This window comes from Halomonas garicola (assembly GCF_031935715.1).
GTDB lineage: Bacteria > Pseudomonadota > Gammaproteobacteria > Pseudomonadales > Halomonadaceae > Vreelandella > Vreelandella garicola.
In genome coordinates, this window is the sequence record NZ_JASSZF010000022.1 from 1 (window position 1) to 49,869 (window position 49,869).

The window sequence follows — 49,869 nt, forward strand, 5'->3', positions numbered from 1 at the left end:
TCATCCGTGAGCATTTGTCGGGGCATGGCAGGCTTGCAGTTTGTTGGCGTAGGAACCTTTATTCTGCGAGCTTGCCCCTATCCTGCCAATACCCCTGCCATGAAACGTCAACAGACCCTAGTGGCGGAAGTGGCGCATGCCGGTAAACACCATGGCGATGCCGGCCTCGTTGGCAGCGTCGATGACTTCCTGGTCGCGCACGGAGCCGCCGGGCTGAATGACCGCGGTAATGCCGGCCTGGGCGGCGGCGTCGATGCCGTCGCGGAAGGGGAAGAAGGCGTCCGAGGCCATCACCGAGCCGGGCACCGGCAGGTTTTCGTCGGCGGCCTTGAGGCCGGCGATTTTGGCCGAATAGACGCGGCTCATCTGCCCCGCGCCCACGCCCACGGTCTGCCCTTCCCTGGCGTAGACGATGGCGTTGGACTTGACGAACTTGGCCACCCGCCAGGCGAAGATCAGGTCATTGAGCTCCTGCTCCGAGGGCGCGCGCTCGCTGACCACCCTGAGCGCGTCCCGGCCCACCGTGCCCCGGTCGCGCTCCTGCACCAAGAGCCCGCCGTTGACGCGCTTGTAGTCCAGTGCCGCTTCGGCCTGACTGCCCGGCCAGCCGGCGCTGGCGTCAAGCAGGCGCACGTTGGGCTTTTTCGCGACGATGGCCGCGGCGTCCTCGTTGATCCCCGGGGCGATGATCACCTCGACGAACTGGCGGTCGATGATGCGCTGCGCGGTCTCGGCGTCGAGCGCCACGTTGAAGGCGATAATGCCGCCGAAGGCGCTGGTGGGGTCGGTCTGAAAGGCCCGGTCGTAGGCATCAACGGCGCTTTGGCCCACGGCCGCGCCGCAGGGGTTGGCGTGCTTGACGATCACGCAGGCGGTGTCGTCAAAGGCCTTTACGCACTCGAAGGCGGCGTCGGTGTCGGCGATGTTATTAAACGAAAGCGGTTTGCCCTGGCGGGTTTGCGCAGTGGCGACGCCGGGCTCCGAGGCGTCGGGCTCGACGTAGAAGGCGGCGTTCTGGTGGGGGTTTTCACCGTAGCGCATGTCCTGCTTTTTGGCCAGCTGCAGGTTGAAGGTGCGCGGAAAGTCGGCGTCGTCGGCGCTCACCCGGCGGCCCAGATAGTCGGCAATGGCGCCGTCGTAGCCGGCGGTGTGCTCGAACGCCTTGACCGCCAGATTAAAGCGCGCGGTGGCGCCGATGCTGCCCGCCCGGGCGGCCAGCTCGTCCAGCACCCGAGCGTAGTCACAGGCGTTGACCACCACGGTGGTGTGGGCGTGGTTCTTGGCGCAGGCGCGCAGCATGGCCGGCCCGCCGATGTCGATGTTCTCGACGGCGTCTTCAAGCGTGCAGTCGGGGTTGGCTACGGTGTCGGCAAAGGGGTAAAGGTTGACCACCACCATGTCGATGGGCGCGATGTCGTTTTCCGCCATGACCGCGTCGTCCTGCCCCCGCCGGGCGAGAATGCCGCCGTGGATTTTGGGGTGCAGGGTCTTGACCCGCCCGTCCATGATTTCCGGGAAGCCGGTGTGCTCGGAGACTTCTCTGACCGGGAGGTCGTTTTTCGCGAGCAGTCGGAAGGTGCCGCCGGTGGACAAAAGCTCGACGCCGTGCTCGTGCAGCCCGCGAGCAAAGTCGACGATGCCGGTTTTATCGGAAACGCTCAGCAGAGCGCGGCGAACGGGGGACGCGGTAGTAGCCATCAAACTCTCTCATCAAACTTTCGTAGGCAGTGGGTCAGATAGAAAACAGCGGCGCCTAGGGGGCGCTGTCGATAAGTCCGTAATGCTTGAGCTTCTTGCGCAGGGTGCCGCGGTTCAACCCCAGCACCTGGGCGGCGCGGGTCTGGTTGCCGTGAGTATACTCCAGCACGGCGGCCAGCAGCGGCGTTTCCACCTCGGCCATGACCATGGCGTAAAGGTCGCTGGTTTCACCGCCGTCAAGGTGTTCAAAGTAGCGCCGCATGGAAGCCTCCACGGCGTCGCGCAGCGGCTTGGGCGGCGCCTCTGGCGGCGTGCTGCCGAGCGCAGCGGCGTCCGGGTGAGCGGGCATCGGGTTGCGATCCGTCATGCGGCGTGGCCTCCTTTGGCTGACAGGCGCGCGGCGGCATCCGGCACCGTGAAAGTGTCCATCCAGTCAAACTGCGTCGCCGGGGTCTCCAGGGCGTTGAACTGCTTTTTCAGGGCGCGCTGCTGCTCCGGCGTAAAGCGCGTATCGGCGGCGAGGTACCAGCCCAGGTGCTTGCGCGCGATGCGCACGCCCATATAGTCGCCGTAAAATTCGTGCAGCGCGGCCAGGTGTTCGCCCAGCACCCGGGCGCGTTCGCCGAGCGTGGGGGCGGCCATCGGCGTGCCGTGATCAAGATAGCGGTTGATCTGCTGGAATATCCACGGGTTGCCCTGGGCGCCGCGGCCGATCATCAGCGCGTCGGCCCGAGTATACGCCAGCACCCGGGCGGCTTTTTCGGGGGTGTCGATATCGCCGTTGGCAAATACCGGCAGCCCCACCCGGGACTTCACCGCGGCGATGGTGTCGTATTCGGCCTCTCCGGCGTAGCGCTGCTGGCGGTGGCGGCCGTGTACGGCAAGCGCCTGGATGCCGGCGTCTTCGGCGATGCCGGCCACGCGCACGGCGTTGTTGCTGTCGGCGCACCAGCCGGTGCGGATTTTCAGCGTCACCGGGATGTCGACCGCAGCGACCACGGCGTTGACGATCTCCGCCACCAGCCGCTCGTCGCGCATCAGAGCCGAGCCCGCGGCCTTGTTGCAGACTTTTTTCGCCGGGCAGCCCATGTTGATGTCGATGACTTCGGCGCCCAGCTCGGCGTTCAGGCGGGCGGCCTCGGCGAGCATGTCGGCGTCGCCGCCGGCAATCTGCACTACCCGAGGCGCGGGCTCGCCGCGGTGATCCATGCGCTGGCGGGATTTGCGCGTGTTCCAAAGCGATGGATCGGAGGTGACCATTTCCCCAACCACCCAGCCGGCGCCCAGCCGCCGGCACAGCTGGCGGAAGGGGCGGTCGGTAACGCCGGCCATGGGCGCCAGTATCGCGCGGTTGGGCAGCGTATAGGGGCCAATGGCAACGGCGGAAGTGGGTGATGTCATAGCGTCAGTCCGGGCGTTAATGCGGGCGCGTGCCGGTCAGGCGCACCCAGCCTTCGCGGTGCGCCGGCTCGTCCATGATAAGCCCACGGGCCCGGTAGGCGTCGAGCACTTCGTCGGCCTGGTGCTCAAGGATCCCGGAAAGCGCGAGCCGCCCGCCGGGGGCCACGCGCCCGGCAATGGCCGGGGCCAGCTCCACCAGCGGGCCGGCAAGGATATTGGCCACCACCAGGGGGTAGCCGGCCTCGGGGTGCTGACGGTCGAGCTCTTCGGGGTAGTAAAGCGCCAGGTCGTCGTGGCTGACGGCGTTGCGTTCGGCGTTGTCACGGCTGGCCTGGAGCGCCTGGGGATCGATATCGGTGCCCGTCGCGTGACGCGCGCCGAGCCTGAGCGCGGCGATGGCCAGAATCCCCGAGCCGCAGCCCACGTCCAGCACCTGGGTGCCGGCAAGCTCGCCGTTGACGGCCAGCTCATCCAGCCAGGCCAGGCACAGCGCCGTGGTGGGGTGAGTGCCGGTGCCGAAGGCAAGGCCGGGGTCGAGGACCAGGTTGATCGCATCCGGCGCCGGCGGTTCGTGCCAGCTGGGCACGATCCACAGCCGCTCGCCCATCTTGAGCGGCTCGAAGGCGTCCATCCATTCGCGCTCCCAGTCGCGGTCGGCCACCAGCTCGTAGTCGATCGCGGGGCAGGGCTCGCCGGGCAGCCGTTCGGCCCAGGCGGCGTGAATGCGCTCGAGCATCTCGCCGACGCCTTCCAGGTCGTCATAAAGGCCGATGAGCACGGTGTCCTGCCATAGCGGCGTGGTGCCGCGCTCGGGTTCGAAGACCGGGTCGTCGTCGGCGTCCTGCAGGCTGATGGCGGTAGCGCCCTCGTCGAGCAGCAGGTCTTCGAGCTGTTCGGCGTGTTCCGGGGGGACGTGGGCTTTGAGCTGTAGCCAGGGCATGGGGTCTGTCTCCGCACGGCGGGGAAAAACGCGGGGCAGCCGGCAGCTGCCCCGCGGCGTGTGCTACCCGGCCGGGCGTCAGGATTCCAGCTTTTTTTCCAGGTAGTGGATGGTCACTTCGCCCTGGCGGAAGTAGCTGTCGCGCACCAGATCCTTGTGCAGGTCGATATTGGTCTTGATGCCTTCCACCAGCAGCTCGTCCAGGCCGTTGCGCATCCGCGTCAGGGCAATGTCGCGATCTTCGCCCCAGGTGATCAGCTTGCCGATCAGCGAGTCGTAGTGGGGCGGAACGGTGTAGCCGGTGTACATGTGCGAATCCATGCGCACGCCAAGGCCGCCCGGCGGGTGATAAAGCGTGACCCGGCCCGGCGAGGGCATGAAGGTGCGGGCGTCTTCGGCGTTGATGCGGCACTCGAAGGCGTGGCCGCTGAGCTTGACGTCGTCCTGGGTGATGGAGAGCGGCCAGCCCGAGGCGATGCGCAGCTGCTCCTTGACGATATCCACCCCGGTGACCATTTCCGTGACCGGATGCTCGACCTGTACTCGGGTGTTCATCTCGATAAAGAAGAACTCGCCGTCTTCGTAGAGAAACTCGAAGGTGCCGGCGCCGCGGTAGTTGATGTCGATACAGGCGTCGCGGCAGGCGTTGAGCACTTTTTCCCGGGCCGCGGGGTCGATGCCCGGCGCCGGGGCCTCTTCGAGCACCTTCTGGTGGCGGCGCTGCAGCGAGCAGTCGCGGTCATAGAGGTGGATGGCGTTGCCCTGGCCGTCGGCCAGCACCTGCACTTCGACGTGGCGCGGCTTCTCGAGGAATTTCTCCATGTACACCGTGCCGTCGCCGAACGCCGAGTGCGCCTCGGTGCGGGTGATGCTGATGGCCGAGAGCAGGTAGCCTTCGGTGTGCACCACGCGCATGCCGCGCCCGCCGCCGCCGGAGGAGGCCTTGATGATGACCGGATAGCCGATGCGCCGGGCGGCGGCCAGGTTGGCATCGTCGTCGTCGTCAAGCGGCCCGTTGGAGCCGGGCACGGTGGGCACGCCGGCTGCCTTCATCGCCTTGATGGCGCTGACCTTGTCGCCCATCAGGCGGATGGTCTCCGCCCGCGGGCCGATGAACCGGAAGCCCGAGCGCTCGACCTGCTCGGCAAAGTCGGCGTTTTCCGAAAGAAAGCCGTAGCCGGGATGAATGGCGCTTGCGTCGGTGACTTCGGCGGCGCTGATAAGCGCGGGAATATGCAGATACGACTGGGCCGACGGCGCCGGGCCAATGCAGACGACCTCGTCGGCCAGGCGCACGTGCATGAGCTCGCGGTCGGCCTGGGAGTGCACCGCGACCGTCTTGATGCCCAGCTCCTTGCACGCGCGCAGGATGCGCAGGGCGATTTCGCCGCGGTTGGCGATCAGTACCTTGTCCAGCATGGGAGGATCCACCCGTGTCAAAAATGAAAGATCAGGCGATGACGACCATGGGCTGATCGAACTCTACCGGCTCGCCGTCTTCCACCAGAACGGCTTCGACCACGCCGTCACGGTCGGCTTCGATCTGGTTCATCATCTTCATGGCTTCGACGATGCACACGGTTTCACCTTTCTTCACGCTGGCGCCGACTTCGACAAAGGGCGTGGCACCCGGGGCCGGGCTGCGGTAGAAGGTGCCGACCATGGGCGAGCTTACTGCCTCACCGCGATAGGCCGGCGCCGCCGGGGCTTCTTCCGGTGCCGGCGTGGCGGTGCCGGGAGCGGCGGGGTCGGGTGCCTGGGTCGGGTACGGGTGGGGCGCAAACTGAGCCATGGGCTGGGGCGCGCAGGGGGTGCCGTTGGGGTGGCGGCTGATGCGTACCGACTCTTCGCCTTCCTGAATCTCGATCTCGCTGATGTTGGACTCTTCCAGCAGCTCGATCAGTTTTTTGACTTTACGAATATCCATGAGGGGGTCCCATACTCATTGAAAGTGAAAACGACAAAAGGCATAAGCGACACAGCGTCCGGACAGTGCCGGCGCGCGAAAGTGCAGCGCCCAGGCAAACGGACATGACGGACGGCGGCGTTTAAGTAGCGCCTTCAGGGCGCGCTCAAACGGCGCAGCACGCACGCCTGGCGGGCGTTTCATGCCGCAGTAAACCTGAAAGAAAAATCCCGAGAACGCGGCACGTTAGTGAACGTTGCGGCTCTATTGGCGCCCCGAACCGTGCACCGGGCTCGCGTGCAGGCGAAGTTTGCCGAAAAAAAGGCAGCCTGTCTAGCGCTGCCTGGGTGCCGCCAGGGCTATCGCCATTGGATATGTCCGAGGAGCCGGGGACAGGTCGAAGAGGGGGTTCTACGCCAGGGGTGGCGTAGGTAGCGTCCAGGGATGGATTCACAGCGCCCCCTCGCAGACCTGTTGACGGCTCAATCCGGCGATTGAGCTAACAGCGATAGCATAGGCCTGCAGGAGGGCAGGCTTAGCTGGCTCGGCTATCGAGCCACTGGCCGAGCTTTTCCAGGTGTCCGCTGAACTCGTCGGCGTTCACCTCGCCCTGGATGCGCGCCTGGGTAATTTCCTCGCCGTCGGCAAAGAACAGAAGGCTCGGCGGGCCGAAGAGGTCAAAGGCTTCCAGCAGCTCCCGGGTGCTGTCGTCGGTTTCAGTGACGTCGGCCTGGATCAGCGTGTAGTCGGCAAGCGCGCCTGCGACCCTGGGGTCGGGGTACACCTCGCGCTCCATAACCTTGCACGAGATGCACCACTCGGCGGTGAAGTCGACAAACGCTGGCTCTCCCTTGGCCGCGGCGTCGTCAAGCGCGTCGTCGAGCCCCGCGAGAGTATCCACCCGGGTGAACTGGGGCTCGGCTGCCGTCGCCGGCGCACCGCCGCCAGCACTCATCTGTTGGGTGCCCTGCAGCGGACGCAGCGGGTTTTTATTGCCCTGGGCGGCGCCCAGCAGCAGCGCGATGCCCCAGGCCAGCAGCAGAATGCCCAGGGCCTGGCGCGCCCGGCCCCAGCCTTGGGGCTGGTTGAACTGCAGCGCCCCCAGCGCCAGCGCCGAGCCCACGGCCAGCGCCGCCCACAGCATCAGCGCAATGGGCGCTGCCACCAGCCGTTCGATCATCCACACGGCGACCCCCAGCAGCAGCAGGCCGAAGGCAATCTTGACGCCGTTCATCCAGGCGCCGGAGCGCGGCAGCAGCGTGGCGCCAAAGGTGCCCGCGAGCAGCAGCGGCAGGCCCATGCCGAGCCCCAGGGCAAACAGCACCATCCCGCCGAGCACGCCGTCGCCGGTGGACGAAATGAATACCATGGCGCCGGCCAGCGGGGCGGTCACGCAGGGCGAGACCACCAGCACCGAGAGCGCCCCGGCCACGGCAATCCCCAGCGGGCCGCTCTGCTGGGCGCGGTTTTGCCAGGCGTCCACCTTGCCGGCAATGCGCGGTGACATGCGCAGCTCAAAGGCGCCGAACATGGCCAGCGCAAAGAGCGTGAACAGCACCGCAAAGGTGATCAGCACCGGCGCCGACTGCAGGTGCGCCTGGAGGTTGAGTCCGGCGCCGAATAGCCCCATCAGCACGCCGACCAGCGCATAGGTCAGCGCCATGCCCAGCACGTAGCTTGCCGAGAGCACGAAGGCCCGGGGGCGGGTGGGGTTCTGGCCGACGATGATCGACGACATGATCGGCAGCATGGGCAGCACGCAGGGCGTGAACGTAAGCCCCAGCCCGGCGAGGAAGAAAAGGCCCAGCGCCAGCGGCAGGCTAGCCTCGTCGAGCAGGGTGGCAAAGCGGCGGTCTTCGCTTTGCGGGCCGCTGAACCCGGCATCCGCGGCGTCGTCTTTGGCAATATCGGACGCCGGGGTCTCTTCACTATCCGCGGCTTCGTTAGCCGGCGCTTCGCTATCCGGGAAAGAAGCGGCGTCACTGGCTACCGGTGACGCTTCGCCGCCAGGGGAAGCCTCATCGATGGGCGAGGCCTGGTCGCTGGCAGCGGCTTCGCCGGCATCGACAAAGGCTGCCGGGGTCGCGGTCTCGGCGGCTTCGAGGGTCATGCGCTCGGGCGGGTAGCAAAGCCCGGCGTCGGCGCAGCCCTGAAACGTCAGCTCGACGTCAAAGGGGCCGTTATACGCCTCTTCCAGGGGCGCCTCGAATACCACGGTGTCGCGGAAGGTGTAGACATCGCCGAGGTATTCGTCGGTGATGAAGGTGCCCGGCGGAAGCTCGGGCTCGCCGAGGCTGACGTCCAGGGACTGGCTCTCGACGGCGAACTGGTGGCGGTAGAGGTAGTAGTCTTCGGCGGCTTCGACGCCGATATACAGGGTGTCGCCGTCGTGCCAGGCGCTGGGCTGAAAGGCCTCGCGCACGGGCAGGAAATCACTCTGGTCATCGCCGGAGAGCCACTGGGCCTGGGCGAGCCCCGGGGGTAGCAAGACGAGCAGCGCAGCAGCCAGAAGCCAGAGGGCTTGGCAGCGCCGCAGCGCGGCGGGCAGGCGGAAATGGAATAGCACGGAATTGTCCTTAGTGGCTGAAAATAGTGGCTGAGAATTCAAAAGCGTTAATGCGCGATCGGCCTTGCCGTCTTCATAACGCGTTAACCTTCGCCGTAAACGCAAACGGGCCGCCCGAAGGCGACCCGTTTGCTGATGAGGCACAAGCGACCGTCAGGCTGTCTGATACGCATCGGCGGCTTTTTCGATGGCCTTGCGTGCGGCGTCGGCGTTGTCCCAGGACTCGACCTTGACCCACTTGCCCTTTTCCAGGTCCTTGTAGTTTTCAAAGAAATGGGCGATTTGCTGGCGCAGAAGCTCGGGTAGATCGGTAACTTCGTTGACATCGTTGTAAAGCACGCACAGTTTGGCGTGGGGCACGCACACGAGCTTGGCGTCCTCACCGGCTTCGTCGGTCATGTTGAGCACGCCCACCGGCCGGGCGCGGATGATGCTGCCGGGAGCCACCGGGTGCGGCGTGACCACCAGGGCATCGAGGGCGTCGCCGTCGTCGGCCAGGGTACGCGGGACGTAACCGTAGTTGGCCGGGTAGAACATCGGCGTGGCCAGGAAGCGGTCAACCATCAGCGCGCCCATGTCTTCGTCGATCTCGTATTTGACCGGCGTGTGATTGGCCGGGACCTCAATGGCCACGTAGATGTCGTTGGGCAGCGCCTTGCCGGCGGGAATGTTGTCAAAGTTCATCGTGGGCTCCTTGGGGCATGTACGTGTTGCAAATCGTCAGGGCAGGGTAGGGCAGGACAGCACAGCTGATGCCGGACATGCTGGAGCCGGATTATACGAACAAGGCGAAAGGATTACCAATGCGATAAAAAACGCCCTGGGCCGACTTGGCAAGCGCCCGCCGTATGCAATAAGTCGCATGGTGGGGCGCGGCGTGCGGCGTGTATGATTTCCGCCTGTTTACGCTTACCGCACAGGGCTTTGCCGGCCACAGCGGAGTCGGGAAGACAAAGCCGGGAGGAAACGTGGCACACGCACAGTTGCTTATCAGTTACGGCCAGGCGCTGGTGGCGCCCGCCCCGCGTCACCCGCGCAGCTCGATGGCGGTATATCTGCCGGAAAGGCCGCTGATGCACGCCAAGGGCGGCTGTGCGGTGATCGGCGACTCGGTATCGTCCGGCGCTCATGCAAGCCAGGCGGCAGACCTTGGCGTGCGGGCCTTCGTCGCGGATTACTTTTCCACGCCCGACCACTGGACCGTCAAAACCTCGGCCACTCGGGTGCTCCACGCGCTGAACGGCTGGTGCCACGGCCAGAGCCGCCAGTCGGAGGCCGAAAGCTTCGTCGCCTCCCTGTCGGCGCTGGTGTTCCGACGGCAAAGTGCCCACCTGTTTCACATTGGCGATACCCTGGTGTTTCGCCTGCGCGGCGCGGAGTTCGAGCAGCTCAGCGCCGAGCATGTGACCGCCCTGGGCGGCTATCGCTATCCGTCCCGGGCGCTGGGCATGGATAACAGCGTAGACATCGACTACGCCCGGTTTCCGCTCAAGCAGGGCGATATTTTCCTCTTCACCACCCGGGCGGCGGTGGGGACGCTGCTGCCCTCTGACTACGTGCGGCTGATACGCAAGGATGCAAGCGACCTTAACGCCGCCTGCGACCGTCTGGTGGCCGAGGCCACTGCCCGGGCCCGGGAGCGCGGCTACGCCGTGGCCCCGTTCTGCTTTCAGCTGGCGCGCATCGACGAGCTGCCCGAAGGGCAAAGCGACGACCCCGGCCAGCTGTACGGCGACCTGCCGATCCCGCCGGAGCTTTCGCCGGGGGATCGGCTGGACGGGCTGGAAGTCACCGAGGTACTGGCGCGCACCGCCCAGTCCCGGGTGTATCGCGTGCAGGACGTGCACACCGGGGCCGAGATCGTGATGAAGGCGCCAAGCCCCGAGCTTTCCCTGCGCAACGCCTACCTGGAGCACTTTCTGCTGCAGCAGTGGGTGGTAGAGCGGGTGTCGTCGCCGTTTGTGGTGCGGGTGGTTGAGCCCTCGCGGCCGCGCCACTATCTGTACTATCTGCTGTCGAGCATACGCGGCGAGACCCTGCGCGAGTGGGCCGAGTGCCACCCCCAGGCAACGCTTGCCCAGCGGCTGGAAATGGCCGGCCAGCTGGGCCATGCGATACAGGCGCTCCACCACCGCGGAGTGCTGCACCAGCAGATCAACCCGGACAACGTGCTGGTCGACGAGCACGGCAAGGTGGTGCTCACCGACTTCAGCGCCTGCCACTTGCGCGATACCGATGGCCACCGCCAGTCCGGCGAAATCCTCCGGCCCATCGGCTTTACCCCGCACACCGCGCCGGAATATGCCCTGGGCGATACCGTCGGTCAGCGCAGCGACCAGTACGGCTACGCCTCTACGGTCTACTGGCTGCTGTGCGGCCAGCTGCCGTATCGGCTGACGCCGGACCGGCTGTGTAACCATACTGATCTGGAAGCGCTCAGCTACCGCAGCGCGCGCAGCGCCAATCCCGAGATCACCCCGGCGCTGGACGATACCCTGCGCCGGGCTCTGGATCCCCAGCGCGCGCTGCGTTTTCGCCGCCTCTCGGAGCTGGTGCACGCGCTACAAATACGCCGCCACCTGTCCCCCCCGGACGCCGCCCAGCGCGCCGACGCCCGGCGCTTCTGGCAGGGCGTAGCGGGTATTCTGCTGTTGCTGCTGGTGCTGTCCTGGATACTGCGGTAGGGGCTGCCGCGATGATGGGGGAAGACTTCTATTCCTCTACCGTCATCGCGAGGAGCGCAGCGACGTGGCGATCTCGTATGTGCGGTGGCGCTTTTCCCCTCTCCTGTCATCGCGAGGAGCGCAGCGACGTGGCGATCTCGTATGTGCGGTGGCGCTTTTCCCCTCTCCTGTCATCGCGAGGAGCGCAGCGACGTGGCGATCTCGTATGTGCGGTGGCGCTTTTTCCCTCTCCTGTCATCGCGAGGAGCGCAGCGACGTGGCGATCTCCTGCCGTGCCGGTAGCAACAAACCCCGAGATTGCTTCGCTGCACTCGCAACGACATAGAGGGAATGTGCGGGAAGCGTGGCACTGACTCTCGCTACTCGTCACCGCGAGCGAAGCGTGGCGGTCTCCTTACTGCGCCGTTAGCAAGTAAACCCGAGATTGCTTCGCTGCGTTTACACTCGCCCTTTGGGTGCTCGCAACGACGTAAGAAGTGAAGCGTTCTTACAGCGTAAACTCCGGCAAACGCTTTTCCACTTTCGCAAGCTTGGGCTTGGCGACCACGGGCAGGCCGTTGTCAAACGGGGGGAAGTCCTCGCCCTGGATCAGCGGCGAGAGATACTCCCGGCAGGCCTGGGTGATGCCAAAGCCGTTCTCGCTGATGAAGTCCCGGGGCATGAAGGTTTCCCGGTTGGCCACCTCGGAGAGCGGTGCGAAAATCACGTCCCACTGGTAGGGCGCCTGGGCGGTGCGGCGGATCGCCGGCATCATCGCGTTCTTGCCCGCCAGCGCCAGCGTGACCGCCTCGCGGCCCACGGCGTAGGCCTGCTCGACGTCGGTTTTGGACGCCAGGTGGCGGGCGGCGCGCTGGAGGTAGTCGGCCACGGCCCAGTGGTACTTGTAGCCCAGGTCCTGCTTGACCATGCCCGCTACCGTCGGCGCCACGCCGCCGAGCTGGCGATGGCCGAAGGCGTCGGTGTTGCCGGCATCGGCAAGGAAGGTGCCGTCTGCGTAGCGTGCGCCTTCGGAAACCACCATCACGCAGTAGCCGTATTCCTTGACGCAGTCGTCGATCCTGGCCATCACCGCTTCGCGGTCAAAGGCGATCTCGGGGAAGATGATCACGTGGGGCGGCTCGCCTTCGCCCTGGCCGGCAAGCCCGCCGGCGGCGGCGATCCAGCCGGCGTGGCGGCCCATGACCTCGAGCACGAACACCTTGGTCGAGGTGGCGCACATTGAGGCAATATCCAGCGACGCTTCAAGGGTCGAGGTGGCGATGTACTTGGCCACGCTGCCAAAGCCCGGCGAGCAGTCGGTGATCGGCAGGTCGTTGTCCACGGTCTTGGGCACGTGGATGGCGGTGAGCGGGTAGCCCATCTTCTCGGAGAGCTGGGACATCTTGAGGCAGGTATCGGCGCTGTCGCCGCCGCCGTTATAGAAGAAGTAGCGGATGTCGTGGGCCTTGAACACCTCGATCAGCCGCTCGTACTGGGCGCGGTGGGTGTCGATGTCCTTGAGCTTGTAGCGGCAGGAGCCAAACGCGCCGCCCGGGGTGTGGCGCAGCGCGGCAATGGTCGCGTCGCTTTCCTGGCTGACGTCGATCAGGTCTTCGGTCAGCGCGCCGATGATGCCGTTACGTCCGGCGTAGACCTTGCCGATGTGCTCCGGCGCTTCGCGGCAGGCTTCGATCACGCCGCAGGCGCTGGCGTTGATGACGGCGGTGACGCCTCCGGACTGGGCATAAAAAGCGTTGTGCTGGGCCATGGAAACGATGTGACTCCTGAAGCGGGACGAAAAAACGCCGGGGGCGGCAAGGCGCCCCGGGGATAGCGACATTAACGGGGGCGGATTTTAGCGCAAAGCGCCGGTGGCTGCATCCGCCCGGCGGGCTCAGTCGGCGCTGTCTTTGTCCATCGCCTGTTCCTGCTGGGCCAGCCGCCAGCCGCCCAGGTCCTTGTAGCGGTTGACCATGGCGCAGAATAGCTCAGCGGTGCGCTCGGTGTCGTAGCGCGCCGAGTGCGCGGCCTTGCTGTCAAATTCGATGCCCGCCGCGCGGCAGGCCCGGGCGAGCACCGTCTGGCCGTAGACCAGCCCGGCAAGCGAGGCGGTATCAAAGCTCGAAAAGGGGTGGAAGGGGTTGCGCTTGATGCCGCAGCGGTTGACCGCGGCGTTCAAAAAGCCGTGGTCGAAGGCAGCGTTGTGGCCCACCAGAATCGCCCGAGTGCAGCCGTGCGACTTGATCGACTTGCGGATCGGGCGAAAAATCTCGCCCAGCGCCTCGCTCTCTTCCATGGCCACCTGCTGGCGCAGCGGGTCGTCGAGCCGGATGCCGGTAAAGTCCAGCGCCGCCTGCTCCACGTTGGCCCCGGTAAAGGGGCGAATGTGATGGGCGTAGGTGGCATCGGGCAAAAGGTTGCCGTCCGCATCCATGGTGAGCGTTACCGCCGCGATTTCCAGCAGCGCATCGCCAGCGGCGTCAAAGCCGCCGGTTTCCAGGTCGACCACGACCGGCAAATAACTGCGAAAACGCCGGGACATCAAATCGCGAGCAATGGCCTCGCTCATGCAGCACTCCTGATTGGCAGATGGGTAGCGGTTGAATAGAAGGGGTGAGTAGCAAATGACACGGGCCGCAAACCGGTGGCGGTGGCGGATCGAAACAGGCCGATTCTAGCAGCTTTTACCCGGCGCTTTATACGCAGCGCCTTATGCGGTATTCGTTGGCGGCCCGGGGCGCTATACTTGGCGTTTGTTTTCATCCGCCGCCGGTGCCCCCGGGCGTCGGCGGGACCTTTCAACGAGGAGCAGAGTATGTCCGATGTCAACAAGGTAGTGCTGGCCTATTCCGGCGGCCTGGACACGTCCGTTATCGTCAAATGGCTGCAGGAAACCTACGGCTGCGAGGTGGTCACCTTTACCGCTGATATCGGCCAGGGCGAAGAAGTTGAGCCGGCCCGGGAAAAGGCCAAAGCGCTTGGGATCAAGGAAATCTACATCGAAGACCTGCGCGAAGAGTTCGTTCGCGACTACGTCTACCCCATGTTTCGCGCCAACACCGTCTACGAAGGCGAGTATCTGCTCGGCACCTCCATCGCCCGCCCGCTGATCGCCAAGCGGCTGGTCGAGATCGCCAACGAGACCGGCGCCGACGCCATTTCCCACGGCGCCACGGGCAAGGGCAACGATCAGGTGCGCTTTGAGCTTGGCGCCTACGCCCTGAAGCCCGGCGTTCAGGTCATCGCCCCCTGGCGCGAGTGGGATCTGAACTCTCGCGAGAAGCTCATGGCCTACTGCGAAGAGCATCAAATTCCGGTGGATTTCTCCGGCCAGAAGAAAAAGTCGCCGTACTCCATGGACGCCAACCTTTTGCACATCTCCTACGAGGGCGGCATTCTTGAAGACCCCTGGGCCGAGGCCGAGGAAGACATGTGGCGCTGGAGCGTGTCCCCCGAGGCGGCGCCGGACACCCCGACCTACATCGAGCTGACCTATGATCAGGGTGACATCGTCGCTATCGACGGCGAGTCGCTGCGTCCCCACGAAGTGCTGTCCAGGCTCAACAAGCTCGGCGGCGACAACGGCATCGGCCGGCTCGATATCGTCGAGAACCGCTACGTGGGCATGAAGTCCCGGGGCTGCTACGAAACTCCCGGCGGCACCATCATGCTAAGCGCCCACCGCGCCATGGAGTCGCTGACCCTGGACCGCGAAGAGGCGCACATGAAAGACCAGCTGATGCCCAAGTACGCCGAAGTGGTCTACAACGGCTACTGGTGGAGCCCGGAGCGCCGCATGCTTCAGGCGGCCATCGACGAAACCCAGGGCAACGTCTCCGGCGTGGTGCGCATGAAGCTCTACAAGGGCAGCGCCACCGTGGTGGGCCGCAAGTCCGACGACTCGCTGTTCGACGAGTCCATTGCTACCTTTGAAGACGACGCTGGCGCCTACGACCAGAAAGACGCCGAAGGCTTTATCAAGCTCAACGCCCTGCGCCTGCGCATCGCCGCCGGCAAGGGCCGCAAGCAGGACTAAGCCGCGCCCGCCGGAACCCGGCGATGCCATGACGAGCGCTGCCTGAAGCTGAGCAGGCGGGAGAAAACCATGCTGAAAAAACTGTTTTCCGGCCTGTTCGGAAGCGCCGGGCACGCCGAGCAGGATCGCGGCCCGGCGCCCGCCGCGCCGGTGGAGTACCGGGGCTACCGCATTATTTCCCGGCCCGGGGTCGAGGACGGCCGCTTTCGCGTCAGCGGCGTGATCCAGCTGCCCCGGGAGGAGGGCGAGGTGCTCGAGCACCGCTTCGAGCGCTCCGACGTGCTGCCCGACCGCGAGGCCTGCGATGCCATGATGGTGAGCAAGGCGCAGCGCTTTATCGACGAAACCGGCGAGGCCATGTTCGGCACCGACCCTCGCCGTGACCCTCGCCACGACGCCGGCGACGACGCCGACGATCAGTGAGCGTCGGGCGCCTCGGGTAGCGCCTCGTCGGCGGCGCCGGGCAGCTCCAGGGTCAGGCAGGCGCCGCCCAGCTGCCGGCTTTCGTTGGCCCACAGCCGGCCGCCCAGATGGGCAATGATCCCCCGACTGATGGCGAGCCCCAGCCCGCTGCCCCGGGGCCGGCCAAGCTCGCCGCCGTCGCGCTCAAGCTGGTGGAACTTGTCGAACACCCGCTCGCGCTCCCCGAGGCTGATGCCCGGGCCGTTGTCTTCCACGCTCAGGCGGAAGCGGTCCTTGTGCGGCGCCAGGCGGATCAGCACCCGAGGAGCGCTGCCGTCGGCAAACTTGCCGGCGTTATCCAACAGGTTGATGATCACCTGCTCCAGCCGGTCGGCATCCCCGGTAACCATGGCCGGGCCGCCGTCCAGCTCCACCGTCAGCGCGATGCCCTGTTCGCGGTGCAGATGGGCGACGGCGTCCACGCTGCGCCGGGCGAGCAGGGCGAGGTCGAGCCGTTCGGGGTTCAGCGTCAGCCGCCCGCTTTCCAGCCGGGCAAGATCGAGGATTTCTTCTATCAGGCGCGACAGCCGCTGGCTTTCGTGGACGATAACGCCGAGAAAGTGGCGGCGCTTGTCGGCGTCCATGGCGTCCCCGTCGTTGAGGATTTCGGCGAAGGCGCGGATCGAGGTCAGCGGGGTGCGCAGCTCGTGGCTGACCATGGCGATGAACTCGTCCTTCAGTCGGTCGAGCTCGCGCAGGCGGGCGTTGGCCCGGCGCAGAGCGGCGCTGGCGCGTTCGAGCTCGGCGGACTTCTGCTCCAGCCGGCGGTTGTACTCCAGCGCCTGGGAGGTGGTGTCGAGAATGCTGAGAATGGACGCCATATCCAGCGCTTCGCCGCGCACCACGGAGTTGATCAGCACCCGGGCCGAGGCGTTGCCAAGCGAGCCGGCCAGCGCCTGCTCGGCGCGGGTGATCAGCCGGTGCGAGGCTTCCCGGTCGTCGCCGGCGTGGCCGTCGCTTTCGTCGGCAAACACCCGGCGGATGGCGGCTTCGCCCAGGTAGCGACGCAGCAGCCCGCCAAGCTCGCCCTGGGTGGTTTGCCCCTGCCACAGCGAGGCGCTCGGCAGGTTGGGGTGCAGCGCCTCGGTAAACAGCGCCGCCTGGGTCTGCTCAAGCGCCGTGGGCCGGGTAAAGAGCGATACGCCGACGTAGAGCCCGACGTTGGCCAGCAGGCTCCAGAGTAGCCCGTGGCTGTAAATGTCCCAGCCGTCCAGGCCAAAGAGCGCGTAGGGGTTGAGCCAGCCAAGGCCCCAGGGACCCTGTTCGATCAGCGCGATGTCGATCCAGCCGGACTGGGCAAAGCCCGGCAGCAGCAGGGTATAGCCCCAGAGAAAAAAGCCGGCCACCAGCCCCCAAAGCGCCCCCGCCCGGGTGGCGCCGCGCCAATAAAGGCCGATCAGCAGCGCGGGGGCGAACTGCGCCGCCCCCACAAAGGAGACGAGCCCAATGGTCACCAGGGTGTAGGCGTCGCCGATCAGCGCGTGATAGACGTAGCCCAGCAGCAAAATCAGCACGATCGCCACCCGGCGAATGCCCAGCAGCCAGGCGGCAAGCCGGCCCGTGCCGCTCAGGTGCAGCCGGCCAAAGCGCAGCAGCAAAGGCATGATCAGCTGGTTGCTGACCATGGTCGACAGCGCAATGGTCTCGACGATCATCATCCCCGTGGCCGCGGAAAGCCCGCCGATGAACACCAGCAGCGGCAGCGCCTCGGCGCCCGTCGACAGCGGCAGAGTGAGCACGAAGCTGTCCGGGTCGGCGCCGTCGCCGCCCAGCAGCAGCCCCGCGAGGGCGATGGGCACCACGAACAGGTTGATCAGCAAAAGGTACAGCGGAAACACCCAGCTGGCGCGGTCGATGTGGGTTTCGTCGACGTTTTCCACCACCAGCACCTGAAACTGCCGCGGCAGGGTGAGAAACGCCAGCACCGCAAGGATCAGCACGCCCACCCAGCCGGTGGCGCCCCCGGGCACCTGCTCAAGCCCCAGCACTCGGGAGAGATCCGGCGTATCGGCCACCTGGCCGAGCAGGTCCATCGGGCCGTTGAACATCACAAACACCACGAAGATGCCCACGGCGAGAAACGCCACCAGTTTGACCAGCGACTCCAGCGCGATGGCCGCGACCATGCCTTCGTGGCGCTCGCTGGCGTCCAGGTGGCGGGTGCCGAAAAGGATGATGAATACCGCCAGCACCAGCGCCACCCAGAAGGACTTGTCGGCCCAGAAGTGCGCCTCCTCCACGGCCAGGTCCGCAGACCCGGGGTAGTTGATCAGCACCGCGTGGCTGACGGTAATGGCCTTGAGCTGCAGAGCGATGTAGGGGGTGCTGCTGATCAGCGCCATCAGCGCGACCACGGCCCCGAGCCTGGCGCTCTTGCCGTAGCGGGCGCTGATGAAGTCGGCAATCGAGGTGATCCGCTGGCGGGCGGCGATGCGCACCATCTTGCGGATGACAAAGGGCGCGGCGAGCATGGCAAGCGTCGGCCCCAGGTAAATCAGCAAAAAGTGCGGCCCCTGGGCCGAAGCGCGGCCGACGCTGCCGTAAAACGTCCAGGCGGTGCAGTACACCGCGATGGATAGCGCATACACCGTGGGCGAGCCGATGGCCGAGCGGCCGGTCTCGGCGCGCCGGTCGCCCCAGGCGGCCACCACAAACAGCACCGCCAGGTAGCCGAAGGCCACGGCGAGGATGAGAATGTCGTTGCGCACGGCCTAGCGCCGGCCTTTGGCGGGCGCCCTGCGGCTTTCCTGCAGCCAGGCGGCGAGGCCGATCACAAACGCCCAGGCGACAAACAGGTAGAGGAGCAGCCAGATGCCGGTGGCCGAGGGCAGTCGGTCGATGACCAGCAGCAGCGGCGGGCAGAACAGCACCGCGGCGGTCACGATCAGCGCAGTCAGGCGCTCGCTGCGGCGCGAACGATGGCGTAGCGGGGTGGTCATGGCGCGGTGGCATCCTCCGTGTCGATGGCGTTGGCCTGCAGGACCAGAAGCGCTTCCAGGGTGTCGATGCCGCGGGCTTCCAGGCGCGGCAGCAGAGAAAGCCACAGCGCCGCGGTGACCCGGGCATCGCCCAGCGCGGTGTGGCGAGTGCCGGGGGGAAAGGCGATGGCGTAGCGCGCGGCCAGGCTGTCCAGGTCGTGGCCGTCCAGGGCCTCGTCCAGCGCCCTTGAGATCAGCAGGGTATCCAGCACCGGCATGGTGAACTCGACGCCCCGGTGGCTGATGGCGAGCATGTCGAAAGAGGCGTTGTGCGCCAGCAGCACGGCGTCGCCGAGGTAGTCGCGAAAGCCGGTGAGCACTTCATCCAGGGGTGGGGCGTCGCTGACGTCGGCGTCGGTGATGCCGTGGATGGCGGTGCTTTCCGGAGAAATCGGCCGGCCGGGGTTGACCCGCTGGGCGAAGGTTTCGTCGGCCAGCACCCGGGCGTTGACGATGCGGCACGCCCCCAGGCTGACCACGGTATCGCCCTGGCGCAGGGCCAGGCCGGTGGTTTCGGTATCGAAGGCGACGATTTCCAGGCTGCGCAGGGCAAGGCCGGCCCGAGGCTCGTCCGGCGAGGGCAGCCCGGCAATGCCGAAGTCGTGAAACTCCGGGCGCGGCGGCACCGCTCGGGGCGGCGGGCCGACTCGGGCGACGGCGGGCAGCGGCAGGCGCAGGCGGGCGCGCTTGCCGTCGTCGTCGGCCAGGCTCCAGACCTCGCTGGCGTGCTGGCGCAGCACTTCGGCGGCGGTGGGCGCCAGCGGCAGGGAGTCCAGCGGCAGGCGCTGCCAGCGGGCAAGTTCACCGTCGGGGATGGCCCGGCCGTACCAGGTCAGGTCGAGATACACCTGCTTGTTGCCCAGGGTGATTTCGCCTTCGAAGCGCTCGCCGTCAAGGCCGCCGGTTTCCGGGCCGCCGGCAGGTTGGCGAGATGCAAGATGCCGGTGGGTTTCAAGATAGTGCAGCAGCGAGTCGATCAGCGCGATCAGCGCCGGGGCGTCGCCCTTGAACCAGGATGGCATGCCCAGCGGCGTGATCAGCCGGCGCTCAGGGTCGAGGCGCTCGTCCAGCGCCTGCCAGAAGTCGTTGGACCAGATGGGCGAGAGCTGCTCCCCTTCGCGTTGCATGTCATCGACGAGATGGCCCAGCCGGGCGATGCTTTCGCCCAGCGCCGGGCCGTCTTCGTCGATGGCCCCGGCCAGCCGCTGGCGCAGGGGGCTTTCGGCGGTGCCCAGGGCCTTGAGCGCGTCGGCGGCGCCGGTAAGGCTTGCCGCCCGGCGGCGCAGGTCGCCAAGCCCGGCGGCAAGCTCGGCGCGCACGCCCATTTCGGTGCGCCAGGCGTGGGTGGCGTCCTGCAGGGTGACCAGACTTTCGCCGTCGCTTTGCACCACCCGGCGCAGGGCGGCCTTGAGCCAGCGCTCGCCGCAGGGGATCAGCAGCTCCCTTGGCGTGCCGTCGTCGGGCAGCCGGTCGAGGGTGCTTTGCAGGCTCGCCGCCGGCAGCAGCGCGTCCAGCCGCTTGCCAAGCCCCGGCGCCGGGTCGCCGTCGAAAAAGCGCTCGGCGGCGGCGTTGAACAGCAGAATACGACGGTGGCGGTCGCACAGCAGCAGCGGCGTGTGCAGGGTTTGCAGCAGCGCTTCCAGCCGCTGGCGGGTGCCCGCGGCCTCCCGAGCGCCTTCGTCCCGGGCGCCGGCCAGGCGCGCGCGATCGGCGCGCCAGCCTTCCCGCACCCGGGCAAGGTCCGGCCCCAGCCCGGTCAGCCAGCCTTCGGGCGGGCGCTCGTCGTGGGCGTCGGGGCTTGCCACCAGCCGCGCCAGCTGGGCCTGGAGGTGGCGCAGCGGGGTGAACAGCATGCGCTCGAGCGCGAGCCCCAGCAGCAGGATGGTCGCCCCGCCGGAGAAACACCCCAGCCACAGCGCGGCGCGCTCCCAGCCGCCCACGCCCAGCCGGCTGTCCAGCCAGGCGGCGAACAGCGTGCCGCCGGCGAGGCTGACGCCGCTGAGCAGAAGCCACAGGCCCACCAGCCGCTGGCGCTTGGGCAGCCCGCGGCGCTTACGGCGCGTCATGGTTGGCCTCGGCCAGCAGCGCGGTGACCTTATCGACCAGCGCCCGGGTGGAAAACGGCTTGGTAACGTAGTCGTCGGCGCCCAGCGCCATGCCCTTTTCGCGCTCGACCTCGCGGCCGTGGGCGGTGAGCATGATGATCGGAAGCTTGCGGGTGGCGTCGTCGGCGCGCAGCCTTTCGAGCACGTCAAACCCGCTGATGCCGGGCAGGCTGATATCGAGCAGCAAAAGGTCCGGCGGGCCAGCGTCGATGTGGGCAAGCGCGCCTTCGCCGTCCTCGGCGGTGAGTACCTCAAAGCCCGCCTGCTGCATTAAAAACTCGAGCGAAAGCACGATGTTGGGTTCGTCGTCCACCACCAGTACCCGAGACATGGCGTTCTCCTGCGGCGTTCTTGTGTTGTTGTAAGGCCAGCGTGGCTGTAAGGCCAGTGTGGCTTAAGTTCCCGTGCTTACCGCAGTCTAGGCACCCGGGGCGCTAGCGGCCAAGGCGACCTTGGCCGAATACCGGGGAGGAAAAAATGAAGAGGGTGTTTACCAATATCAGGCTTACCAGGCCTCGCCAAAGGGCCGCAGATCGAGCTCGAAGGTCCAGGCGGAGCGCTGCTGCCGGGTAAGGAACCAGACACTATCGGCGATGGCATCCGCATTGAGAAAGAAGGTGTCGGGCTTGTCCGGCATCGCTTCCCGGGTGCGCGGCAGATCGATCACCCCGTCGATCACCACATAGGCGACGTGGATATTCTCGGGGCCGAGCTGGCGCGCCAGAGACTGCGTCAGGCTGCGCTGGGCCGCCTTGGCCGAGGCGAAGGGCGCGGTGCCGGCGCGCCCGCGCAGCGCAGCCGAGGCGCCGGTGACGACCAGACTCGCCTGATCGTGCTCGCGCAGCTGATCCAGTACCGCCTGGGTGGCCGCCAGCAGCCCATAGCAGTTGACCCGCCAGGTCGTCTCGAACTCATCCAGCGTCGTTTCGTCGGCGCGCTTGAATACGCCGGCGCCAGCGTTGTAGAGCAGTACCGAGACAGGGCCGAGCTCCTCGCGAATGCGGGCGAAGACCTCACTTGCTCGAACGCCATCGGTGGCGTCGTATTGGTAGGCATGGGTACCGGCGATGTCCTTCTCCCACTCCTTGAGCCTGTCGATATCCCGGGACAGCATGGCGACCTGGTAACCTTCCCGGGCGAAACGGCGTGTCAGTGCCAGGCCGTTGCCCGGACCGATACCGATAATGGCGCAGACTTGATTCATGGCCTTTCTCCCTTGACAAGACGTAGGGCAATCTGCACTGAGTGTAGGTGGCGCTCGGGCCGGGGGTCGAGGGGCTTGATTTCCGCCCGGCGCTGCAGCGCGATGGCAACCTCGTCATGGATGGCCTCTCGTCATGATACTCTCGCAGCAGAGTAAAAGGGACGACAGGAGAGCGCGAATGCCGAGAAGCAAATGGATATGGGGAGTGTGGAGCCTGGTGCTTTTAAGCTACCTGATTCCCTATACTCTGCTGACCCGGGTCCAGGCCTGGTACGGAAGCTTTCTCTTCTGGACCCTCGTCGGCCTGGCGGTGATCGCCCTCAACGTCGTTATCACCAAAGACTTCAAAGGAAAATAACAAGAGGTAATGGATGACCGCATCCCTTATCTGGTGGTCGGTGGCGATCTATCTGATTATCGCCACCCTGATCGCCTGGCTGTCTCGGCAGAAGAAGCCTGCGGCGCGGATGTCGGGGTATTTTCTGGGCAATCGTCAGATGAGCGGCCTGGTGTCCGCGCTCAGCTACAGCGCCACCACCTACAGCGCCTTCATGATGGTCGGTCTGGCGGGGCTTACCTACGCCGGCGGTGTCGGCGCCCTGGGCTTCGAGATCATCTATTTCGCCGGGGTGTCGCTGGTGGCGGTTTTCGGGCCCCGATTCTGGGCCCTGGGCAAACGCTTCGGCTTCGTCACCCCCGGCGAAATGCTCGGTTACCGCTATGCCAACAGGCGCGTCGCCATGGTCATCGCCGTCTCGAACTGTATCTTCCTGATCCCCTACGCCGCGGTACAGCTCACCGGCGTCGGCTATCTGCTGCAGGGCACCACGGATGGCGCCATTTCCTATAACGTCGGCATACTCCTGGCCACGGCCATCGCCATCCTGTTTTCCTATATCGCGGGAATTCGCTCGGTGATGTGGACCGATTCCCTGCAGGCCATCATGATGATGCTGGCCTCAACCCTGGTGGTCTTCCTGGTGGTTCAGGGGCTTGGCGGCTTCCCGGCGCTGTTCGACAGGCTGGCCGCGGAACAGCCGCAAGCCCTGACGGTGCCCGGGAGCGGCCTGTTCAGCCTGACCACCTTTCTGGGGCTGACCCTTCCCTGGTTCTTCTTCAGCCTCTCCAACCCCCAGGTCAGCCAGCGGCTGTTCATGCCCGCCTCTCTCGGGGCGATGCGGCGCATGCTGCTGGGATTTCTGATTTTCGGCTTTATCTATACGCTTGTCTCGGTGCTCTGGGGCTTCTCGGCACTGGTCGCCTTTCCCGGGCTCGAGAATGCGGACCTGGCCGCGCCGAGGCTGCTTGGCTCCGACTACGTGCCGCACTGGCTTGGCGTGATCGTGCTGATCGCCATTATGGCCGCCGCTGTCTCAACCATCGATTCGATCATGCTGACCCTGTCTTCCATGCTTTCCCGGGATCTGTATGCCAATCTCAAGCCGGGCGTCAGCGAACGCCGGCAGCTGCGGGTGGGCAAGATCGTGGTTCCGCTGATTGCCCTGCTGGCGCTGGGCTTTGCGCAGCTGCAGCTGGATCTCATCGCGGTGCTCTCCGTGGCCGCCTCCTCCGGCCTGGTTGCCGTGGTTCCGGCGATGATCGGCGCTTTTTACTGGAAAGGCGGCACCGGCGCCGGCGCCCTGGCCAGCGTGATCGGTACGACGCTGTTCGTGCTGGCGCTCTATGCCACCGGCAACGCCCTGCTGGGGCTGCCCGCCGGCATCTGGGGAATTATCGTGGCAAGCGTGCTGTTTGTGGGCATTAGCCTGATGACGAAAGCGCCGGGGGAAAGGGCGGAAGAATGTCAGGCAGCCATGGACGAGGTGCTTGAAAAGCCGGTAGGTCGCGCCGCGCGGAGCGACGAAGACGGTTGATGTCCTCTTCCCGAAGGTCGGCGCGTTACGGCTCGGTTTTATCGGGGAAGTCGCAGAGGTCTTCGATGAGACAGCTGCCGCAGCGGGGCTTGCGCGCGATGCAGGTATAGCGGCCGTGCAAAATCAGCCAGTGGTGGGCGTCGCGCTTGAACTCGCGCGGCACGTGGCGCAAAAGCTTCTGCTCGACCTCCACCACGTTCTTGCCCGGGGCAATCCCGGTGCGGTTGGAGACGCGGAAGATGTGCGTGTCCACAGCGATGGTAGGCATGCCGAACGCCGTGTTGAGGATGACGTTGGCGGTCTTGCGCCCGACGCCGGGCAGCGCTTCCAGCGCCTGGCGGGTGCGGGGTACCTCGCCTGCGTGCTTGTCCACCAGCAGACGGCAGGTTTTCATCAGGTTCTCGGCCTTGGTGTTGTAAAGACCGATGGTCCTGATGTGCGCCTTCAGGCCGTCGATGCCCAGCGCGATGATCGCTTCCGGCGTATTGGCCGCCGGAAACAGCCGCGCGGTGGCCTTGTTGACGCCCACGTCGGTGGCTTGGGCGGACAGCAGCACCGCGGTTAAAAGCTCGAACGGCGTGGCCCAGTTGAGCTCGGTTTGCGGATGCGGGTTTTCCGCCCGCAGCCGGGCAAAGATCTCGTAGCGCTTCTGCGCGTTCATGGCTTGTTCCCTTCTTCTGGCACCGTCCTTTCTTTTGGCACTGTCCTTTCTTTTGGCTTAATCCCTTCTTCGCCGGCGGCGTTTTCCAGCGCTGCCTGCGCCTCGGCAAGCAGGCGCTGGGCCTCGGGCAGCTGTTCCCGGGCGGTGGCTTCGGCCTCTAAGTCCCGGCGGCGCAGCGCGCTTTCCAGCTGCTGCTCCACGCGCCTGAGCGCCTGTTCGGCGGCCCGGGCGGCGAGCTTTTTCTGGCGCAGCGCCGCAGCTTGAGACGCTTGGCCATCGGCAGCCGGGGCCTGACGCTTTTGCAGCCGCCGCCGGCGCCGCTCCTGACGTTTTTGCCGGGCGTCGCGCTCAAGACGCGCCTGGCGCGCCCGGTGGCGGTCGCGGCCAAGGGCGGCGCGGCGCTCGAGGTAGGCGTTTTGCTCCGCTTCGCTCTCCGCGGCCTGCCAGGCCGGGTGGGCGATCATGTCGATGCAGTCCACCGGGCAGGGGGCGACGCACAGCTCGCAGCCGGTGCATTCGTCGGTAATCACCGTGTGCATGCGCTTGGCCGCGCCGAGAATGGCGTCCACCGGGCAGGCGTCGATGCATTTGGTGCAGCCAATGCACTCGTCTTCGCGGATCACCGCGGCAAGCGGCGGCTGGGCCGGTTCGGCAAGCGTTTGCGGCGGCTGGCCGGTAAGCTCGACCAGCTGCTCAAGGGTCGCCTCGCCGCCCGGCGGGCAGCGGTTGACCGGCTCGCCCTCGGCGATGGCTTCGGCGTAGGGCAAGCAGCCGTCAAAGCCGCACTTGCCGCACTGGGTCTGCGGCAGCAGCGCATCGACGGCTTTGATCAGCGAGGCGTTGCGACTCATGGAGCGGCCGCTCAGGTAACGCGCTGGCCGGGCTCGGCGCCGTCGTCCGGCGAGAGCAGATAGATGCCCGCGTCGTTGGCCGACGCCAGCACCATGCCTTCGGACACCCCGAAGCGCATCTTGCGCGGCGCGAGGTTGGCGACCATGATCGTCAGCCGGCCCTCCAGCGCCTCCGGGGCGTAGGACGAGCGGATGCCGGAGAAGACGTTGCGGGTCTCGCCGCCGAGATCCAGGGTCAGCTGCAGGAGCTTATCGGCGCCCTTGACGTAGTTGGCGCTGGCAATCCGGGCAATGCGTAAATCGACTTTGCTGAAGTCGTCAAAGCTGATTTCCTCGGCGATGGGGTCGTCCACCAGCGGGCCTTTGGGGGCGTCCTTGAGCTTTTGCTCCGCGGCGAGGTCTTCCTTTGACGCTTCGAGCATGGCATCGATGCTTGAGCGCTCGATGCGCGTCATCAGCGGCTTGAATTTGTTGATATCGTGGTTGGCCAGCACCTCGTGGCGGCTCGCCCAGTCCAGGGTGTCGAGGTTGAGGAAGACGCGCGCCTCGCCGGCCATGGCCGGCACCACCGGGGCGAGATAGACCATTAGCTGGCGGAAGAGGTTGATACCCACCGAGCAGATGTCGAGTACTTCCTGGTCGCGGCCGTGCTGCTTGGCCAGCACCCAGGGCTCGGCCTCGGCGATGTAGGTGTTGGCTTCATCAGCAAGCTCCATGATCCGGCGCATGGCGCGGCCGAACTCGCGGTTTTCATAGTGCTCGGCGATGTCGTCGCCGGCGGCGATAAAGCGCGACACCATGGCAGGCTCGGCGCAGTGCGACGACAGCGTGGCGCCGCCGATCTTCTTGACGAAGCCCGCGCAGCGGCTGGCAATGTTGACTACCTTGCCGACGAGGTCGGAATTCACCCGGGCGGCGAAGTCGTCCAGGTTCAAGTCGAGATCGTCGATGCCCGAGGTCAGCTTGGCGGCGAAGTAGTAGCGCAGGTATTCCGGGTTGAGATGGTCGGCATAGGTCGCCGCCTTGACGAAGGTGCCCCGGGACTTGGACATCTTGGCGCCGTCCACGGTGACAAAGCCGTGGCAGTTCACCGCCGTGGGCGTGCGCAAGCCCGCGCCGTGGAGCATCGCCGGCCAGAACAGCGCGTGGAAGTAGACGATATCCTTGCCGATGAAGTGGTAGACCTCGGCGTCGGAATCCGGCTGCCAGTAGGCGTCGAAGTCCAGCCCCTTGCGGTCGCAGAGGTTCTTGAAGCTCGCCAGGTAGCCGATGGGCGCGTCCAGCCAGACGTAGAAATACTTGCCCGGGGCGTCGGGAATCTCGAAGCCGAAGTAGGGCGCGTCCCGGGAGATGTCCCACTCGTTGAAGCCGTCCTCGAACCACTCCATCAGCTTGTTGCGGATCTGCGGCTGGACGCGGTCGTCGTTGATCCAGCGCTGCATGAAATCGGCAAAGTCCGGCAGTTTGAAGAAGTAGTGGGTGGAGGTTCTGACCTCCGGCGTGGCGCCGGAGACCGCCGATACCGGATCGATCAGCTCCGCCGGGGTATAGGTCGCGCCGCAGGCCTCGCAGTTGTCGCCGTACTGGCCATCGGTCCTGCACTTGGGGCAGGTGCCCTTGATGAAGCGGTCGGCGAGAAACAGCCCGCGCTCGGGGTCATACATCTGCTCGATGTCCCGGGTGGCGATGTGGCCGGCGTCGCGCAGGCGGGTATAGATCAGCTCGCTGAAGTGGCGGTTTTCTGCCGAGTGGGTGGTGTAGTAGTTGTCGAACGCCACGCCGAACCGGGCAAAGTCTTCCTGGTGCTCCCGGGAGACGCGCTCGATAAGCGCCTCCGGGGTAATGCCTTCCTGCTCGGCGCGCAGCATGATGGCGGTGCCGTGGGCGTCGTCGGCGCAGACGTAGTGGCACTGCTGGCCGCGGCTTTTCTGGAAGCGCACCCAGATGTCGGTCTGGATGTACTCGAGCAGATGGCCCAGATGAATGGCGCCGTTGGCATAGGGGAGCGCGCTGGTGACCAGGATCTTGCGCGTGGCGGTGTTAGGCATGGTGGATGAGACTTCCGTTAACGTCGGGCTTGGGGTAAGCGGGCTTGGGGGAAAATAAGGGGCGCGTGCCGAGGCCGGCTCAGTAGAGCGCCTGTTCCTCGAGGATCACTTCGCGCAGCAGCGCGAGAAACAGCTTGTCGGCCTCGGAGTGCTCGTCGGGATCTTCCGGAATATGGATGCTCGTGGTGTCGGTGATCTCGTTGGCGATACGCACCATGCTGTCGGCGTTGCCGCCGTTATCGAGTTCCTGGCGCGCCACGGTCAGCGACTGCTCGAGAATCTTGGGATCCTGCAGCAGCTTGCGGATAAACCCCTGCAGCTCGTTGATAATGCGCGTTTTCTGAATTTCTGAAGCAGACATGAGAACTCTCCTCGATACGCCTTGCCGGGAAACGCCCGGGCGCCCGCCCGGTAACGCGATGACGATAGCATTTTTTCCCCCGCTACGCAGTGCGCAGCGGCAGGATAGAACTATCCCCGGTGGCTATGTCCAGAGGAGCCGGGAACAGGTCGCGAGGGGGTTCTACGCCAGGGATGGCGTAGGTAGCGTCCTGGGAGGGATTCATCGCGCCCTCGCCGACCTGTTGCCGGCTCCACCCGGGTGATTGAGGTCAGGGCCTACGTCGCCAGCCGGCCGGCCTTGTGCTTGACCGGATTGGCGTACTGGGCAAGCCAGTAGGGGCGCAGGGCCTCGGGTACCGCGGCCAGGCGCTTGTCAAAGCGCTCGCGGTCCCTGGCGGTGATCGCCCTGCGCGGCACCAGCTCAGGCGCGTCACCCAGCGCCTCGAGGGCCAGGTAGTGGGTGGGGAACAGCCGATAGCCGCCGATCACCTGGCGGTCGATCTCGGCGGCGACCTCCTCGGCGCTGCCGGCGTCGGCGCCCAGTGGCGTGCCGAAGTGCAGCTGTACCCGGCCCTTGTTGCCGGTAATGCCGGCGACGATGGACTGGATATCCTCAAACTCGGTCTTGTCGTAGCCGCCCCGAGTGTCCAGATCAAAAAGCTCCTGGGCTTTCTGTACGTCGCAGGGGTCGAGCTCGTAGCTGATCGACACCGGCACAATGCGCAGCTCGCGGATCGCCTCGCCGGTGCCGGCCTGCTTGTCGGCGCCGCGCCTGGCCATGGTCAGCATCTTGATGATCGCCGGGCCGGTAAGGTCGATGCCGTTTTTCGCCCGGCCTTCGCGCTGGGCCATCCAGATCGAATGATTGTCCTCGGTGATGGAGTGGCGGATGTATGCCGAAAGGTTCTGGTAGCCGGCGAGCATGGCGCGCTTGCCCCGGGCGCTGCGCGGCACGATGAAGCTCTTGTTAAGCCGCATCAGGTCGGTGACGTAGGGCTTTTTCAGCAGGTTATCGCCGATGGCGATGCGCACCGTATCGCGCCCGGCCTGATAGAGCGCGTAGTTGACGAACGCCGGGTCCAGCGAAATATCCCGGTGGTTGCCAATGAACAGGTAGGCCGTCTCCGGGTCGAGTCGGTCAAGCCCCGAGACCTCGAAGGCGTCGGTGCTCTGGCGGATCATGCGATCCATGTAGCCGGCGATGCGCTGCTGAAAGGCGCGCACTCCCCGCACTCCCCGTACCTCGCGCTTGATCGCCCGGCGTGCCAGCAGCCGCGCCAGCGGCGGGGCAAGCCGGGCCAGGCGCGGCAGGCGAAACTGCGTCAGCGCGTTGAGCAGCTCGTTGTCGTGCGCCAGGCGCCTGAGCACGGCTTCTACCTCGGCGTCGGTATAGGGGCGAATGCCCGCCCAGGGGTCGGAAGCGGCGGGGGGGCTTGCGTTGTCGTGTGTCATGGGGTCCGTTCCGTCGGCAGTGCAAATGGGGCAGCCATGGATTGGCGTGTCAGACAGCGTCGCCGGTCCGAGCTTCGCCGCCCAGCCATTCCAGCAGGCGTTCCGCGTCCTCGGCAAGCGCCTGAGCCATGAGGATGAAATCGGTTTCCAGCCGGGCCAGGGCGTCGTCGCCGTCGTCGGCGTGGTCGGCCTCCTCGATCAGGGCGTCGCCAAAGCGCAGCGACTTCAGCGCCAGCTCGTCGGTGAGCACGAACTGCAGCCGGCCGTCGATGCCCAGCGCCAGCTTGCTGGCCTGGCGGCCGCTTTCCAGCAGCTGCTGGATGTCGTCGCCGTCAAGATCGACCTGGCGGGCGCGCAGCACGCCGTCGTCGCCCTTGGCCTTGAGCTCCACCTGGTCGCCCAGCACCATGTCCGCCGGGCGGCTGCCCGGGTCGCCAAGCCACTCGGTCATGGCGCGGATGGGCAGCGTCTGCGCGGTGAGCGGGGTGACTTTCAGGCTGCCCAGCGTTTCGCGCAGCAGGTCGAGAATCTCGTCGGCCCGGGCCCGGGAAGCGGCGTTGATGCCTAAAAGCCCCCGGCGGGTGTCCCACCAGAGGTCGATCTTCTGCCGGCGGATAAAGGCCTGGGGCAGCAGCGCCTCGGTGACCTCTTCCTTGAGCGCGGTCTTTTCCTTGCGCGTAACCTTGCGGCCTTCGGCCTGTTCGATGTCGGCCACGCGCTCGTCGACGTCCTCGCGAACCACCGCCGCCGGCAGCAGGCGCTCCTGGCGCAGCGCCGAGAGCAGCCGGTGGCCCTGGGTTTCGTGAACGTACTGGCCGCCACCGGCGCGGCCGGCCGGCGGTGTCCAGCCTAGCCGCCGGGCGTCGGCGCTGCCAAGCGCCACGGCGGCGTGGTCGGCCAGGACGTTGTCAAAAGTGGCGTGATCAATCTCGGGGGCGCCGTGCAGGCGGTAGAGCAGCAGGTTTTTAAACCACATGTCGCCCGTCCTTGTGAGAACTGCGGAAGAGAAAAGGCGCACATTATGGCGAAAGCGTCTGCTTCCTGCCAGCATGTCCGGACATGCGCGACTCGCGAGGATACAGTAGAGGGATGTGCACCTACCCCTGTGTCATGGCGAATATTCCCCTGTGTCATAGCGAGCGAAGCGAAGCTATCTCGGGTTTTCTCGCTGCTGGCACAGCAGGAGATTGCCACGTCGCTACGCTCCTCGCGATGACGGTAGCGGGAGGCGCGCCTTTTCCCCTGTGTCATAGCGAATGTTCCCCTGTGTCATAGCGAGCGAAGCGAAGCTATCTCGGATTTTCTCGCTGCTGGCACAGCAGGAGATCGCCACGTCGCTACGCTCCTCGCGATGACAGTAAGCCTGTCAGCCATAGCCCTGGGGCACTGGACCGCCGCCGGCGCTACGCCGGCATGCCTTAATTCAACAAGGAGGCTCCCTCATGAGCGATTTATTATCGCGTACCTGCCTGCGGGTACGCGGGTATCATCTGGACGGCTACGGCCACGTCAACAACGCCCGTTATCTGGAGTTCATGGAAGAGGGCCGCTGGGCGTTCTTTGATCTCCACCCCGAGCTGATTGCCGGGCTGCACGAAAACGGCCTGGGCTTTGCCGTGGTCAACCTCAATATCGACTACCGCGCCGCGGCGGTGCTGGGTGACGATCTCGACGTGCTCACCGGCATCGTCAGCGTGGGCGAGCGCAGCGCCAAGTGCCATCACCGCATTGTGCGCCGGGGCGACGGCGCCCTGGTGGCCCGGGCGGACCTGACCTTTGTGCTGCTGGATCTGGCCGCCGGCCAGGCCGCCGCCATCGACGGCGCAGTGCGCGACACGCTCAATGTCCTGGTCGTACCGCCGGAGGCGTTTGTCGTCGATATGCAGTAGCCGCCGCTGCGGCAGGAGGGCGCAAGCGGCTGCCCATGAGGCGCCGGCAATGGTATGATAGCGCGATATTTGCGCGCCGTTGTCCGGTGTTCGCGCTTACCACTCTACGCAGTGCCAATGCAGTGCAAAGGATCTGACTTTCATGGGTGACACCGCCAGAGATATTCTGCCCGTTAACATTGAAGACGAGCTCAAGCAGTCGTACCTCGACTATGCCATGAGCGTCATTATCGGCCGCGCGTTGCCCGACGTGCGCGACGGACTCAAGCCCGTGCATCGCCGCGTGCTGTTCGCCATGCACGAGCTGGGTAACGACTGGAATAAAGCGTACAAGAAATCGGCGCGCGTGGTCGGCGACGTTATCGGTAAGTACCATCCCCACGGCGACAGCGCGGTGTACGACACCATCGTGCGCATGGCCCAGGATTTCTCCATGCGCCACGTGCTGGTGGACGGCCAGGGCAACTTCGGCTCCATCGACGGCGACAACGCCGCCGCCATGCGCTACACCGAGGTACGCATGGCGAGACTCTCCCACGAGCTTCTGGCCGATCTGGAAAAGGACACCGTCGACTGGGTCGACAACTACGACGGCACCGAACGCATCCCCGACGTGCTGCCGACCCGAGTGCCCAACCTGCTGATCAACGGCTCCTCGGGCATCGCCGTGGGCATGGCGACCAACATCCCGCCGCACAACATGAACGAAGTCATCGACGCCTGCCTGGCGCTGATCGACGACTACACCCTGTCCATCGACGAGCTGATGGACTACGTGCCGGGGCCGGACTTCCCCACCGGCGGCATCATCAACGGCCGCGCGGGCATTCTCGACGCCTACCGCACCGGCCGCGGGCGGGTTTACGTGCGCGCGCGCCACACTATCGAGCACGACGACAAGACCGGCCGCGACCACATCATCGTTACCGAGCTCCCTTACCAGGTGAACAAGGCCCGGCTGATCGAGAAAATCGCCGAGCTGGTCAAGGACAAGCGCATCGAGGGCATTGCCGAGCTTCGCGACGAGTCCGACAAGGACGGCCTGCGGGTGGTGATCGAGGTCAAGCGCGGCGAGTCCGGCGAGGTGCTGGTCAACAACCTCTTCGCCCAGACCCAGCTGCAAAACGTCTTCGGCATCAACATGGTGGCGCTGGAAAACGGCCAGCCCTACACGCTCAACCTGAAAGAGCTGCTGGAAGCCTTCGTCCGCCACCGTCGGGAAGTGGTCACCCGGCGCACGCTGTTCGAGCTGAAAAAGGCCCGGGAGCGTGGCCACATTCTCGAAGGCCTGACCGTCGCCATTTCCAACATCGACGACGTCATCGAGCTGATCAAGGCCTCGCCCAACGCCGCCACCGCCCGGGAAAAGCTGCTCGACGCTACCTGGCAGCCGGGGCAGGTCACCGACATGCTGGAGCGCGCCGGGGCCACCTCGTGCAAGCCCGAGGACTTCGACGAGGGCTACGGCTTAAACCCCTCGGCCACGGCCTACCGGCTCGCGCCGGCCCAGGCCCAGGCGATTCTCGAGCTGCGCCTGCACCGCCTGACCGGCCTTGAGACCGAAAAGCTGCTCAACGAATACCTGACGATTCTTGAGCGCATCGCCGAGCTTTCCGAAATTCTCGCCTCGCCGGACCGGCTCATGGAAGTCATCCGCGAAGAGCTCGTCGCCGTGCGCGACCAGTACGGCAACCCCCGCCGCACCGATATCCAGGCAAGCCACCTGGACCTGTCCATCGAGGATCTGATCGCCGAGGAAGACATGGTGGTCACGGTGTCGCGCTCGGGTTACGCCAAGACCCAGCCGCTTTCCGACTACCATGCCCAGCGCCGCGGCGGCCGGGGCAAGTCCGCCACGGCGATGAAGGACGAAGACGTCATCGAGCATCTGCTGGTGGCCTCGACCCACGACACCGTGCTGCTGTTCTCCAACCGCGGCAAGGTCTACTGGCTCAAGGTCTACGAAATGCCCAACGCCAGCCGCGGCTCCCGGGGCAAGCCGCTGGTCAACATGCTGCCGCTGGACGAGGGCGAGTCGATCAACGCCATCATGCCGGTGCGCGACTACGACCCCGACCACTACATCTTCTTCGCCACCGCCAGGGGTACGGTCAAGCGCACCAGTCTCGAGCAGTTCTCCCGGCCGAGAAGCGTCGGCCTGATCGCCATCGAGCTTGAGGAAGACGACCGCCTGGTGGGCGCCAAGATTACCTCGGGCTCCGATCACGCCATGCTGCTGTCGTCCAACGGCAAAGCCATCCGCTTTGAAGAAAGCGACGTCCGCGCCATGGGCCGCACCGCCCGGGGCGTGCGCGGCATGCGCCTGCAGGGCGGCGCCGAGGTCATTAGCCTGATTATTCCCCAGCACCAGCAGATCGACGCCGAAGACGAGGGCGCCGCCGCCGCAGGCGAAGAGGCGCCGTCGCCGATCTACATCCTCACCGCCAGCGAAAACGGCTACGGCAAGCGCACCCTGCTGGGCGAGTTCCCCCTGCGCGGGCGCGGCGGCCAGGGCGTGATCGCCATGCAGACCAGCGAGCGCAACGGCGCGCTGGTGGCCGGCATGCAGGTCTACGACAGCGACGAAATGATGCTGATCACCGACCGCGGCACCCTGGTGCGCACCCACGTCGACGAGGTCTCCACCACCTCGCGCAACACCCAGGGCGTGATGCTCATCCGCCTGGGCAAGCAAGAGCACCTGGTGAAGACCGTGCGCGTGGACGAGCCCGACGAGGATGAAGAAAACGAGGAAGCCGATAGCGCAGAAACCGCGGAGAGCGACGCGGATCAGGCGACAGATGAGGTGACAGACAGCACGACGCAACAGGGATCAGAGGAGGAAGGTAGCGATGACCCGTCAGTATAACTTTTGTGCGGGGCCAGCGGCGCTGCCCACGCCGGTGCTAGAGCGCGCCCGGGACGAAATGCTTGACTACCGCGGGCTTGGCCTTTCCGTCATGGAGATGAGCCACAGAAGCGCTGACTTCGTTGCCATCGCCGAGCGCGCCGAGGCCGATCTGCGCGAGCTATTGAAGGTGCCGGATAACTACCGGGTGCTGTTCTTCCAGGGCGGGGCGACGCTGCAGGCTTCCATGCTGCCCATGAACCTGCTGGGCAACGGCAGGCGCGCCAACTTCATCCAGACCGGTATCTGGAGCACCAAGGCGCTGGCGGAAGCGCAGAATCTGGGCGTGGCCTGGCACGTGGCGGCCAACACCGAGGTCGAGGGCAACGTCGCCGTGCCGCGCCCGGAGTCGCTGGATCTCAGCGACGACGCCGCCTACCTGCACTACGCCGCCAACGAAACCATCGGCGGGCTGGCGTTCGACTACGTGCCCCGGGGGCGCCGGCCCGACGGCGCCGAGGTGCCGGTGGTCTGCGACATGTCGTCGAGCATCCTTTCAGGGCCCCTTGACGTCTCCCAGTTCGGCATCGTCTACGCCGGCGCGCAGAAAAACATCGGCCCGGCGGGGCTGACGCTGGTGATCGTGCGCGACGACCTGCTCGACCAGGCCCAGGCGGCGATGCCGGGGCTCTTTAGCTACAGCGCCATGGCCAAGGCCGGCTCGATGATCAACACGCCGCCCACCTACGCCTGGTACCTGGCCGGACTGGTGTTCGAGTGGCTCAAAGACGACGTCGGCGGCCTCGAGGCGATGAGCGCGATCAACCAGCGCAAGGCCAACAAGCTCTACGCCGCCATCGACCAAAGCGAGTTTTACGCCAACCCCATCGCGCCGCTCAACCGTTCGCGGATGAACGTGCCCTTTACCCTGGCGGACGCCCGGCTGGACGGCGAATTTCTCAAGGAAGCCGACGCCGCCGGGCTTTTGAACCTCAAGGGCCACCGCAGCGTGGGCGGCATGCGCGCCAGCCTCTACAACGCGGTGCCCGAAACCGCCGTGGATGCGCTCACCGCGTTCATGGCCGATTTTGAACAACGAAAAGGCTAATACCACCATGTCTTCTGATGCGGCAGCCACCCTGGACGCGTTGCGCGAGCGCATCGACCAGCTGGACAACGATATCCTCCACCTGATCAGCGAGCGCGCCCGCTGCGCCCAGGAAGTCGCCGAGGTCAAGCTCGACGAAGACCCCGGCACGCTGTTCTACCGCCCCGAGCGCGAGGCCCAGGTGCTGCGCCGGATCATGGCCATGAACAAGGGCCCGCTGTCCGACGAGGAAATGGCGCGGCTGTTCCGCGAAGTGATGTCCGCCTGCCTGGCGCTGGAGCAGCCGGTGAAGGTCGCCTACCTCGGGCCCGAGGGCACCTTTACCCAGCAGGCGGCGCTCAAGCACTTCGGCGAAAGCGCGGTCAGCCTGCCCATGGCCGCCATCGACGAGGTTTTCCGCGAGGTGGAAGCCGGCGCGGTGAACTACGGCGTGGTGCCGGTGGAAAACTCTACCGAAGGCGTGGTCAACCACACCCTGGATACCTTCCTTGAGTCCTCGATCCGCATCAGCGGCGAGGTGGTGCTGCGCATTCACCACCACCTGCTGGTGGGCGAGAACACCCGGCGCGACAAGATCTCGCGGATCTACTCGCACCCGCAGTCGTTCGCCCAGTGCCGCAAGTGGCTCGACGCCCACTATCCCCACGCCGAGCGCGTGGCCGTGGCCTCCAACGCCGAGGCCTCAAGGCTGGTCAAGACCGAGTGGCACAGCGCGGCCATCGCCGGCGACATGGCCGGCAAGCTCTACGGCCTCGAGGTCATCGCCGACAAGGTCGAGGACCGCCCGGACAACTCCACGCGCTTTTTGATTATCGGCAGCCGCGACGCGCCGTTTTCCGGCAGCGACAAGACCTCGCTGGTGGTCGCCATGCGCAACCAGCCCGGCGCGCTCCACGACCTGCTGGAGCCGTTCCACCGCCACCGCATCGACATGACCCGGCTGGAAACCCGGCCCTCGCGCAGCGGCGTGTGGAACTACGTCTTCTTCATCGACTTCGTCGGCCACCACGACGAGCCCCACATCGCCGCGATGCTCGACGAAGTCCGCCTGCGCGCCGCCGACCTCAAGGTGCTCGGCTCCTACCCCCAGGGCGTGCTGTGACCGAGGGCGCGACGACAGAACGTGCGACAGGGCGCGCGGCCGCCGAGCCCGCCCTGCTGATTGTCGGGCTGGGGCTGATCGGCGGCTCCCTGGCCGCCGGGCTACGGGCGTCGGGCTTTGCCGGGCGCATCACCGCCTGCGACCCCGACGCCGGAGAAATACAGCGCGGCATCGCGATGGGCCTGATCGACGCCGGCGGCACAAGCCTTGACGAGCTGGCGCCGGCGGCGGACGTCATCGTGCTCGCCGTGCCGGTGCTCGCTATGGAGGGCGTGCTGGGCGAGCTTGCCGCGCTTAGCCCTGGGCTGGAAGGGCAGACGGTGACCGATGTGGGCAGCACCAAGGCTACCGTGCGCGACGCCGCCCGCCGGGTGTTCGGCGGAATGCCGCCGACCCTGGTGCTGGGCCACCCCATCGCCGGCTCGGAAAAAAGCGGCGTGGCCGCGGCGACGCCTGAGCTATACGCCGGGCACAACGTCATCCTCACCCCCGAGGCCCACACCGACGCCGGGGCGCTGGCCGTAGTGCGCGGGCTGTGGCAGGCCTGCGGCGCCAACGTGCTGGAAATGGACGTCGAGCGCCACGACGCCGTGCTCGCGCAAACCAGCCATCTGCCGCACCTGCTGGCGTTTTCGCTGGTGGACACGCTCGCCCGCCAGGACGCCCGGCTGGATATCTTTCGCTACGCCGCCGGCGGCTTTCGCGACTTTACCCGCATCGCCGGCAGCGACCCGGTGATGTGGCGGGATATTTTTGTCGCCAACCGCGACGCCGTGCTCGCCTCGCTGGACGACTTCGAGGCCGGGCTTGGCCGCCTGCGCGCCGCGGTAGAGGCCGGCGACGGCGACGCCATGCTCGCCGCCTTCGGTCGCGCCAGCCACGCGCGCCACTATTTTGAATCCCTGCTGAACAAAACCAGCTATCAGACGGAATATGCCATGCAATCACAGAGTCAGGTGACGTACCGGGTGCGTCCGGGCGGCGGCGCCCGGGGGCGCGTGCGCGTGCCCGGCGACAAGTCGATTTCCCACCGCTCGATCATGCTCGGCGCCCTTGCCGACGGCGCGACCACCGTGAGCGGTTTTCTCGAAGGCGAAGACAGCCTCGCCACGCTGCAGGCGTTTCGCGAGATGGGCGTGGCCATCGAAGGCCCCAATCAGGGCCGGGTGGTCATCCACGGCGTGGGCATTAACGGCCTCAAGGCGCCCTCGGGGCCCATCTACGTGGGCAACTCGGGCACCGCCATGCGCCTCTTTGCCGGGCTTCTCGCCGGGCAATCGTTCTCAAGCGAGCTTGCCGGCGACGACTCGCTGGCCAAGCGCCCGATGAACCGTGTGGCCGACCCGCTGCGCGACATGGGAGCGACCATCGACACCGCCGAGGGCGGCCGCCCGCCGCTGAAGATTCACGGCGGCCAGGCGCTTACCGGCATGTATTACGACATGCCGGTGGCGAGCGCCCAGGTCAAGTCCTGCCTGCTGCTCGCCGGCCTCTACGCCGAGGGCGAAACCCGGGTGCGCGAGCCCGCCCCCACTCGGGATCACACCGAGCGCATGCTCGGCGGCTTTGGCTACCCGGTCGAGCGCGACGGCGACACCTGCTGGCTCGAGGGCGGCAAGCGTCTGACCGCAAGCCCCATCGACGTACCCGCGGACATTTCCTCGGCGGCGTTTTTCATGGTCGCCGCGGCGATTACCCCGGGGAGCGACCTCACCCTTGAGCACGTGGGAACGAACCCCACCCGCACCGGGGTGATCAACGTCCTCAAGCTGATGGGCGCGGACCTTGAGCTTGCCAACCAGCGCGAAGTGGGCGGCGAGCCAGTGGCCGACGTGCGCGTGCGCTACGCCCCGCTCAAGGGCATCGACATCCCGGTCGAGCAGGTGCCGCTGGCCATCGACGAGTTCCCCGCGCTGTTCATCGCCGCCGCCAACGCCGCCGGCACCACCCGGCTGCGCGATGCTGCCGAGCTGCGGGTGAAGGAGTCCGACCGCCTTGCCGCCATGGCCGAAGGCCTTGCAACGATTGGCGTGGACCATACGCTGTATGAGGACGGCATCGACATTGTCGGCAACGGAAACGTGGATAACGGCGGGGCGGAGGCCCCGAGCTACGGCGGCGGGCGCATCGACAGCCTCGGCGATCACCGCATCGCCATGGCCTTCGCCGTGGCCGCGCTGCGCTCAGGCAGTGAGATCGTCATCGACAACTGCGCCAACGTCGCCACCTCCTTTCCCGACTTCACCGAGCTTGCCAACCGCATTGGCCTGGTCATTGAAATCATGACTCAGGAAACCACAGGCCCGGAAACGGAGAGCAACAATGAGCGCTGACGACATCATGACTCCGGTGCTGACCATCGACGGCCCCGGCGGCGCCGGCAAGGGCACGGTCAGCAGCCTGGTCGCCGAGCGCCAGGGCTGGCACCTGCTGGACAGCGGCGCGCTGTACCGCCTGACCGCGTACGCCGCCGGCAAGCACGGCGTTGCCCTTGACGACGAAGCCGGCCTGGCCCGGGTGGCCGAAACCCTCGACGTCGCCTTCCCGGTAGAGGGCGGCACGGTGCAGACGCTGCTCGAAGGCGAGGACGTCAGCCGCGCCATCCGCACCGAGCAGGCCGGCGAGCGCGCCTCCCGGGTGGCGGCGGTGCCCGCGGTACGCGAAGCGCTGCTCAAGCGCCAGCGCGACTTCGGCAAGCCCCCGGGGCTGGTGGCCGACGGCCGCGACATGGGCACGGTGGTGTTTCCCGACGCCGGGCTCAAGATATTTCTCACCGCCTCGGCTTCCGAACGCGCCCGGCGACGCTACGCACAGTTGCAGCAAGCCGGCGTGGATGCTAATCTTTCGAGTCTTTTGCAGGAGATTCAGGCACGCGATGCACGCGACACGCAGCGCAGCGTGGCTCCGCTCAAGCCGGCAGACGATGCCGTAACCCTTGACACCACGCGCCTGAGTATACCGGAAGTGGTTGAACAGCTGACCGAACTGCTGGCCCAGCGGGGCATGGCGTCCGGCGCTTGATTCTCCCTTGCGGCGCTTTTGCTGCGGCGTCACGGCATGATCGGGCGATCTTTCACACTGCCAGCCCGGTGATGTCTAACCAGCGTTAACGTCCGCAAAAGCAGAGTGACATTAGGCCCGTACTTGCTGGTGGTACGGAGAAGGCACATCGTGCCTCAAACAACGTTGATCACGTAGGAACACCATGAGCGAAAGCTTTGCTGAACTGTTTGAACAGTCTCTTAACGACATCAATATGGAGCCCGGCGCCATCGTCGCGGCTCAGGTTGTCGATATTGACGGTGACTGGGTTACCGTCAACGCCGGCCTGAAATCCGAAGGCCAGATCCCCGCGTCGCAATTCCTCGACGAAAACGGCGAGCTCGCCATTGCCGTCGGTGATGACGTGCACGTCGCCCTGGAAGCCGTGGAAGACGGTTTCGGCGCTACCCGCCTGTCCCGCGAGAAGGCCAAGCGCGCCGAAGCGTGGAAGGTGCTGGAAGCCGCCTTCGAGAAAGACGAAATCGTCAAGGGCGTGATCAACGGCAAGGTCAAGGGCGGTTTCACCGTCGACGTCGACACCATCCGTGCCTTCCTGCCCGGCTCGCTGGTTGACGTACGCCCGGTGCGCGACACCACGCACCTGGAAAACAAAGAGCTTGACTTCAAGGTCATCAAGCTCGACCCCAAGCGCAACAACGTCGTGGTCTCGCGCCGCGCGGTGCTTGAGGCTGAAAACAGCGCCGAGCGCGAAGCGCTGCTCGCCACGCTCCAGGAAGGCCAGCAGATCAAGGGTATCGTCAAGAACCTGACCGACTACGGCGCCTTCGTCGACCTCGGCGGCGTCGACGGCCTGCTGCACATCACCGACATGGCCTGGAAGCGCATCAAGCATCCGTCCGAAATCGTCAACGTGGGCGACGAGATCAACGTCAAGGTGCTCAAGTTTGACCGCGAGCGCAATCGCGTTTCGCTGGGTCTCAAGCAGCTGGGCGAAGATCCGTGGGTCAACATCAAGGATCGTTACCCGGAAGGCACCAAGGTGCACGCCACCGTCACCAACCTCACCGACTACGGCTGCTTTGCCGAGCTGGAAGAGGGCGTCGAAGGGCTGGTTCACGTCTCCGAAATGGACTGGACCAACAAGAACATCCACCCCTCCAAGGTCGTGCAGGTGGGTGACGACGTCGACGTCATGGTGCTCGATATCGACGAAGAGCGTCGTCGTATCTCCCTGGGTATCAAGCAGTGCACGGCCAACCCCTGGGAAACCTTCAACGCCGAGCACAACAAGGGCGACCGCGTTGCCGGTACCATCAAGTCGATCACCGACTTCGGTATCTTCATCGGCCTGGAAGGCGGCATCGACGGCCTGGTACACCTGTCCGACATTTCCTGGACCGAACCCGGCGAAGAAGCCGTGCGCCAGTTCAAGAAAGGCGACGAAGCCGAAGCCGTTATCCTCTCCATCGATCCCGAGCGCGAGCGCATTTCGCTTGGCATCAAGCAGATGGATACCGACCCGGTTGCCGAGTTCCTATCGGTCAACGACAAGGGCACCGTGGTCACCGGCCGCGTGGTCGAGGTTGACGCCAAGGAAGCCCAGGTTGAGCTGGCTACCGACGTCGTCGCCGTGCTCAAGGCCTCTGAAATCAGCGCCGACCGCGTGGAAGACGCGCGCAACGTGCTGAATGAAGGCGACAGCGTCGATGCGCGCATCGTCAGCGTCGATCGCAAGAGCCGCCAGATCAACCTCTCGATCAAGGCCAAGGATCAGGACGACACGCGCCAGAACATGAAGAAGCTGCGCGACGATCAGGAAGGCGGTAGCGGCGGTGCCACTACCATCGGCGAGCTGATCAAGCAGCAGATGGGTCAGGACTAAGCCTCCGCCCCTTCTTGTTCAGGACGCTGGTTCTAGAGGTCACTGATATCTGCCAACGCCGCCCTTCGGGGCGGCGTTTTTTGTACTTTTCTGCCTTTTCTCTTTTGCCTTTTTCTATCCTTTTCCTTCTTGTCTCTTTGTTACGCCTTTCTTGTCTCTCTTTTGCCTGAGCTATCTAGCCCGGGCGAACTCATCGCACGCAGGCGTTATGCAATAGCGTTATTCCGTATGCCGTCTGGGTACGATTGCAGGGTTTGTTGCTTGAATTCAGGGGTTCAAAGCTTGCCCAGCGGTATGCTTTCACCAAGTTAACTCGATATATTGGCCCGATAGGCCAGACTGTCTTTATTTATGCTTGCGAGTTTGCTCTGTTGCAGTAATAATATGCGGCACCGGTAAAAGTCCGCTGCCGCCCCGGTACTTGTTGTCGAGGTTTTTTGGGGCAGGTAACCCGAGAGACATTATCGGGAGCATATATTCGGGAAGCGGTAAGCGCTACTTCCACATTGGCTAATGGAATCAAGATGTCACTACTCAATCAATACGTTCAGAAAGAACAGCAGCTCAAGCAGCTTCAGGAAGAGATGGAACGCCTGGAAGGCGATCAGCGTCTGCAAAGCGAGCTTGAGTTCAAGGCCAAGCTCGAAAGCCTGATGGAGGAGTTCTCCAAACGCCCGGCAGACGTCATCGCGCTGCTGAGCCCCGAGCAGGCCAGCAAGCCGGCGACTACCACCACCGGCCGCCGCAAGCGCCGTCTGAAGGTCTATGAAAACCCCCACACCGGCGGCGTGATCAAGACCCGCGGCGGCAACCACAAGGAGCTGCGCGCCTGGAAAAGCGAGTACGGCGACAAGACCGTCGAGTCCTGGGTTGTACGCACCGAAGACTAAGGTATTCCGGACAGACATAATCAGGGCCATCGCGCTGGATATGTCCGAGAAAGCCGGAAACAGGTCGAAGAAGGGTTCTACGCCATGGATGGCGTAGGGTAGCGTCCAGGGATGGATTCATAGCGCCCTTCGCAGACCTGTTGCCGGCTCAGTATTATCTACGATAGCCGGCCAGACATGGTAAACACGCTTACCTGTGTCCGGGCATCACACGCCCTTGCCGGCATTCAACGCCGGCCTTTCACGAAGCTATGTTCAAGTGCTACGGCAACGTTCAAGCGCTCATTGATGGCTAGACGATTGCTCTCGCTGCGACGCTGAATAAACCGCGCGTTGACGCTGGCGATGCGTATAGTCTTCAGCTCTGTCTTTAGATCTGCCTTTAGCGCTATCTTCAGCCCCGCCTTCAATGCCGTTTTTCGAGTCGATGTTGGCAGGCGGCGTGCCAATAGGCTTTTCAGAAGACTTTCAATACGGTTTTCATAAGCGGCTTTTAGAAACGACTTGCAAAACGTTTTTCCATTCAGACGGTCATATCGATACTCTACGACGGCTTAACCCTGGCCGGTCTTTCACACAGGGCGCAACACAAGGTGAAAATGGAACGATAATGAAACATCGCAACGCGGCTAAGCCATACAACGGACGGGAAAAGCTCAAGCAGTTCAAGGAGCTTGACGATGCGTTCGCCAGGGCGCTGCAGGAGCTGGATGACCCGAATTCCCGGCTGGACATACCCACCGGCCCGCCGGTGCGCTCCGCCGAGACGCTAGCGCAGGAAGAAGACGCCCAGGCCCGGGAGCAGGCGTTCGGCCAGCGCCTGGAGGCGCTGATGAAGGAGTACGGCATGAACCACGCCGTACTTGCCGAGCTGATCGGCACGCTGCTCAAGTGCGGCGTCTGGGCCGACAGGCCCAAGGCTCAGCGGTAGCGGTAGACCCGCAGGCTGGGCAAAAACGGCTCGTGTTCGAGCTTTTCATCCCGGCGCCGGGCCCGGGTGCGCTTTTCCGGCGGGGCGGCGGGCGGCTGGTTCGTGTGCGGCAGCCGCCCCTCGGGGGCGGGTATAAAGATCGGCATGGCGACGTTCAGCGCCCGCCGGGTGTGGCCGTCGGGTGCTGTCCGGGTAAAGACGGGCTCGGTAAAAAACAGATTGGCGCGCATCAGCGGCGCCTGGGGCTGCACCTGGGCGAGCGGCTCGGCGGAGGGAATACCCGCCAGCCGGCGCAGCTGAATGCGCACGTGGGCGGCGTCGCTGTCCAGGGCCAAGAGCTTTTGCTCCGCCTCCTGCACGCTCAGCCGCTTGATCGAGCGCCCGCTGCTGTACCAGGCAAAGCGCACCCGGGACACCGGCGCCTCGGCCACCGGCAGGTGGCGCCAGCACTGCTTCAGGTGCAGCCGCGCCAGGCCATTGCGCTCGAGCACCTCTTCCACCCGGGGGTGGCGCCGGGGCAGGCGCTCCCGGCCCTCGCTCAAAAGCCCCGGCGCCTGCTGCTTGATCGCCTGCAGGCACTCGCTGAAGGCGCTTTTGGCGGCGTTGGCCCGGGTCACCGCCGCGATCAGCGCCTCGTCGGCGGCGATCAGCCCCACATAGTTACGCGTCTGCCGGCCGTCCTGGCCCGGCGTATGCCACATGTCAAACAGTGCCTCTTCCAGCCAGCCGGCGTCCGCGGCGGGGGCGTTCAGCGCCCAGATCCCCGGGGCGCTTTGCTGCACCTGCTGTTTGACCGCCTCCAGCGCGGCCAGCACGTCGTCAAAGGCGCTGTCCAGCCGGTGCAGCAGCTGGTAATCCACCGGAGGTGATGAGCCGGGCATGGCGTGTCCTCTCAAGAAACGGGCGGCAGGTGAGCGTCAGGACAGCGGCGCGTCGCGGTCGGCGTCGCGCAGCAGCGCGTCGATATCGGCTTCGTCCATGGCGTCTTCGCCGCCGATGCGGTGGGTCTCGTCGGCCCAGGCGCCCAGGTCCAGAAGCTGGCAGCGGCGGCTGCAAAAGGGCCGGTAGGCGCTCTCCGGCGCCCAGACCACGCGCTTGCCGCACTGGGGGCAGGGTAGCTCGACGGCGGAGGCGCCGGCGGATGACGAAGGGGGCGTGTTGCCAGACATAGAAGACTCCTGAATTAGCCGTACGTAGGGGAGCGGGCCGCGCCCAAGCGCCTCAGGCCCGGGCCAGCAGGCGATAGCAAGCGTCCAGCGCGCCGGCCTGGGCGCGCATGAAGGCTCTGTCGCCGCCATTATCGACCACATCGCAGCCCCGGGAAAGCCGCTGCCGGCGCGAAAGCTGCGCGGCCATGATCGCCTCGACCTGCTCGGGGCTGACGCCGTCCCGGGCCAGGGTGCGCGCCCGCTGGGTGGCCTCGGGCACATCGACCACCAGGCAGCGCTCGATCAGCGCGTCCTGGCCGGACTCGAACAATAGCGGCGAGACCAGCAAAACGTAGGGCGCGGGGCCGGCTTCCAGGCGCTTTAGGTGCTCGACCAGGCGTTCGCGCACCCGGGGGTGGGTTTCTTCCTCGAGCCACTTGCGCTCGGCGGGGTCGGCAAATATCCGCTCGCGAAGCGCGGCGCGGTCGAGGCTGCCGTCGGCTTTCAGCACGCCGCGCCCGTGGCGCTCGGCAATGGCGGCAAGGGCCGGCTCCCCCGGGGCGACGATTTCCCGGGCGACGTCGTCGGCGTCTACCCAGGCCGCGCCGAGCTCGGCAAACGCCAGGGCCACGGTCGACTTCCCCGAGCCGATGCCCCCGGTCAGCCCGATGATCATATGACTAGCCTCAGGTAGGTGGCCATCAGCTCGTTACCCGCGAGCAGGCCGGCCCAGCCCGCCATGGCGAGAAAGGGGCCGAAGGGCATGGGCATGCCCCGGCGTTTGGGGCTCGCCTGCAGTGCCAGGCCCACCAGCGCGCCAAACCCGGCGGAGAGCACCAGAATCAGCGGCAGAAAGCTCCACCCCAGCCAGGCGCCCAGGGCGGCGAGCAGCTTGAAGTCGCCGTAGCCCATGCCTTCCTTGCCGGTGGCGAGCTTGAACAGCCAGTAAAAGCTCCACAGCGCCAGATACCCGGCCATGGCGCCGATCACCGCCGGGGCCAGCATGGCCGGCTGAAACGCCAGCTGGTACAAAAGCCCGGCCCATAAAAGCGGCAGCGTCAGCGCGTCGGGCAAAAGCTGGGTGCGCAGGTCAATCACCGCCATGGCGAGAAGCAAAAGGCAGGCGGCGAGGATAAAGCCCGCCTGCCAGCTAACGCCGAAAAGGGCGGCCACGGCGACGGTCAGCACCCCGCCGGCGAGCTCCACCAGCGGGTACTGCACGCTGATGCGCGCCTCGCAGGCCGCACAGCGCCCGCGCCGCTTGAGCCAGCCCGCCAGCGGAATATTGTCGTGCCAGCGGATGGGCGCCTCGCAGGCCGGGCACACCGAGCCCGGTGTCGCCAGGTTGAAGCGCGGCGGAGTTTCCTCGGGCAGCTCGAGCGCCGCCCGGGCTTCGGCCCGCCAGCCGCGCATCAGCATCACCGGCAGCCGGGCGATGACCACGTTGAGAAAGCTGCCCAGGCACAGGCCGAGCAGGGCGGCCAGCAGTAAAACGGGAATTGCCATGCGGATCCTTGAAAGCGTTCTTTGAAAGCGTTCTTTGAAAGGCTAAAGCGCCGAGCCCAGCGTAATAATGGGCATGTACATGGCGATGACCACGCCGCCGACCAGCACCCCCAGCACGACGATGATAAACGGCTCCATGAGCGAGGTCAGCGCCTCCACCCGGTTGCTCACCTGCTCTTCGTAGTGGTCCGCCACGCGGTTGAGCATGGCGTCCAGCGCGCCGGACTCCTCGCCGATGCTGACCATCTGCACCACCTGGGTGGGGAACATGTTGGTCATGCGGATGGCAAAGTTGAGCGGCCGGCCGGTGGTGACGTCGTCCCGGGCCCGGAGCACGGCCGCCTCGTAAACGCGGTTGCCCGTGGCCCCGGCGGAGATGGCAAGCCCCTCGGTGAGCGGAATGCCCGAGGTAAAGGTGGTGGCCAGGGTGCGCGAGAAGCGCGCCACCGCCGACATGTTGAGGATGCCGCCGATCACCGGCAGCCGTAAAAGCCAGGCGTCCGTGCGGTAGGCAAGCGACTCCGAGCGCTTGTGCAGGTAGCGAAACGCCACCGCCGCCAGCGCCAGCACCCCCAGCGCGCGCAGCCAGTACTGCTGCACCAGCGCCGAGAGGTGCATGGTCACCTGGGTGATGGCGGGAAGCTCGGCGTCAAAGCTCTGGAACATGCTCTCGAACTGCGGCACCACCTTGACCAGCAGCATGATGGTCACCCCGATGCCCACCAGCAATACCGCCGCCGGGTACCACATGGCCTTTTTCACCCGGCCCTTGAGCGACTCCACCTGCTCCTTGTGCGCGGCGATGCGCGACAGCACCTCGTCCATGGCGCCGGACTGCTCGCCGACGTGGACCAGATTGACGAACAATCGGTCGAAGTGCTCCGGGTGGCGGGCCAGGGTGTCCGAAAAGCTCGCCCCCGCCGTTACCTCAGCGGTGATCTGGCGCACCAGTTTTACCGTGGCCGGCTTCTCGGTGCTCTCGCGGACCACCTGCAGGGCCTGGAGCAGCGGAATGCCGGCGCGGATCATGGTCGCCATCTGGCGGGCGAACAGGGTGATGTCCGAAGGCTTCACCCGGCCCGGGCCGCCGAACTTCTTCTTGATCCGCTTGGCGCTGATCTCCTGGCGGCGCAGCTCGGCGCTGACCTCGGGCCGGCTGGCGCTCACCGTGTGGCCGCGCACCCGGCGCCCGGAGGCATCAATGCCCGTCCACTTCCAGCGGTACAGGGTGTCGGCCTCCGCGGGGCGCCGGCGGGGGGCGTATGCCATGGTCGCTTACTCCTTGGTGACCCGGTTGAGTTCCTCGAGGCTGGTGATACCTTCCAGCACTTTGTCGACGCCGCTGTGGTAGAGGCTTGAGTAGCCTTCCTCCCGGGCGAGGGCGTCGATCTCCATGGCGTTGGCGTTGCGCATGATCAGCCCGCGCATGGTTTCGGTGACCGGGACGACCTCGTAGACGCCGACCCGGCCCTTGTACCCCTGGGTGCATTTCTTGCAGCCCACCGCGCGGTAGAGCGTGGCGCCTGCCGTGTCGGCCTCGGCAAGGCCCATGGACGCCCGCGCCTCCGGGGGCACGTCCGCGGGCATTTTACAGGCCGGGCACAGCTTGCGCACCAGCCGCTGGGCGATGATCAGGCTTACGGCACTTGCAATGTTGAACGCCGAGACCCCGATGTTTGACAGCCGCGTGAGGGTTTCCGCCGCCGAGTTGGTGTGCAGGGTCGAGAGCACCAGGTGGCCGGTCTGCGAGGCCTTCACGGCGATTTCCGCGGTTTCCAGGTCGCGGATCTCGCCCACCATCACCACGTCCGGGTCCTGGCGCAGAAACGCCCGCAGGGCGCTGGCAAAGTCCAGCCCGATGCGCGGCTTGACGTTGACCTGATTGACCCCGGACAGGCGGATTTCCACCGGGTCTTCGGCGGTGCAGATGTTGCGCTGGACCTGGTTGAGAATGTTGAGCCCGGTGTAAAGCGTCACCGTTTTGCCGCTGCCCGTGGGGCCGGTAACAAGGATCATGCCCTGGGGCTTGGCCAGCGCCTTTTCGTACTGGCGGCGCTGCGCCGCGCTTACGCCCAGCTCGTCGATGCCCATCTGCGCGGCGGCCGAGTCGAGCAGGCGCAGCACCAGTTTCTCGCCGTAGATGGTGGGCAGCGAGTTGACGCGAAAGTCCAGCGAGCGGGTGCGCGACAGCCGCAGGCGGATGTTGCCGTCCTGGGGCAGGCGGCGCTCGGAGACGTCGAGGCGCGCCATGACCTTCAGCCGCGCGGCGATACGGTCGCGCATGGAAAACGGCGGCCGCGCCACTTCAGAGAGCATGCCGTCCACCCGGAAGCGCACCCGGTACAGGTGCTCGTAGGGCTCGAAGTGGATGTCCGAGGCGTCGGAGTTCACCGCGTCGAGGAGTATCTTGTTGACGAACTTGATGATCGGCGCGTCGTCGGCGTCGTCGCTGAAGTCTGGCTGGTACTCGTTGTCCGCGGTTTCCAGCGACGAAATGGCGTCGTCGATCTGGCCCATGCTTTCGAGCATGCTGCGCTCGTTCTGGGCGATGTAGCGCTGCAGCGTGGGCGCCAGCTGGTCCACCGGTGCCAGCACCCCCTCGACCCGCAGCCCGGTGGCAAACTGCAGCTCGTCGAGCTGGGTGAGCGTGGCGGGGTAGGGGATGGCCACGGTGAGGATCTGGCCGCGCCGGACCAGCGGCAGTACCTGCAGCTCGCGGAGTATTCGCGCCGGGTATTCCTGGGCCGGGGGCAGGGCCTCGGGGTTGACGGCGTCAAGGTCGAGCACCGGTAGCCCGTATTCCCGGCCGGCCACCACCGCGGCCTGGGCCGGCGCCACCAGGCCCGCTTCGACCACGTAGCGCAGAAGCTCGGTTTGCTGCTCCACGGCTTCGGTTTCGGCCAGCGCCGTGCGGGTTTCGCTCAAAAGCCCGTGGCGCACCAGCCGCTCGGCAATGCCGCGCAGCCCGCCCCGGGAGGCGGCGTGGCTCAGCATGGACTCGTAATAGGGTTGGCTCATGCGTGACTCGGCTGGTTGCTGGATGGGTGGCGGGTCGCGGTGCGCCTACTTGTACCACACTCGGCCCGCCGCCGGCATCCGCGCGCGCCGGCAGCAAGCGGAGAAAAATAGCGGGAAGAAAGGTATAAAAAAGTTGCGCCTTCGCCGAGCGTAATATAGTGTAACGAAGTGTACAGAGAAGAAACGAAACGCCTGCGCCGCGGGCACCCCAGGAGCCAAGGAGTTTCCCATGCAAAACCTTCCCACTTCGCAAGCCCGCAACCTCAAGCAGGGCGGTTTTACCCTGATCGAGCTGATGATCGTGGTCGCCATCATCGGCGTGCTGGCGGCGATTGCAATTCCGCAGTACCAGAACTACGTCGCCCGCTCCCAGGCCAGCGAAGCGCTGACGATTACTTCCGGCGTGCGTGCCGATATTGCCGAATACTATGCGCTTAATGGCAAAATGCCGGACAGTGCTTCTAAACTTAAAGCTGCTGCTGGTGAAGCTGCGAGCAATAATGACTTGGACATCTCCGGCCGCTATGTAGAGAAAGTGCGCTACAGCGATAAAAAAATTAAAGCAACGTTTGCAGATGAAAGTGCCCTCAAGGGCGCCATAATGTATGTTGCGCCTGCAGCTGACAATCTCGCCAATGGCTGGGAATGCTCTTGGGCTTCGGGCGGTTCGTTTACGGATGGTAAAGACAGCTGGCTGCCTTCCGGCTGCAAAGAATAAAAGGTAACGCGGCCTGCAGCCGCTGATGGATAACAGGGGCCTTCGGGCCCTTTTTTCGTTCCGGCCGTTACGGCGCATGCCCGGCCAGGCGCCTGAAACGAAAGCGCAAAAAGGGCTTTTCATCGCCGGCCAAACGCGCTAGTATACGCCTCGTCCTGAGGCCAAGGCCCGGGCGAGCATAAAGTGCCGGAGCGTGGCGCAGCTTGGTAGCGCGTTGCAATGGGGTTGCAAAGGTCGCAGGTTCGAATCCTGTCGCTCCGACCAGAAATATCAATAAAAACCGCCGCTTGGGAACATCCCCCGAGCGGCGGTTTTTTGTTGGGCCGGCTGTGGCATGGCAAGCTCATTACGTCGTTGCGAGCGCTTCCCCCTGGGTCATGGCGAGCACTTCACTTCCTGCGTCGTTGCGAGCGCAGCGAAGCAATCTCGGTTTTTCTCGCCAACGGCACAGCACGAGATCGCCACGTCGCTACGCTCCTCGCGACGACGGTAGTGGGAATAATGCACGCGCTTTCTTGGGTCATGGCGAGCACTTCACTTCCTGCGTCGTTGCGAGCGCAGCGAAGCAATCTCGGTTTTTCTCGCCAACGGCACAGCACGAGATCGCCACGTCGCTACGCTCCTCGCGACGACGGTAGT

42 protein-coding genes and 1 tRNA gene are annotated in these 49,869 nt (G+C 65.7%); 16 read left to right on the forward strand and 27 right to left on the reverse strand.

From position 1 onward, the window contains the following. Positions 1-117: 117 nt before the first annotated feature. The 8 genes from purH to ppa form a co-directional block, all read right to left on the reverse strand. Positions 118-1,698: a bifunctional phosphoribosylaminoimidazolecarboxamide formyltransferase/IMP cyclohydrolase gene (gene purH / locus RS027_RS09135; RefSeq protein WP_311956344.1), complete on the reverse strand. Its 1,581-nt coding sequence runs from the start codon at positions 1,696-1,698 to the stop codon at positions 118-120. A gap of 55 nt (positions 1,699-1,753) precedes the next feature. Continuing rightward, on the reverse strand, positions 1,754-2,047 hold the full coding sequence (fis, locus tag RS027_RS09140) for a DNA-binding transcriptional regulator Fis (protein WP_311956385.1): 294 nt from the start codon (positions 2,045-2,047) through the stop codon (positions 1,754-1,756). 14 nt (positions 2,048-2,061) lie between these two features. Beyond that, complete coding sequence (gene dusB / locus RS027_RS09145) at positions 2,062-3,099, reverse strand: tRNA dihydrouridine synthase DusB (RefSeq protein WP_311956345.1); 1,038 nt, start codon at positions 3,097-3,099, stop codon at positions 2,062-2,064. 16 nt (positions 3,100-3,115) lie between these two features. Further along, on the reverse strand, positions 3,116-4,039 hold the full coding sequence (gene prmA / locus RS027_RS09150; RefSeq protein WP_311956346.1) for a 50S ribosomal protein L11 methyltransferase: 924 nt from the start codon (positions 4,037-4,039) through the stop codon (positions 3,116-3,118). Positions 4,040-4,117: 78 nt separating this feature from the next. Then, complete coding sequence (accC, locus tag RS027_RS09155) at positions 4,118-5,458, reverse strand: acetyl-CoA carboxylase biotin carboxylase subunit (RefSeq protein WP_311956347.1); 1,341 nt, start codon at positions 5,456-5,458, stop codon at positions 4,118-4,120. 31 nt (positions 5,459-5,489) lie between these two features. Then, positions 5,490-5,966, reverse strand: coding sequence for an acetyl-CoA carboxylase biotin carboxyl carrier protein (gene accB, locus RS027_RS09160; RefSeq protein WP_311956348.1), 477 nt, complete (start codon positions 5,964-5,966; stop codon positions 5,490-5,492). A 514-nt stretch (positions 5,967-6,480) separates the two neighbouring features. Continuing rightward, positions 6,481-8,454: a protein-disulfide reductase DsbD gene (gene dsbD / locus RS027_RS09165; protein ID WP_376717592.1), complete on the reverse strand. Its 1,974-nt coding sequence runs from the start codon at positions 8,452-8,454 to the stop codon at positions 6,481-6,483. A gap of 210 nt (positions 8,455-8,664) precedes the next feature. Then, positions 8,665-9,195 carry an inorganic diphosphatase gene (gene ppa, locus RS027_RS09170; protein WP_311956350.1) on the reverse strand — a complete coding sequence of 177 codons (531 nt, stop codon included), beginning with the start codon at positions 9,193-9,195 and terminating at the stop codon, positions 8,665-8,667. 284 nt (positions 9,196-9,479) lie between these two features. Between ppa and RS027_RS09175 the strand changes: the two genes are divergently transcribed. Continuing rightward, positions 9,480-11,195, forward strand: a complete 1,716-nt coding sequence (locus RS027_RS09175; RefSeq protein WP_311956351.1) for a bifunctional protein-serine/threonine kinase/phosphatase — start codon at positions 9,480-9,482, stop codon at positions 11,193-11,195. 487 nt (positions 11,196-11,682) lie between these two features. On the opposite strand, the gene RS027_RS09180 is transcribed toward RS027_RS09175, so the two are convergent. Both RS027_RS09180 and rnt read right to left on the reverse strand, forming a co-directional pair. Further along, positions 11,683-12,942: a 6-phosphofructokinase gene (locus RS027_RS09180; protein WP_311956352.1), complete on the reverse strand. Its 1,260-nt coding sequence runs from the start codon at positions 12,940-12,942 to the stop codon at positions 11,683-11,685. Between the two features lie 126 nt (positions 12,943-13,068). After that, positions 13,069-13,743 (reverse strand): ribonuclease T, encoded by a 675-nt coding sequence (rnt, locus tag RS027_RS09185; RefSeq protein ID WP_311956353.1) that lies wholly within the window; start codon positions 13,741-13,743, stop codon positions 13,069-13,071. A gap of 246 nt (positions 13,744-13,989) precedes the next feature. Here rnt and RS027_RS09190 point away from each other — a divergent pair, with 246 nt between their 5' ends. After that, complete coding sequence (locus tag RS027_RS09190; RefSeq protein WP_311956354.1) at positions 13,990-15,210, forward strand: argininosuccinate synthase; 1,221 nt, start codon at positions 13,990-13,992, stop codon at positions 15,208-15,210. A 69-nt stretch (positions 15,211-15,279) separates the two neighbouring features. Then, positions 15,280-15,633 (forward strand): HlyU family transcriptional regulator, encoded by a 354-nt coding sequence (locus RS027_RS09195; RefSeq protein ID WP_311956355.1) that lies wholly within the window; start codon positions 15,280-15,282, stop codon positions 15,631-15,633. Here the strand turns inward: RS027_RS09195 and RS027_RS09200 are convergent. The 5 genes from RS027_RS09200 to RS027_RS09220 all read right to left on the reverse strand — a co-directional run bounded on the left by RS027_RS09200 (position 15,627) and on the right by RS027_RS09220 (position 21,959). After that, on the reverse strand, positions 15,627-18,380 hold the full coding sequence (locus RS027_RS09200; RefSeq protein ID WP_311956356.1) for an ATP-binding protein: 2,754 nt from the start codon (positions 18,378-18,380) through the stop codon (positions 15,627-15,629). The genes RS027_RS09195 and RS027_RS09200 overlap by 7 nt on opposite strands. A gap of 3 nt (positions 18,381-18,383) precedes the next feature. After that, the gene (locus RS027_RS09205) at positions 18,384-18,611 is read right to left on the reverse strand and encodes a hypothetical protein (protein WP_311956357.1); all 228 of its coding nucleotides are present in this window, start codon (positions 18,609-18,611) and stop codon (positions 18,384-18,386) included. Then, positions 18,608-20,716, reverse strand: coding sequence for a 3'-5' exonuclease (locus tag RS027_RS09210; protein WP_311956358.1), 2,109 nt, complete (start codon positions 20,714-20,716; stop codon positions 18,608-18,610). Before RS027_RS09210 ends, RS027_RS09205 begins: the two co-directional genes overlap by 4 nt. Next, positions 20,703-21,086: a response regulator transcription factor gene (locus tag RS027_RS09215; RefSeq protein ID WP_311956359.1), complete on the reverse strand. Its 384-nt coding sequence runs from the start codon at positions 21,084-21,086 to the stop codon at positions 20,703-20,705. Before RS027_RS09215 ends, RS027_RS09210 begins: the two co-directional genes overlap by 14 nt. A gap of 174 nt (positions 21,087-21,260) precedes the next feature. Next, positions 21,261-21,959 carry an SDR family NAD(P)-dependent oxidoreductase gene (locus tag RS027_RS09220; protein ID WP_311956360.1) on the reverse strand — a complete coding sequence of 233 codons (699 nt, stop codon included), beginning with the start codon at positions 21,957-21,959 and terminating at the stop codon, positions 21,261-21,263. A 178-nt stretch (positions 21,960-22,137) separates the two neighbouring features. Between RS027_RS09220 and RS027_RS09225 the strand changes: the two genes are divergently transcribed. Together RS027_RS09225 and RS027_RS09230 are read left to right on the forward strand one after the other, a co-directional pair. After that, a complete protein-coding gene (locus RS027_RS09225; protein WP_311956361.1) occupies positions 22,138-22,317 on the forward strand; it encodes a hypothetical protein in 180 nt (59 codons plus the stop codon). A 13-nt stretch (positions 22,318-22,330) separates the two neighbouring features. Next, complete coding sequence (locus RS027_RS09230; protein WP_311956362.1) at positions 22,331-23,833, forward strand: sodium:solute symporter family protein; 1,503 nt, start codon at positions 22,331-22,333, stop codon at positions 23,831-23,833. A gap of 25 nt (positions 23,834-23,858) precedes the next feature. On the opposite strand, the gene nth is transcribed toward RS027_RS09230, so the two are convergent. The 6 genes from nth to RS027_RS09260 all read right to left on the reverse strand — a co-directional run bounded on the left by nth (position 23,859) and on the right by RS027_RS09260 (position 30,163). After that, entirely contained in the window at positions 23,859-24,494 is a 636-nt protein-coding gene (gene nth / locus RS027_RS09235; protein WP_311956363.1) for an endonuclease III, read from the reverse strand. Continuing rightward, positions 24,491-25,345, reverse strand: a complete 855-nt coding sequence (locus RS027_RS09240) for an RnfABCDGE type electron transport complex subunit B (protein ID WP_311956364.1) — start codon at positions 25,343-25,345, stop codon at positions 24,491-24,493. Before RS027_RS09240 ends, nth begins: the two co-directional genes overlap by 4 nt. Before the next feature lie 11 nt (positions 25,346-25,356). After that, positions 25,357-27,393 carry a methionine--tRNA ligase gene (gene metG, locus RS027_RS09245; protein WP_311956365.1) on the reverse strand — a complete coding sequence of 679 codons (2,037 nt, stop codon included), beginning with the start codon at positions 27,391-27,393 and terminating at the stop codon, positions 25,357-25,359. 79 nt (positions 27,394-27,472) lie between these two features. Further along, entirely contained in the window at positions 27,473-27,754 is a 282-nt protein-coding gene (locus RS027_RS09250) for a hypothetical protein (RefSeq protein ID WP_311956366.1), read from the reverse strand. A 257-nt stretch (positions 27,755-28,011) separates the two neighbouring features. Then, positions 28,012-29,187 (reverse strand): 1-acyl-sn-glycerol-3-phosphate acyltransferase, encoded by a 1,176-nt coding sequence (locus tag RS027_RS09255; RefSeq protein WP_311956367.1) that lies wholly within the window; start codon positions 29,185-29,187, stop codon positions 28,012-28,014. A gap of 49 nt (positions 29,188-29,236) precedes the next feature. Beyond that, on the reverse strand, positions 29,237-30,163 hold the full coding sequence (locus tag RS027_RS09260; RefSeq protein WP_311956368.1) for a recombination-associated protein RdgC: 927 nt from the start codon (positions 30,161-30,163) through the stop codon (positions 29,237-29,239). Between the two features lie 466 nt (positions 30,164-30,629). Between RS027_RS09260 and RS027_RS09265 the strand changes: the two genes are divergently transcribed. From RS027_RS09265 to RS027_RS09305, 9 genes are all read left to right on the forward strand, one after another. Continuing rightward, positions 30,630-31,076 (forward strand): acyl-CoA thioesterase, encoded by a 447-nt coding sequence (locus RS027_RS09265; protein WP_311956369.1) that lies wholly within the window; start codon positions 30,630-30,632, stop codon positions 31,074-31,076. Positions 31,077-31,218: 142 nt separating this feature from the next. Then, positions 31,219-33,945 (forward strand): DNA gyrase subunit A, encoded by a 2,727-nt coding sequence (gene gyrA / locus RS027_RS09270; RefSeq protein ID WP_311956370.1) that lies wholly within the window; start codon positions 31,219-31,221, stop codon positions 33,943-33,945. After that, positions 33,929-35,032, forward strand: a complete 1,104-nt coding sequence (serC, locus tag RS027_RS09275) for a 3-phosphoserine/phosphohydroxythreonine transaminase (RefSeq protein ID WP_311956371.1) — start codon at positions 33,929-33,931, stop codon at positions 35,030-35,032. Before gyrA ends, serC begins: the two co-directional genes overlap by 17 nt. A gap of 7 nt (positions 35,033-35,039) precedes the next feature. After that, positions 35,040-36,134: a prephenate dehydratase gene (pheA, locus tag RS027_RS09280; RefSeq protein WP_311956372.1), complete on the forward strand. Its 1,095-nt coding sequence runs from the start codon at positions 35,040-35,042 to the stop codon at positions 36,132-36,134. Beyond that, a complete protein-coding gene (locus RS027_RS09285; protein ID WP_311956373.1) occupies positions 36,131-38,467 on the forward strand; it encodes a bifunctional prephenate dehydrogenase/3-phosphoshikimate 1-carboxyvinyltransferase in 2,337 nt (778 codons plus the stop codon). Before pheA ends, RS027_RS09285 begins: the two co-directional genes overlap by 4 nt. Further along, the gene (cmk, locus tag RS027_RS09290; protein WP_311956374.1) at positions 38,457-39,155 is read left to right on the forward strand and encodes a (d)CMP kinase; all 699 of its coding nucleotides are present in this window, start codon (positions 38,457-38,459) and stop codon (positions 39,153-39,155) included. Before RS027_RS09285 ends, cmk begins: the two co-directional genes overlap by 11 nt. 184 nt (positions 39,156-39,339) lie before the next feature. After that, a complete protein-coding gene (rpsA, locus tag RS027_RS09295) occupies positions 39,340-41,019 on the forward strand; it encodes a 30S ribosomal protein S1 (RefSeq protein ID WP_311956375.1) in 1,680 nt (559 codons plus the stop codon). Between the two features lie 524 nt (positions 41,020-41,543). Beyond that, positions 41,544-41,909 (forward strand): histone-like nucleoid-structuring protein, MvaT/MvaU family, encoded by a 366-nt coding sequence (locus RS027_RS09300; RefSeq protein ID WP_311956376.1) that lies wholly within the window; start codon positions 41,544-41,546, stop codon positions 41,907-41,909. A gap of 610 nt (positions 41,910-42,519) precedes the next feature. Further along, positions 42,520-42,840, forward strand: coding sequence for a hypothetical protein (locus RS027_RS09305; protein ID WP_311956377.1), 321 nt, complete (start codon positions 42,520-42,522; stop codon positions 42,838-42,840). Here the strand turns inward: RS027_RS09305 and RS027_RS09310 are convergent. The 6 genes from RS027_RS09310 to pilB are packed head-to-tail and all read right to left on the reverse strand — an operon-like array spanning position 42,831 to position 48,512. Continuing rightward, positions 42,831-43,721: a DNA replication terminus site-binding protein gene (locus tag RS027_RS09310; RefSeq protein WP_311956378.1), complete on the reverse strand. Its 891-nt coding sequence runs from the start codon at positions 43,719-43,721 to the stop codon at positions 42,831-42,833. The two genes, RS027_RS09305 and RS027_RS09310, sit on opposite strands and share 10 nt — an antisense overlap. A gap of 36 nt (positions 43,722-43,757) precedes the next feature. Then, on the reverse strand, positions 43,758-44,009 hold the full coding sequence (yacG, locus tag RS027_RS09315) for a DNA gyrase inhibitor YacG (protein ID WP_311956379.1): 252 nt from the start codon (positions 44,007-44,009) through the stop codon (positions 43,758-43,760). Between the two features lie 52 nt (positions 44,010-44,061). Further along, positions 44,062-44,664: a dephospho-CoA kinase gene (gene coaE / locus RS027_RS09320; protein WP_311956380.1), complete on the reverse strand. Its 603-nt coding sequence runs from the start codon at positions 44,662-44,664 to the stop codon at positions 44,062-44,064. Continuing rightward, positions 44,661-45,494, reverse strand: coding sequence for a prepilin peptidase (locus RS027_RS09325; protein ID WP_311956381.1), 834 nt, complete (start codon positions 45,492-45,494; stop codon positions 44,661-44,663). Before RS027_RS09325 ends, coaE begins: the two co-directional genes overlap by 4 nt. Positions 45,495-45,536: 42 nt before the next feature. Continuing rightward, positions 45,537-46,763 carry a type II secretion system F family protein gene (locus tag RS027_RS09330; protein ID WP_311956382.1) on the reverse strand — a complete coding sequence of 409 codons (1,227 nt, stop codon included), beginning with the start codon at positions 46,761-46,763 and terminating at the stop codon, positions 45,537-45,539. 6 nt (positions 46,764-46,769) lie between these two features. Beyond that, positions 46,770-48,512, reverse strand: a complete 1,743-nt coding sequence (gene pilB / locus RS027_RS09335; protein ID WP_311956383.1) for a type IV-A pilus assembly ATPase PilB — start codon at positions 48,510-48,512, stop codon at positions 46,770-46,772. Between the two features lie 229 nt (positions 48,513-48,741). Between pilB and RS027_RS09340 the strand changes: the two genes are divergently transcribed. Next, complete coding sequence (locus RS027_RS09340; RefSeq protein ID WP_311956384.1) at positions 48,742-49,230, forward strand: pilin; 489 nt, start codon at positions 48,742-48,744, stop codon at positions 49,228-49,230. 187 nt (positions 49,231-49,417) lie between these two features. Then, a tRNA-Pro gene (locus RS027_RS09345) sits at positions 49,418-49,494 on the forward strand. Positions 49,495-49,869: the final 375 nt, after the last annotated feature.

What these genes read in the sequence shown, in the direction of transcription:
- purH (WP_311956344.1), bottom strand. Translation starts at nt 1,698, where the DNA reads ATGGCTACTACCGCGTCCCCCGTTCGCCGCGCTCTGCTGAGCGTTTCC.
- fis (WP_311956385.1), bottom strand. Translation starts at nt 2,047, where the DNA reads ATGCCCGCTCACCCGGACGCCGCTGCGCTCGGCAGCACGCCGCCAGAG.
- dusB (WP_311956345.1), bottom strand. Translation starts at nt 3,099, where the DNA reads ATGACATCACCCACTTCCGCCGTTGCCATTGGCCCCTATACGCTGCCC.
- prmA (WP_311956346.1), bottom strand. Translation starts at nt 4,039, where the DNA reads ATGCCCTGGCTACAGCTCAAAGCCCACGTCCCCCCGGAACACGCCGAA.
- accC (WP_311956347.1), bottom strand. Translation starts at nt 5,458, where the DNA reads ATGCTGGACAAGGTACTGATCGCCAACCGCGGCGAAATCGCCCTGCGC.
- accB (WP_311956348.1), bottom strand. Translation starts at nt 5,966, where the DNA reads ATGGATATTCGTAAAGTCAAAAAACTGATCGAGCTGCTGGAAGAGTCC.
- ppa (WP_311956350.1), bottom strand. Translation starts at nt 9,195, where the DNA reads ATGAACTTTGACAACATTCCCGCCGGCAAGGCGCTGCCCAACGACATC.
- RS027_RS09180 (WP_311956352.1), bottom strand. Translation starts at nt 12,942, where the DNA reads ATGGCCCAGCACAACGCTTTTTATGCCCAGTCCGGAGGCGTCACCGCC.
- rnt (WP_311956353.1), bottom strand. Translation starts at nt 13,743, where the DNA reads ATGAGCGAGGCCATTGCTCGCGATTTGATGTCCCGGCGTTTTCGCAGT.
- RS027_RS09190 (WP_311956354.1), top strand. Translation starts at nt 13,990, where the DNA reads ATGTCCGATGTCAACAAGGTAGTGCTGGCCTATTCCGGCGGCCTGGAC.
- RS027_RS09195 (WP_311956355.1), top strand. Translation starts at nt 15,280, where the DNA reads ATGCTGAAAAAACTGTTTTCCGGCCTGTTCGGAAGCGCCGGGCACGCC.
- RS027_RS09205 (WP_311956357.1), bottom strand. Translation starts at nt 18,611, where the DNA reads ATGACCACCCCGCTACGCCATCGTTCGCGCCGCAGCGAGCGCCTGACT.
- RS027_RS09210 (WP_311956358.1), bottom strand. Translation starts at nt 20,716, where the DNA reads ATGACGCGCCGTAAGCGCCGCGGGCTGCCCAAGCGCCAGCGGCTGGTG.
- RS027_RS09215 (WP_311956359.1), bottom strand. Translation starts at nt 21,086, where the DNA reads ATGTCTCGGGTACTGGTGGTGGACGACGAACCCAACATCGTGCTTTCG.
- RS027_RS09220 (WP_311956360.1), bottom strand. Translation starts at nt 21,959, where the DNA reads ATGAATCAAGTCTGCGCCATTATCGGTATCGGTCCGGGCAACGGCCTG.
- RS027_RS09225 (WP_311956361.1), top strand. Translation starts at nt 22,138, where the DNA reads ATGCCGAGAAGCAAATGGATATGGGGAGTGTGGAGCCTGGTGCTTTTA.
- RS027_RS09230 (WP_311956362.1), top strand. Translation starts at nt 22,331, where the DNA reads ATGACCGCATCCCTTATCTGGTGGTCGGTGGCGATCTATCTGATTATC.
- nth (WP_311956363.1), bottom strand. Translation starts at nt 24,494, where the DNA reads ATGAACGCGCAGAAGCGCTACGAGATCTTTGCCCGGCTGCGGGCGGAA.
- RS027_RS09240 (WP_311956364.1), bottom strand. Translation starts at nt 25,345, where the DNA reads ATGAGTCGCAACGCCTCGCTGATCAAAGCCGTCGATGCGCTGCTGCCG.
- metG (WP_311956365.1), bottom strand. Translation starts at nt 27,393, where the DNA reads ATGCCTAACACCGCCACGCGCAAGATCCTGGTCACCAGCGCGCTCCCC.
- RS027_RS09250 (WP_311956366.1), bottom strand. Translation starts at nt 27,754, where the DNA reads ATGTCTGCTTCAGAAATTCAGAAAACGCGCATTATCAACGAGCTGCAG.
- RS027_RS09255 (WP_311956367.1), bottom strand. Translation starts at nt 29,187, where the DNA reads ATGACACACGACAACGCAAGCCCCCCCGCCGCTTCCGACCCCTGGGCG.
- RS027_RS09260 (WP_311956368.1), bottom strand. Translation starts at nt 30,163, where the DNA reads ATGTGGTTTAAAAACCTGCTGCTCTACCGCCTGCACGGCGCCCCCGAG.
- RS027_RS09265 (WP_311956369.1), top strand. Translation starts at nt 30,630, where the DNA reads ATGAGCGATTTATTATCGCGTACCTGCCTGCGGGTACGCGGGTATCAT.
- gyrA (WP_311956370.1), top strand. Translation starts at nt 31,219, where the DNA reads ATGGGTGACACCGCCAGAGATATTCTGCCCGTTAACATTGAAGACGAG.
- serC (WP_311956371.1), top strand. Translation starts at nt 33,929, where the DNA reads ATGACCCGTCAGTATAACTTTTGTGCGGGGCCAGCGGCGCTGCCCACG.
- pheA (WP_311956372.1), top strand. Translation starts at nt 35,040, where the DNA reads ATGTCTTCTGATGCGGCAGCCACCCTGGACGCGTTGCGCGAGCGCATC.
- cmk (WP_311956374.1), top strand. Translation starts at nt 38,457, where the DNA reads ATGAGCGCTGACGACATCATGACTCCGGTGCTGACCATCGACGGCCCC.
- rpsA (WP_311956375.1), top strand. Translation starts at nt 39,340, where the DNA reads ATGAGCGAAAGCTTTGCTGAACTGTTTGAACAGTCTCTTAACGACATC.
- RS027_RS09300 (WP_311956376.1), top strand. Translation starts at nt 41,544, where the DNA reads ATGTCACTACTCAATCAATACGTTCAGAAAGAACAGCAGCTCAAGCAG.
- RS027_RS09305 (WP_311956377.1), top strand. Translation starts at nt 42,520, where the DNA reads ATGAAACATCGCAACGCGGCTAAGCCATACAACGGACGGGAAAAGCTC.
- RS027_RS09310 (WP_311956378.1), bottom strand. Translation starts at nt 43,721, where the DNA reads ATGCCCGGCTCATCACCTCCGGTGGATTACCAGCTGCTGCACCGGCTG.
- yacG (WP_311956379.1), bottom strand. Translation starts at nt 44,009, where the DNA reads ATGTCTGGCAACACGCCCCCTTCGTCATCCGCCGGCGCCTCCGCCGTC.
- coaE (WP_311956380.1), bottom strand. Translation starts at nt 44,664, where the DNA reads ATGATCATCGGGCTGACCGGGGGCATCGGCTCGGGGAAGTCGACCGTG.
- RS027_RS09325 (WP_311956381.1), bottom strand. Translation starts at nt 45,494, where the DNA reads ATGGCAATTCCCGTTTTACTGCTGGCCGCCCTGCTCGGCCTGTGCCTG.
- RS027_RS09330 (WP_311956382.1), bottom strand. Translation starts at nt 46,763, where the DNA reads ATGGCATACGCCCCCCGCCGGCGCCCCGCGGAGGCCGACACCCTGTAC.
- pilB (WP_311956383.1), bottom strand. Translation starts at nt 48,512, where the DNA reads ATGAGCCAACCCTATTACGAGTCCATGCTGAGCCACGCCGCCTCCCGG.
- RS027_RS09340 (WP_311956384.1), top strand. Translation starts at nt 48,742, where the DNA reads ATGCAAAACCTTCCCACTTCGCAAGCCCGCAACCTCAAGCAGGGCGGT.